A 56369-nucleotide genomic window follows, 5' to 3' on the forward strand; every position below is an offset into this window, starting at 1 on the left:
TGGGAAGCCTGCCGAATTCGAATGGACGGGAATTTGTCAGATCGTGCCAAATGCTGAACTGGGGCCGGCCGCAACCGTTCACGGCTTTCGGGGCGCGCTCATTCCTGGATGCGCAGCGCCAGCGCCGGGCAGCGGCGGACGGCGCGCAGTGCCTTGGGCCGCAGCCGCCCGGGGACCGGCATGACCCCCTGGGCCGGGTAGCCGTCGGGGTCCAGCCGGACGATGTCGGGCAGCAGGTCCACGCACAGCCCGTGGCCCTTGCACAACGTCCAGTCCACGACGAGCCGTTCGGGGCTCTCGTCGGCCGGCAGGGGCAGGGCGCCCAGGGCGCGGCGCCCGCAGCCGCTGCCGAGCGCGTGATCGCGGAACTCGTCGGGGAACACGGCCAGCGCGGAGGCCACGAAGGCCGAGGTGCCGTCCGGGTGGCTGCACGCCCCGCGGCCGAGCACCGACCGCATCCGCGCCTGGACGGCTTCCAGCGCCGCCCGTCCCCCGCCGCCGACGAGGGCGTCCACCGCGTCGGCGAGCGAGGGCAGCCCGCGCGCGCACGGCCCGCACTGACCGGCGGACTCGTCGGCCATCCAGCGGGTGACTCGGGCGACTTCCCCGGCGGGGCAGGTGTCGTGGGGCAGCGGCAGCACGGCGCCCGCCCCGAGTACGGCGTCGTACGAGGCGAGCGAGCGGCGGGAGAGGGCGGCGGAGCGGGCGGCGGCCGGGGCCAGCCAGCGACCGTGGTAGCCGCCGACCAGGACGCCCTGGCCGGGTTCCGATCCGCAGAGGTCCAGGACGTACGCCAGGGACGTCCCGGTCGGCACTTCGACGACCGTGGCTCCCCCGACGGTCAGCATGACGGTACCCGGCTCGTCGTCGAGGCCGGCCATCCGGTACTCGGCGGCCCCGAGTCGGGCGGCCACCGCGAGTTGGGCGTAGGTCTCGGTGTTGGACAGCAGGGTCGGCAACCCGCCCAGGCCCCTGTCGCTGGTGCGCACCTTCTGCCCGGACGGCAGCGCCGGTCCGCCCGCGATGCCGTTGATCAGGGCGGTGCCCTCCCCCGTGACGAAGCGTTCGGGGAGCCGGGCCACGCGGACCCGGCGGTCCGCCGGGTCGCGTTCGGCGACGGCGGCGCGCAGTGAGCCCTCCACGTCGTCTCGGGTGACGCCGATGACCACTTCCTCGGCTCCGAGCGCGTCGGCGGCCAGTAGCGCGCCGTCGAGCACCAGGTGCGGGACGTGCAGCAGCAGGGCGGTGTCCTTGAGGCAACTCGGCTCGCCCTCACTGCCGTTGACGACGACGGCGGTCCGGCCGTCACGTCCGCGGGCGGAGCGGATCACGGCGCGGAGCTTGCGGGCGAAGGGGAAGCCCGCCCCGCCCCGCCCCTTGAGGTCCACGGCCTCGGCCAGGTTCGCCAGTTCCTCGACCGGGTAGCGGGGCAGGGGCCCGTGCACCGCGAGGTGCCCGGCGAGGTCGAGGCGGGCGGCCAGGTCGAGGCCCGCCAGCAGTCGGGGCAGGCCCACGCACCCGAGGGCGGGGCGGGACACGCCGGTCACTGGCGCCCCCGCGCCCCGCCGAGCGGTTCACCGGGGCGGTCGGCCACGCCGAGCCTGCTCGGTATGAACACGGTCGCGGGGTAGGGCTGGGGGTCGTACGCCGGCGCGGGGTTGGGCTGCGCGGGGTAGGCCTGGGGCGCCTGGGCGACGTACGAGGGCGCCGGGTACGGCTGCGGGACCGGCCGGGACGCCGTCACCGGACCGGCCCCCTGCCGGGCGGTGGGCAACGGCTCGCCGAACGGGTCGGGGCGCGCCTCACCGGCGGGTGCCGGCCGGCTCTGGCGGGCCAGCCGCGCGGTCAGCCGCGCCGCCGCCCATTCGGCGGGCTTGCGCACGAACGGAAGCGGCGTGCGCGGCGGCCCCTGCCCGGGGACGCGGGGCGGTGGCGGCGGCGCGACGGGCGGCCGGGCCGGCAGGGCGCGCAGGCGCGCGCGCAGACGGATCACGAGGACGGCGGCGACCCCGACCAGGCAGAGCCCGTACGCCACGGTCACCCAACCCGCAGCGGCCCGCCCGGCTTTGAGGCCGTGCACCAGTGACGCGCCCCACGCCGGGTACGCGCCCACGTGCAGGGCGCGCCACCACAGTGAGCGGCCCTTGGTGGCGAAGGCGCTGCGGGCCGCGCCCGAGACGGCCACGGCGACGAAGAGGTACCCGGCGAGCGTGCCGAGTCCGATGAGGACGGGCCGGTCGGGGTCCGCGAACGGCAGGAAGGCGGACGCGGCTCCCGTGTGCGCCCGCGCGATCTTGATCCAGATGTGCAGGGCGAGGAAGGCCAGCCCGGCGACGGCGAGTCCGCGGTGGACCCCCTGGGCGACGAGCCGGTGGCCCGACGCCAGGAGCGTGCGGTCGGTCGCGGCCAAGCCCCACAGGACCGTGGAGGTCAGGGAGACGAGCGAGAGGACGCCCGCGCCGTAGTCCAGGAAGTCCCACAGGCGGGTCAGGGCGCCCGCCTGGACCGCGATGGTCAGCGAGACCAGGCCGGCGAGGGCCGCGGCGGACAGGGCGCCCGGGTGCAGCCCTCCGGCGGCGGACAGCAGCGGCGGCCGGCGCACGGCACGCCGCCCCGCCGCCGCGGTGGCCGTACCGGCGTGGCGTCTGGTGCGGCGGGCCCGGTGAGAGCGTGGCGTACGGGGTTGGGGCAGGGGCATCGGGTTCTCCCATACGCCCGGGCCCGAGCACTCCACCTCGCGCTCGGCGCCCGGGGCAGTCGTCGGAACTGCTCCGCGGCGGGCGGGAGATGACGCCTCACCGACCGGGGAGCGGGGGCCGGAGTGCAGAAGCATCGTGGAGCTACGCAGCACCTCCACGGGATTTATCGAAACGTGATAATTTCTGGCGCCCGCGCAGTCATCGCATCGAACATCCCCGGAAGATTCCCTTCCAGTGGTGCGGTCACGACGAGGTTCACACCTTGTCCGCCGCCACACCTCCCCGACGGCAAAATTCAGGCAAGGTCGCGGGACTGCAAGTGGATGGCACGCTCCTGGAGGGAGTACGAGGCGCTCGACTCCCCTGCCGGCACCGACGCCGACGGGGAGGAAGGCGGCCCCGACAGGCTTGTCACCCTCCCACGGGGCAGGCCATACCCCGGCATGAACGAGGTAACAATGTGCGAACTGCTGAACCGCATCTGGTCCCGCCCACGCGGCGAATGGACCCGGGTCCTGCGAAGGGAACTGCCCGCGCTCGCCGCGGGGATCGTGGAGGAGCTCCGGGAGGGCATTCCCGGATTCCGCGAACTGATCGCGGACACCGACGAAGAGGTGGTCAGACAGCGCGTGGAGGCGGCGCTGCTCACCGCTCTCGGGTACCGGGAACCCTGCTCGCCGCCGGAGGGGGAACGGCCGCCGGAGACCGTGGCGTCCGACCGCGACCCTTCGACGAGCGGCCGGTTGGTCCCCCTCAAGGCCATCCCCTCACCACGCTCCGAGGCTTACGGAACCGCGGCCGAGCGCGCTCGGCGGGAGCTGTTCACCGGCCTTACGGCTGACATGCCCATGTCTGAAATTGCCCTGTCGGAACTGGCCGCGACGGCTGGATGGCCCCTGCCGGCCACCGTACGGGCCGTGGCGCCTGCCACACCCGGGGAGATGCAGCAGCTGGCGGGCGTACTGGACGACCCGCTCACCGGCATGGTCGGCGGACAGCCGTGCCTGCTGGTCCCCGCCCCGGACCCGGACGTCCGGGGGCCGTTGGAGTGCGCGTTGCGCGGGCGTTTCGCCGCCGTCGGGCACCCCGTCGCACTGCGGGACACCGCCTCCTCGCTGCGCTGGGCGCTGCGCCTGCTCAACCTGACCCCCGCCCGGCCCGGCGCCGAGGCCCGCCCCGTCTTCGTGGACGACCACCTCTCCACCCTGCTGCTGCTCCAGGACGAGCCCTTGGCCCACGCGTTGGCCGCCCGCTGGCTGCGACCGCTGGCGGACCTGACCCCGCGCCAGAGCGAGCGGCTCGAAGTGACCCTGCTCGCCTGGCTGGAGGGGGGCGGGGCGCCGGAGGCGGCGAAGGCCCTGAGTGTGCACCCCCAGACGGTGCGCTACCGCATGCGGCAACTGGAGAAGCTCTTCGGAACGGGTCTGCGGGACCCGCGCACCCGCTTCGAGCTGGAGATGGCCCTGCGCACCCGCCGGCTCATGGCGCAGGTACGGCGCCAGCACTCGCGGGTGAGCCGCCGGGCGCGCGTGGTGACCGCCGAGTTCCGGCCGCCGCTGGGCGCCGGTCGCATGGCCCGGGTCAACGGCCTGTAGGCCTTGGGCCCGCGGCGTCCGACCCCGGTCCCTGCCCGTCAGCGTGGGGAGGGACCGGGGTCGGACGCGTGTGCGGCCATGCTCGCGTCGAGGTCGAGCAGTTCCGCGTACGCCCGGGAACAGGAGCCGCATCCCGCCAGATGGCGACGCAGTCCCCCGGCTCGGGGCGCGCCCCGGCGCCGGACGGCGGCGCCGAGCATCGGGGCGTACGGCCGGCACCGGACGTCGCCGGTCGCCGCCGGGCCGAGGTGGGCGTACAGGTACGCCTCGCGCAGTCCTTCGCGGGCCCGGAAGGCCAGCGAGGTCACGGCGCTCGGGGTGATACCGAACAGCACCGGCACCTGGTGACGGCAGTCGTCCTCGACGAGCGTGTGCCACAGGACGGCCTTCCAGCGCGCGGGCAGCGCGTGGAAGGACCGGGCGGCGAGCCTGCGCTCCTCGTCGGACAACAGCCGCTGCTGCGGGTCCTCACCGGACGGTCCGGGCGCGCACCAGGATTCGACGTCGGGGGTCAGGACGGTCAAGCCGTCACCGGTCCGCCATTCGATGGCGGTGTGCCGGACCACCGCCAAGAGGTACGGGCGCCATTCGTCCCGCGGACCGGCGCCGGACCGGACGGCCTGGAGGGTGCGGACGAAGGCTTCGGAGACGAGGTCCTCCGCGTCCTGCGGGGCACGACAGCAACCCCGGGCGCACGCCAGGAGGGCGCCTCGGTGGCGCCGGTACAGCAGGTCGCAGACATCGGGGTCCATGGCGCCGCGGGCGTAGGACCGTCTGAGGCGCCCGGTGAGTTCACGGTCGCTGGGCCGGACCCGGTCGCCGGTCGGGACCCGGTCGGCGGTCGGAGTCCCGTCGCCGGACGGGAGTTCATGGTCGGGCGGGACTTCGTGGTCGGGTGGTGCACCGGCCGTGGTGCGGTGAGAGCCGGACATGACGATCGCTCCTCGATGACGTGGGGGCCGGCCGCCGCGGGGCGACGGCACGGCGCGGTGCCGGTCCGAAGTCGGCTTCGGACCGGCACCGCTCTCGGGGCGACGCGGGGAGTGGGAGGGGGCGTCGCCCCGAGGGTCTCAGCGGCAGGCCCGCCCGCCGTTGATGCAGCGCACGGCGCCGGCCATCAGCCCGTCCGACATGACGTTGATGAAGTCGCCGTGGTCGGTCACCGGCTTGTGCAGTTGCTCGGGGAAACTGTCCACGGCGAACCGCGCACCGGGCGCCACCGCGTAGGTGATCCGCTGCACGAGTTGCGGGATGGCCTTGAACCCGCCCGGACACGACCCGTCGCCGCGGGCGAAGGCCACGTGGGTGCGGTGGTTGGCGCTGTCGGCGTTCTTCCCGTCCCAGCAGCTCTGGAAGGTGAACGTCCGTACGACGTCGCTGCCCTTGGGGCAGATCGGGTACTTGTCCTTCAACTGGCGGTTCTCGAACCCGGTGCAGCTCCACGAGGCGTTGGCGTTGGTCGGGCCGTTGGTGAAGGCCTTCGCGTCACCGGTGATGATCCGCAGGAAGCGTGGCATCGCGGTGACCGCGCCGGTGGCGCTGCCCTTGAAGTCGATCGTCACCTGCTTCGGCTTGAGGATGGTCCCGACGTTGGCGTCCTGGCCGCCGCCCGGTGCCTTGGCGTCCTGCTCCGCCCGGCCGTCGCGCAGTCGCAGCACCGGCCAGTAGTAGGTGGACTGGTCGCCATTGGTACAGGTGGTGCCGGACGCGGCGAGGCTGTTGTTGGTGGAGAAGGCGTCGGTCGTCTTGTTGCCGACGTAGTCGTGCATGTGGTGCGCCCCGTTTCCCACGCCCGGCGCGACGATCACGTTGTCCGGGTTGAGGTGGCGGTTCTCGTTTTGCCCGCACTGGACGGAGAAGGACCCCTTGGAAGCCCTCGCCTGGGGCGCGGGGGTGCGGACGTTGGGCTTCACCGTGCCGATGACGACGAAGTCGGAGCGCGCCGGGCCGTTGCCCTTGTTCCGGGCGGCCAGGCCCTGCGCGTCGGCGCCTTGTGCGCCGCTCCCCTGCGCGTCGGCCGGGGCGGCCGCCTCGGCGGCGGCGTCGGCGGCGTCCGCGGCCGGCGCCTGCTTCATCGAGCAGCCACTGAGCCCTTCCAGGCTCCCGGGCCGCGTGGTGGACCGCCCGATCGCGTCGGCCATGGCGGAGATGGTCTTCTGCCGCTTGCCCTGCAACTCCCCCAGCAAGGATTTGCCTTGGGCCCGGCCGGTGGCCAGGCGCTGGTAGGAGTCGGCGATCTGGGTGTCCAACTGGGCGAGGTCACGGTCGACTTCGCCCCGCGCGGGGTCAGGCACCTCACGGAGCCGGTCGCCGACGTCGGGGCAGTCGATCGTGGCGGTCACCGGCGCGTTGCGCGCGGAGTCCTGCCCCGCGGAGGCCGCCTGCTCGACGACCACGACTGCGCCGGCGCCGAGGACGAGGGCGGACACGAGGGCGAGGGCCTTGTGGGACGGCTTCAGTCGGCGTTTGTGGCCCTTTGGGCTCATGCGATCACTTCACTTCGTCGGTCGGGGAACGGTGGAAGGGGCGGGCGAGACGTCCGCCAGGCCGTCGAAATCGACGAGGCCGCTGGCTTCGAGGACCGTGATGTGGTCCAGCACGGTGGAGTTGGCGTCCGTGGCCAGGTCCCGCACCATCGAGTTGCGCGTCTGGGCGCGGACTTGCGCGACGAGGGCGAACACCTTGCCGTGCGCCCGGCGCAGCAGTTGGACGAACAGTCGCTCGTATTCGTTGCCCTGGGCGCTGTTCAGCTGGTCCAGCCAGCCCTGCTGTTGGGCACTGGGCCGGTCGGGCAGTTCCACGCCGAGGGCCGCGCCCACTGCCCGGACGTGGCGGTCGAGTTCGGTGTGGCCTTCGACGAGGTGCTCGCCGGCGGTGCGTACGGCCGGCCGCGTGGCCCGTTGTTGTGCCTGTCGGCCCGCGGGAAGCTCCCACAGGCCGGCGAGCCGCACCTTGCGGACGAAGTCCCGGTCCTGAGGCGTCAGTGGCCCGAAGGCGGTGCTCATCGTTCCGGCGCCGTCGTCGTCGCCGGAGGGGGTGGTGGCGGCCGCGGCCGTGGTGCCGCCGAATTTCTGCACGGGGATCAGCAGCGCGACCAGCGTGAACGCGAGGGCGCCGATGACGATGAGCGTCCCCATCACGTGTCGCGAGGCGACCGACATGGCGGCGACGTTCGACCGGCGGAATGACAGCACAGTGCCTCCTTGCTGCGTGGGCAGGGAGGGGCGGCATGGCCGGAGTGTCCGGTGGCCACGCCGTGTGCACCCGAGCTCCCTGGGTGCCAAGGGACGCTAGCGTCAGTCGGGGTGCCCGTTCGGAAGGACCATCACGAACGGACAAAGATCCGGGCAACTCCTCGAACGGCTGGTACGGTGCCGCGTTCGACCTCTGCGTCGCGCGGCCCGAATCTCATTGGCGCGTCGGCCAGTTGTCCGGAATTACCATCATTCGCGGGAAGTAGACCGACCAGCTCTTCCGGAGGATTCGGCGCCGGGCGCATGTACCACAGGGTGGACGGGACCGTAGTCCCGTCGAAAGGAACGGCCTTCCTGTGCGCATGAAACGCCTCACGCCGCTGCTCGCCGCAGCGGGCCTGATCGCCACCGCCCTCCCGCTGCTCACCGCCCCTCACGCCTCCGCCGCCCCGGTCGCCGAGTTCGTGGCGCACGCACCCGCTTGGCAGCGGTGCGCTCCCGACCAGCCGGCCTCGTACGAGTGCGCGACCATCAAGGTACCGCTGGACTACCGACGCCCCTCGGGGCGCACGATCGACCTCGCCATATCCAGGATGAGGAGCGAGAACCCGGCGAAGCGGCACGGCGTGATGCTGCTGAATCCGGGCGGTCCGGGCGGCCCGGGACTCGACCTGCCGCTCCAGATGAACGAGCGGATGCCCAAGGAGGTCCGCGAGCAGTACGACCTGATCGGATTCGACCCGCGCGGGGTCGGCGCCAGCAGTCCGGTCAGCTGTGGACTGCGACCGGAGGAGGAGAACATCCTGCGGCCGTACCGGCCGGAGACCTTCCCCTCCGACGTGGCCTGGGCGCGGACCGTGGCCGACAAGTGCCGCGAGAAGGCGGGGGCGGTGCTGCCCTTCATCACCACGCGCAACACCGCACGGGACATGGACGCGATCCGTTCGGCACTGGGCGAGCGGAAGATCTCGTACCTGGGCTACTCCTACGGGACCTACCTGGGCGCGGTGTACACGCAGATGTTCCCGGCCCGCACGGACCGCTTCGTGCTGGACAGCGGCGTGGACCCGCAGCGGATCTGGCGCGGCATGTTCCAGGTCTGGTCGAGCGAGGCGGAACCCGCCTTCGCGCGCTGGACGCGGTGGACCGCGCGGCGTTCGGCCGAGTACGGGCTCGGCGACACCCCGCAGGCGGTGTCGGACACGTTCTGGGCGCTGGTGGCCCGCGCCGACAAGGACCCGATCCCCCTCGACGGTCTGAAGCTCACGGGTGACGACATCCGGGCTCGCCGGGCGCTCTTCTTCTACCCCGCCCAGGCGGCCCCCGCCGTCAAGGCGCTCAAGGACGCGGCCGACGGCAAGCCGGCGACCCTGTCACCGGCGCAGCGGAAGCTGCTGGTTCCGGCCTCGGGGCCGGCCTCGGACAACGGCACCGCCGCGATGCTGGCCGTGGTCTGCGGGGACACGCAGTGGCCGCGCTATCCCGAGCAGTACGAGCGGGAGACGGTCCGCGACAAGGCTCGGTACCCGCTGTACGGGGACTTCACGTCCGGGATCAAGCCGTGTGCCTTCTGGTCGAGGCCGATCGAGGCCGCCACGCCGATGAGGACCGGGGCCCCGGTCCTGACCGTGCAGAACGAGTCGGACTCGCAGACCCCGCTGGTCAGCGGCCAGGGACTGCACCGCGCGCTGGCCGGCTCGCGGATGGTGCTGGCGGAGGGCGGCGAGGGCCACGGCGTGTACCTGGTCGATCCCGCCTCGTGCGTCACCGCACCGGTCGGCGCGTACCTCACCACGGGCCGGCTGCCCGCGCGGGACGTGACCTGCCGGAGCGCCCCCGGCTCGGGCGAACGGCGCGCCGCCTCGCCGGGCCCGTCGCTGCCGTCGCCGTTCCTGTTCTGACCCTCCCTCCTGTCCGCGCACGCGGTACGCCCCCGACGCCTCGAACGGCGCGGGGGCGTTCGTGCGCGTCCGGGAACGCGTCAGGCCGGTCGGGAGTCCCGCGCCCGCGCCAGCAGTCCCGACAGCAGGACCTCCAGCGTCTCGCGCAGCGTGGGGGCGAAGTCGACGCACAGCGCGGCCAGCGACGGGTCGGCCTCGTAGGCCGCGCGCATGGCGGCGGAGGGGTGGGCGTGGGCCCAGACGGCGCCGATGACCATCGTCGCGGACACGACGAACCGGAAGGCGTCCTCCTCCCCCAACGCGGGCAGGTGGGAGGCGATCTGCCCGGCCAGGGCCGTGGCGCTGTCCAGGGCGGCCCGCTTGTAGGCCACGGCGACCTGCGGCGAGACGTTGCGCTCCAGTACGGCGGCCTGGGAGCTGATCAGATCGCACAGCACCGGGCGGACGGCGAGGGCACGTGCGAGGCAGTCGGCGACCCGGTCGGCCCGCTCGGCCGCGTCGGCGCCCTCCACCGCCCGGGGGAGCGCGCCGTCGAGGTGGTCGACGAGCTCGCGGGAGGCGGCGGCGAGGAGTTCCAGCAGGACGGCCTCGCGGGAGTCGAAGTAGCGCAGCACGTTCGACTTGGCGAGGCAGACCCTGCGCGCGAGCTCGTTCAACGTCACCTGGGCGACCGGCATCTCGGTGAGCATGGCGGCCGCCGTGTCGAGGATCGCCTGGCGGCGGGCGGCGCGCTGTTCCTCGCTGCGGGCGCGCTGGAACTTCGTAGGCAGAGTCACGCGACCAGCGTACAGACCTGCGGTCTGTTGTTATCAGACCAGCGGTCTGCTAACTTCGGGAGGAGCATCAGACCGATGGTCTGTTATCGCACTTCCCCGGAGGAGTACGTCATGTACGCCGTTCCCGACCAGTCCGGAAAGCTCGCCGTCGTCACCGGCTCCAACAGCGGCACGGGCAAGGAGGCCGCGCGCCGGCTCGCCGAGGCGGGCGCCCGCGTCGTGCTCGCGGTGCGGACCCCCGCCAAGGGTGAGCGGGCCCGCGCCGAGATCCTGGCCCGGCACCCGCACGCCCGCGTGGAGGTGCGCCGGATCGACCTGGCCGACCTCGCGTCGGTAACCGCCTTCGCCGACGCGTTCCTCGCCGACGGCGTCCCGCTCGACCTGCTGGTCAACAATGCCGGACTGATGGCCCCGCCGACCCGGATGACCACCGCCGACGGCTTCGAGCTCCAGTTCGGCACCAACTTCCTCGGCCCGCTGGCGTTGACGGTCCGGCTGCTGCCGGCCCTCCTCTCCGCGCCCGCCCCGCGCGTCACGACGATGAGCAGCGCCACCGCCGACTTCGGCAGGGTCGACCTGACCGACCTCCAGTGGGAGCGACGGCGCTACGTCCCGATGCTCACCTACGCCCAGTCCAAGCTGGCCGACCTGATGATGGCCCGCCACCTGGCCGTCCTCGCCGCCGAGCAGAAGTGGCCGCTGCGCAGCACCGCCGCACACCCCGGCTACACCAAGACCAACCTCCAGACCGCTGGCGCGAGCCTGGGGCGGGGCAGGCCCTCCCGGTTGCACGGCCTCGTCAGCGCCGTGGACTTCCTCCCGAAGCAGGAGGTCGGCCCCGGTACGCAGCCGCTGCTCTACGCCGCCACGAGCCCGGACGCCACCGCCGGCGGCTACTACGGTCCGAGCGGGCTGTTCGGCCTGGTCGGGCCGACGGGCGAGTCCCGCATCCCCCGGCGCGCCCTGGACCCCGCCGCCAATGCCCGGCTCTGGGCCGTGGCGGAACGCCTCACGGGCGTCGGCCCCGCAGTGGCCGCCGCAGCAGGCTGAGCGGCGCCGCCGGGGTCGCGGACCCGGCGCGGGGGCCGCTCGCACGCAGCGGGGTGAACAGTCCCGCGCCGACGATCAGCAGGCAGAACGCCCCGCCGGCCAGACTGACGGCGGGGACCCCGTGCCCGTCGGCCAGCGCGGTCAGCACGGCCGCGCCCGCCGGGCCCGAGGCGTTGTGCACCGTCCAGAAGGCGGCGGTGACCCGCCCCAGCACCGGCCGCGGCGTGACCTCCTGACGCAAGGTCATGGAGCAGACCCCACCCAGGGTCAGTCCGAACATGAACAGGGCGGCGAGGACCGCGATGACCGGCACGCTACGGCTCACCCCGATCCCGGCGAACGACACCGCGATGGCCACGATCGAGCCCAGCCAGCAGAGCCCGAACCCCAGGTGGCGGCGCAGGCGTCCGGCGGCCAACGCGCCGACGAGCGTGCCCAGCGCGCTCGTCGCCATCACGTAACCGAGGGTGGCGGAACCCTGGTGCAGGTCGTGCTCGACCCGGAAGATCAGCAGGTCCGTCGCGCCGACGGTGATGAAGGTCAGCAGGGTGAGCAGGACGGTCAGCGGGCGCAACAACGGGTGTGTCCACAGGAACCGGAACCCGACCACGAACATCTCGCGCAGCACCCCGACCGCGCCCGGCGCCGGACCGCCCGGCTCCCGCTCCTCGGCGGGGCCCGGACCGAAACGGACGAAGACCAGGCTGACGGCCGAGATCAAGAACGTGGCGCCGTCCAGCCCGAGGGCCCAGGCCGGCCCCACGCCGGCCGCGACGGCCCCGGCGATCACCGGCCCGAGCAGGGTGCCCAGGGCGAAGGTGCTCATCAGCCGCCCGTTGGCGCGGGTGAGGTCCTCGGGCGGCGCGAGGTGGGGCACCGCCGTCACGTAGGCCACGTCGAAGAAGCTCTTCAGCGCCCCGACCGGCGCGGTCAGCAAGTACAGCAGCCAGACCCGGGGACAGACCGCCCAGAGGAAGGGCAGCGCCCCGAGCAGCAGGGCCCGCGCCAGATCGCAGACGATCATCAGCCGGCGGCGGTCCACCCGATCGACCACGTAACCGGCGAAGATCCCGGTCAGCACCGCGGTGGCCGCCGAAACCACCGTGACCAGGCCCATTTGGAAGACCGAACCCGTGGCGGCGAACACCATCAGCGGCAGCGCGACGGCGGAGACGGACCCGCCGAGGACGGACAGCGCCTGCCCGAGCCAGAAGACGTTGAAGTCGCGGTTGCGGGAAAGGGACCTCACCCGAGCAGGGCGTACACGGTGGAGGCCGTCGCGGCGGGTTCGGTCGAGCCCTCGGGGGTCATGGCGATGTCGGCGAAGGCCATCCGCTTGCCGAGCTTGGTGACCCGTGCGGCGATCAACACGTCGGCGCCCAGGACCGGGCGCTGGAAACTGGTGGACTGCTGGACGGTGGTCATCGGCCCGTAACCGCCGCGGGCGGCGGAAACGGCGATCACGGTCGCGGTGTCGGCGGCGGCCATCAGTGCCTGGCCCGAGAGCCCGCCGCCGTCCCGGGCCAGTCCCTCGGACCACGGCAGCCGCAGGACGGCGTGCCGCTCGCCGGTCTCCCGGACGGTGAGGCCGAGGGCGAGCACCCAGGGGGCGAAGTTGTCGGCGAGGATCCGGTCCGCGTCTGCCGGTGTGGGGGTCATCAGGAGATTGTGGCGGCCCGCTTGGGGCCGCCACAACACCATTGCGCCGTACGAAGGTTGAATCGGGCGCTACCGGCTCACAGGCTCGCGGCGAGTTCCGTGCCCTGGCGGATGGCCCGCTTGGCGTCCAGTTCGGCGGCCACGTCGGCGCCGCCGATCAGGTGGGCGTCGACACCCGCGGCGCGCAGCTCCTCGTACAGGTCACGGCGCGGCTCCTGACCGGTGCAGAGCACGACGGTGTCGGCGGGGACCAGGCGCTGCTCGCCGTCGACGGTGATGTGCAGACCCTCGTCGTCGATCCGGTCGTACGTCGCCCCGGCCACCGAGACGACTCCGCGGTGCTTGAGTTCGGCGCGGTGGATCCAGCCGGTGGTGGTGCCCAGACCCGCGCCGACCTTGGTGGTCTTGCGCTGGAGCAGGTGGACCCGGCGCGGCGGCGCGGGCCGCTCGGGGGCGACGAGGCCGCCCTGGCCGGTGTACGCCGTGTCGACGCCCCAGTGGCGGAAGTAGACGGCCGGGTCCTGGGAGGCGCCCTCGCCGCTGTCGGTGAGGAACTCCGCGACGTCGAAGCCGATTCCGCCGGCGCCGACGACGGCGACGCGCCCGCCGACCGGGGCGCCGTCGCGCAGGACGTCGAGGTAGGTCACCACGTTGGGGTGGTCGACGCCCTCGATGTCGGGGGTGCGGGGGGTGACGCCGGTGGCGACGACCACCTCGTCGTAGCCCCGGAGGGTCTCCACGTCGGCGCGGGTGTCCAGACGCAGGTCGATGCCGTGGGCGGTGAGCCGGTTGCCGTAGTAGCGGATGGTCTCCGCGAACTCCTCCTTGCCGGGGATGCGGCGGGCGATGTCGAGCTGGCCGCCGATGTGCCCGGAGGCCTCGAAGAGGGTGACGGCGTGGCCGCGTTCGGCGGCGGAGACGGCGCAGGCCAGGCCGGCCGGGCCGGCCCCGACGACGGCGACCCGCTTCTTCAGCTTGGTCGGGGAGAGGACCAGTTCGGTCTCGTGGCAGGCGCGCGGGTTGACCAGGCAACTGGTGATCTTGCCGCTGAAGGTGTGGTCGAGACAGGCCTGGTTGCAGCCGATGCAGGTGTTGATGGTCTCGGAGGCACCGGCGCGCGCCTTGTTGACGAAGTCGGCGTCGGCGAGGAAGGGGCGGGCCAACGACACGAGGTCGGCGCGCCCGTCGGCCAGCAGTTCCTCGGCGATCTCCGGGGTGTTGATGCGGTTGCTGGTGACGAGGGGGACGGAGACCGCGCCCATCAGCCGCTTGGTGACCCAGGTGTAGGCGCCGCGCGGAACGGAGGTGGCGATGGTGGGGATACGGGCCTCGTGCCAGCCGATGCCGGTGTTGATGATGGTGGCGCCGGCCGCCTCGACCTCCTTGGCGAGGCGGACGACCTCGTCCAGGGTGGAGCCGCCGGGGATCAGGTCGAGCATCGAGAGGCGGTAGACGATGATGAACTCCTCGCCCACGGCCTCCCGGGTGCGCCGCACGATCTCCAGGGGGAAGCGGACGCGGTTCTCGTACGCGCCGCCCCAGCGGTCGGTGCGCCGGTTGGTGGCCGCGGCGATGAACTCGTTGATCAGGTAGCCCTCGGAGCCCATGATCTCGACGCCGTCGTAGCCGGCCAGCTTGGCCAGACGCGCGGCGCGGACGAAGTCCTCCACGGTGCGCTCGACCTCGATGTCGGTGAGCTCGTTCGGAACGAACGGGCTGATGGGGGCCTGGAGGGCGGAGGGGGCGACCAGGTCCTTGTGGTAGGCGTAGCGGCCGAAGTGGAGGATCTGCATCGCGATCTTGCCGCCCTCGGCGTGCACCGCCTCGGTGATCACCCGGTGCTCGGCCGCCTCGTCCTCGGTGGTGAGGCGGGACCCGCCCTCGAAGGGGCGGCCGGCGTCGTTGGGGGCGATGCCTCCGGTGACGATGAGGCCGGCGCCGCCGCGGGCGCGCTCGGCGTAGAAGGCGGCGAGGCGCTCGAAGCCGCCCTCGTGCTCTTCGAGGCCGGTGTGCATCGATCCCATGATCACGCGGTTCGGCAGGGTGGTGAAACCGAGGTCCAGGGGGCGCAGTAGGTGCGGGTACCGGCTCTGGGAGCTCTGCGGGGTCTGCGAACTCATCGGGGGTGTGCCTCCTCGCGCGGGGGTGATGCACCTGTTCTAGCGAGGGGGGCAGCGTTTTGCAACTAGGTGCATAACCAGTCGGGGGCGCCTGGCCCCGGTATCGCCGGGTCCGGCGCCCCCGACCGCCCGGGCCTGTGGCGCAGTTCACGTGCGGGCGGGCGACCGCACGGCCGCGGTCGATCGGGTGCGGTCGTACGGGAGCCCGCGGCCGGCCTGCGACGGGCGACGGGTCAGGTCCGGTGGAGGCGGACCGTGACGAGCTGGAAGGGGCGCAGGGACAGGGCAAGGGCCCCGTCGGGCGCGAGGGCGCCGACGGCGGTGGGCGGGAGGGGACGCTCCAGCAGGTCGCACTCGGTGGCCGCCGTCGGCGCGAAGTCCGCCGTCAGGGTGGCCGTGGCCCGGCCGCCCAGACACTCGTACACCCGGACGATGACGTCTCCGCTTCGGTCCTCGGCCGGCTTGACCGCCTCCACCACCACCGCGTCGCCGTCCACGGCCACCAGCGGCGCCACGGGACCGGCCCCGGACACCACCCGCTCCGGCAGGTTCAGCGCGTGCCCCTCGCGGACGGCGTCGGCGATCGTCGCGCCGGGCGCGAGCGAGAAGGACAGGGTGTGGGTGCCCTGGTCGGTCTCCGGGTCGGGGTAGCGCGGGGCCCGCAGGAGGGAGAGCCGGACGGTGGTGGTCTGCCCGCCGTCGGGGCGCACGTCCCGGGTCACGTCGTGGCCGTACGTGGAGTCGTTGAGGACGGCGACGCCCCAGCCGGGCTCCTCCACGTGCAGCCACCGGTGCGCGCAGATCTCGAACTTGGCCGCCTCCCAGGAGGTGTTGGTGTGGGTAGGCCGGTACACATGTCCGAACTGGATCTCGGCGGCGGAGCGTTCGGCCTTCACATCGAGCGGGAAGGCAGCCTTGAGGATCTTCTCCGTCTCGTACCAGTCCACCTCTGTGCGGAGGTCGACCGTCTTGGCGTCCGCCCGCAGCGTGAGCGACTGCGCCACCCTGGAAGATCCGAAGGAGCGGACGATCCGCACCGTCACCGCCTCAGGCCCCGTCCGGGTGACGTCCAGCGCGTCCAGTTCGATCAGGTCGGTGACCCGGTGGCGGTAGGAGGCGTCGAGGTCCCAGGCGTCCCACATGTTCGGGAAGTCGGGGTGGATCTGGAGCAGGTTCGCGGCGGCGCCCGGCGCGACGGACTCGCGGCCGGCCTCCAGGTCGTACGCCGACACGATCAGCCCGCGTCCGTCGACCCCCACCCGCAGCCGCCCGTTGGCCAGGACGTACCCGCCGCCGGGCCGCTCCCCGACGGTGACCGGCCCGGCGGCCGGTTCCGGCACCCCGGCCCCGCCGGCCGGGATACCGCGCCGGGTGTGCGGGGCGCAGTTGAACACCAGCTCCCGCGTCCCCTCCCCCGCCAGCGCGAGCTGCGCGTCCCGGGTGATCCCGCTCAGTTCCTCCCGCACCCGGCGGTACGTCTCGCGCGCCTCGCGGTGCACCCAGGCGATGGACGAGCCGGGCAGGATGTCGTGGAACTGGTGGAGCAGGACGGTCTTCCAGATCCGCTCCAGGTCCTCGTACGGGTACGCGTACCCCGCGACGCGCACCGCGGCGGTCGTCGCCCACAACTCCGCCTCGCGCAGCAGTGATTCGGCGCGCCGGTTGCCCTGCTTGGTCTTGGCCTGCGAGGTGTAGGTGCCCCGGTGCAGCTCCAGGTACAGCTCTCCGGCCCATACGGGCGCGTCGGGGTACTCCGCGTGGGCCTTCTCGAAGAACGCGTCGGGCCGCTCGACCTCCACGCGCGGCGAGCCTTCCAGGTCACGCAGTCGCCGGGCCCTCGCCAGGTGCTCGCGGGTGGGGCCGCCACCGCCGTCACCCCAGCCGAACGGCACCAGCGAGCGCGAACCACGGCCCTTCTCGCGGTAGTTGCGGGCGGCGTGGGCGAGTTGCGCTCCGCCCAGGTCACTGTTGTAGGTGTCGACGGGCGGGAAGTGCGTGAAGACGCGGGTGCCGTCGATGCCCTCCCACCAGAAGGTGTGGTGGGGGAACGCGTTGACCTGGGACCAGGAGATCTTCTGGGTCAGGAACCAGGTGGAGCCGGTGAGTTTGACGATCTGCGGCAGGGCGGCGGTGTAGCCGAAGGAGTCGGGCAGCCAGACGTTGCGGGTCTCGATCCCGAACTCGTCCAGGAAGAACTTCTTGCCGTGGAGGAACTGGCGGACCATCGCCTCGCCGCCCACCATGTTGGTGTCGGACTCCACCCACATGCCACCGACCGGGACGAACTGCCCGTCCGCGATCTTCTTCTTGATCCGCTCGAAGAGTTCGGGTCGGTGGGTCTTGATCCAGTCGAGCTGCTGGGCCTGCGACATGGCGAACACGAACTCCGGGTGCTCGTCCATCAGGTTCACCATGTTCGACGTCGTCCGTGCCACCTTGCGGACCGTCTCGCGCAGCGGCCACAGCCACGCGGAGTCGATGTGCGCGTGGCCGACCGCGCTGATCCGGTGCGCGGAGGCGTTGGCCGGGGTGGCGAGCACCCCGGCCAGTCGGGCCCGTGCGGCGGCCGCCGTGCCCGACACGTCGTCGAGGTCCAAGGCGTCCAGCGAGGCGTCGACGGCGCGCAGGATCTCGTACCGCCGGGCGTCGGCCTCGTCGAGCTGCGCCATCAGGGCGTGCAGGACGTCGAGGTCCTGTACGAGTTCCCACACTTCGCTCTCGAAGACCGTCAGCTCCATGCGGGCGAGCCGGTACAGGGGCCGGTCCGCGCTGGTCGGCAGGTCCCCCTCGTAGGTGGGCCGGTGCTCGACGAGGACGGGGTTGGCGGCGGCTTCGACGTACCACTCGATCCGCTCGCCGCCCTCGGCGCGGTCGGCGACGCGCACCCAGTCGTTGTAGGGGTTGAGCGCCTTGATCTCGGCGCCGTCCGTACCGTGGACCAGGCCCTCGCACTGGAAGCCCGGCATCATCCGGTCGAAGCCGAGGTCGAGGACGGCTTCGACGGTGCGGCCCGCCCAGTCCGCCGGGACGGTGCCGGTGACCTTGAACCAGGTGGTGCCCCAGGCCGGCCCCCACGGGTCCGCGACCTCGCAGGGCTCGTAGGGGGCTCGCAGACCTTGCTCCACGGGCACGGGCTCCCCCGGTACGTCCCAGCGCTCCACGGTCAGCGGCACGGGACGGGAGTGGACGGCGGGAGTGACGCGCTCCTTGAGGACCCGGCGGAGGCGGTGTTCGGCAACGCTGCGGTCGTCGTGCATGACGGCTGCTCCAGGAGGGGGAAGGGCGGGTGGCGGGGCGGGGCTCAGAGCTTGACGGCTCCCTCGCCCACGCCCTTGAAGAAGAATCGCTGGAGGGCGAAGAAGAGGATCATCATCGGGACCAGCGCGGCCATCGCGCCGGCGGCGATGATCCGCTGGTCGTTGACGGTGGTGGCGCCGGCCAGGGTCTTCAGGCCGAGTTGCAGGGTGTAGTGATCGCTGTCGGTGAGGACCAGCAGGGGCCACAGGAAGTCGTCCCAGGCGCCCATGAAACTGGTGATGCATACGACGGTCAGGGCTCCCTTCGCGGACGGCAGGAACACCCGGATGAAGCGGGTCCACTCGCCCGCGCCGTCGAGCAGTGCGGCCTCCTCCATCTCCCGGGGGACGGCGAGGAACGCCGCCCGCATGACCATGATGTTGAGGACGGAGACGGCGCCCGGCAGCCACACCCCGACGAGCGTGTCGACCAGCCCCATCCCGCGCACGGTGAGGAACATCGAGATCATGACGGACTCGAAGGGGAACATCAGCGTCGCCACCAACACGGTGAAGACGCTCCCGCGCCCCTTCCAACCGGTGCGGGAGAGCGCGTAGCCGCCCATCGAGGCGAAGACCACGTTCGAGGTGACGGCGAGCGCCGCCACCACCAGCGTATTGCCGGTGTAGTGCAGGAGCGGGAACGACCGCGCGACCCGGACGTAGTTGTCGAGAGTCGGCCGGGACGGCAGGACGCCGTCGTACACGTTCTCCGTACGGCCGCGCAGCGAGGTCAGGAACTGCCAGACGATCGGCCCGAGCGTGACCACCAGCATCAGCGTCAAAGTGGCGTACCGGGCGGTCAGGGCGGCAAGGTGGCGTCGGCGCCGCGCGCGCCGGCTTCCGCCGTCCCCGGCCGCGACTCGCGTGCTCACCCCTCGTCCCCCTTCGAAAGGCGGCGGCCCAGCAGGCTGAACACCAGCGTCAGGAGGAACAACAGGAGGGAGACGGCGGAGGCGTATCCGGTCTCGCCGGAGAAGCCGAGGCCGACCTGCCGGATCAGGAAGGGCAGGGTACGGGCTCCGCCTCCGGGGCCGCCGCTCTCGCCGCCCAGGACGTAGATCTCGGTGAACACGCGCAGCGCGGAGATCGCGGAGAGGGTGCCCACGAGGAGCATCATCGGTTTCACCTGGGGGACGGTGACGCTGAAGAAGCGTCGGACGGCGCCGGCGCCGTCGAGGGCCGCCGCCTCGTAGAGGGAGACGGAGACGTTCCCGAGGGCCGCCAGGTAGAACACCATGTAGTAGCCGAGGCCCTTCCAGACGGTCACGATCATCGCGGAGAGCAGCAGCAGGGTGCTGTCCGTGAGGAAGGGGACCGGCTCGGAGACGACACGGAGCCCTCGAAGGACGGTGTTGAGCAGGCCGTCGCTGCGCAGCACCCACTGCCACATCAGTCCGACGACCACCGCGGAGGCGATCACCGGGGTGTAGAAGGCCGACCGGAAGAACCCGATGCCGGGGACGCGCGTGCGTACGAGTACGGCGAGGGCCAGCGGGAGCAGGACCAGGCAGGGCACCACGACCATCAGGTACAGGACGCTGTTGCGGGTCGCGAGCCAGAAGTCGGGATCGGCGAGGGCGCGACGGTAGTTGGCGAGGCCGGTGAAGTGGCCACCGCGCAGGATCCGCGCGTCCGTGAAGGAGAGGATCACGGTGTTCAGGAACGGCCAGACGCTGAACAGGAGCACCAGCACCAGCCCGGGCGCGAGAAAGAGGTACGGGGCCCACCGCGCCCGCCGGCGTCCCGGCGCGGCCGGGGTCGCGGCCTTGCCGGGCACGGCCGAACGTGCGGCCGACGACGCGGCAGGGCGGGCGTCCCGGTCTGCCCCGGCCGGGCGGGGGACCCTGCCGGGACCGGCCGAGCGGATGGCCTTCATTTCCTCGCCGCGTTGGCGAGCAGCCTGTTCGCCTCCTCCTGCGCCTTCCGCACCGCCGTCCCGGCGTCCTGCTCGCCCTTGATGGCCTTCTGCACCTCGCGGACGACCGCGTCACCGACCTGGTTCGTCCACTGGACGGGGGTGTTGGCGTCGAGCGCGGCGGTCTTCAACTCCTCGGCACCCACGGCTCGGGCCAGCGTCTCCGCGTCCTTGCCGTCGCCCCTGTCGGAGAAGTACGGATCCGTCAGGCCCTCCGCGTTGGACGGGTAGATGGTGGCCTTCTTCGAGAACGCGACCTGGTTGGGTCCGTTGGTGACCCACTTGGCGAATTCCGCCGCCGCGTCCGGATGTGGCGTGTCCTTGCGGATGCCGAGCGACTGGGCGTAGATGCCGATGTGGCCGAGCCGTCCGGTGACGGCGCCCGCGACCCGGGTGGTGGCGTAGACCTGGGGGGCGTTCTGCTTGACGTCCTTGACGAAGCCCGGTGAGCCGGGACCGAAGACGAGTTTGCCCGCGCCGTAGAGCTGGTTGATGTCGTCGGCCCTCAGGAGGGACTCCTTGGGCATGGCGCCCTTGGCGTAGAGGGACTTCATCCGCTCGACCCACTCGACGGCCTTGGGGGTGTCGAAGGCGAAGCCGTCCTTCGTGCCGTTCAGGATCGGGACGCCCATCTTCTGCCAGTCCCCGGGCAGCCGTCCCTTGGGGTCCGCCATGAAGGCGGAGTACCGGCCGCCGGACCTGGCCGCGATCTGCTCGGCGTAGTCGAAGAACTGCTCCACGCCGACCGGCGGTGTGTCGGGGTCCAGTCCGGCCTCGCGGAAGAGGTCCGTGTTGTACGTGAGGATCTCCGGGGTCACGTACCAGGGGTAGGCGAAGACGCTGTCGCCCTTGCCGGGCAGTTTGAACTGCTCCCAGGCCCCGGGGACGTACTCCCCCGCCACTCGTGGGTCGAGCCGGGCGACGTCGGCGAGCATGCCCCGGTCGCCGAGGAGCTGGAAGGAGTCGGTGGAGAGGTTGACGACATCGGGAAGGACCCCGGCCTGGGCGTCGGCGACGAGCTTTTCGTTGTATCCCTCGCCCGGCACGTCCTCCCACTTCACCCGCACGTCCGGGTACCGCCGCTGGAAGGCGTCGATGACCGATTGGACGTATGCCGTGAACACCGGTTTCAACTGGAGGGTGCGGAAGGTGATCCCGCCCTCCACCTTTCCGGTCCTCGCCGCCTCCTTCGCTTCTCCCGGTCCGCCGCCGACCCCGCACGCGGCACTCGACAAGAAGGTGGCCGCCGCGAGGGTGGCGAGGACCGTGCGGGCCATGGGGGAACGGGGCATCGTCGGGGCCTCCCGGGGATATTCCGGCACCGCTGCCGGAGGGCGGTGACCACGCTCACCCGGATTCCCGAACCCGTCAATGTGGCCGCCGGCCCTCTGGCCGAGCCGCTTCGCGCACCCGGGCCGGACGGTGAACTCCAAGCAGACCGCGGCCTCTTCGTCAACACGGCGACCACCTGGCCTCATTCGCGTCAGGCGGAAATCATCCGATCCCTGGGCCAATTCCGTCGGGCAGGGCCCTTTCGCGCGCGGTTGGCTCTTTGCTGACGTTTTCCCGCCACGGTCGCGGCCGCGCGCTAATGCGCTTTACCGGATGGTCGGCGAAAGGTCGGCCGGGTCCGTGTTCGCGCCGCACAGGATGACGGCGACCCGAGCGCCCGGCGCCCGTGGAACGCGGCGGAGCGCCGCCAGGGCGGTGGCGGCGCCGGCCTCGACCACGATCCGGTGGTCCTCCCAGAGCGCGCGGCGGGCGCCGGTGATCTCCGAGTCCGGTACGAGCACCGAGTCGACGCCCTCGTACCGGGCCGCGGCCAGCGCGTCGTCGGAGACCCGCGTCGCCCCGAGCGAGTCGGCGGCCACCGAGTCCACCGGCACGTCGACCGGCCGACCCGACTCCAAGGCCGCGTTGAGCGCCCGGCAGCCTTCCGGTTCGGCGGCGACGACCCGTACGCCGTGCTCGCGCGCGGCGGTGGCGACGCCGGCGAACAGGCCGCCCCCGCCCACCGCCAGGACGACCGTGTCCAGGCCGGGCAGGGCGAGCCTGATCTCGTCGAGCAGGGTCCCCGCGCCCGCCGCGATCAACGGATGGTCGTAGGCGTGACTGCTCAGGGCCCCGCTGTCGGCCGCGAACTCCCGACAGGCGGCGAGGGCCTGGGCGTACCGGTCGCCGACGAGGTGTACGGCGGCCCCGTAGCCGCGCAACCGTTCCACCTTCACCCGGGGCGCGTTGCCGGGCAGGAACACGGTGGCGGGCACGGACAGGGCGCGCGCCGCCCAGGCACAGGCCAGACCCGCGTTGCCACCGGAGGCGATGGTGACACCGGCGGCCGGGAGCGTGCCGGCGGCGCGATGGGCGGCGAGGAAGTTGTGGGCGCCGCGGGCTTTGAATGAGCCGGTGTGCTGGAGGTGTTCCAGCGCGTACCAGACCCCGTCTTCGGCGGGCACCACGGCGGCGGGTCGCGTCACCCCGGCTATCCGGTCGGCGGCGGCGCGTACGGCGGCGTAGTCGAGCTGCTGTTCCATGGACGTCGGCCCTTCGGGAGGTGGCGGCGGGACGGGAGGCAGGACGGGGCGGGAAGGCGGCGGGGCGGCTTCAGCAGGCGGCGGGGCGGGCCGCCTCGATGAGCTGGCGCAGGGCGCCGTAGTACACCTCGTGGTCGGTCAGGGCGGGCAGCACGGCGGCGATGCCGGCGGAGAGCACCGGGAATCCGGCCGGGTCCAGGGCGGCCAGCGCGGCGCGGGACCGCTCGGTGGCCCCCGCCGGGTCACGGTGGTCGACGAAGGCGGCGCTGCCGAGGGTGAGCAGGTACATCCGGCGGTACGCGGTCATCGCCTCGGCGGCGCTCATGCCGGCGGCGACACTGTCGGCGAGGGCCGGTTCGACGAGGCGGGCCAGCAGTTCGCGGCCGAGCCAGGGCCGACCGCCGCGCAGCACCAGCAGCCCGGGATGCGCGACGAGCAGCCGGTAGAGGGCGGAGAAGCGCAGCTCGGTGGCCTCGGCCCAATCGGTCGTCGCGGGGATCTCGGGCAGCCGGGCGGCCAAGTGCTCGATGCAGAGGTCCAGCAGTCCCGCGAGGTCGACGCAGCGCCGCTGGACGGTGGCGTGGGAGACGTCGAGACGCTCGGCGAGGGCGCGGAAGCTCAAGGCGCCGGGGCCGTCCTCGTCCAGGACGGCCAAGGCGGCTTCGGCGATCGCCCCGGGGGTGGCGCGGTCGAGGGCTGCTGATCTTCGCGGCATGGATACACCGTAACAGACGACGTAACAGATGGCGTACCAGACGTCGTAACATACGGTGTAACAGAGGGCGCGAGGGACATCGGCGCATACGGCGCCGCTTTCCTTGGTCCACCTCGATCGTGTGACGCCGCTGCGCCCAAATTGCTTGTCATCGGGACGAAAGCCGCGAAGGCCGTTGACAGCGAGTAGCCGCACCGCTGCACTGGGCGCTCGACAGCCCGTCGGTACCTCCCCCACTCAAGGAGATCCCGTGCCGCCACGCCCTCGCGCGTCGCTCCCCTGTCTGACCGCGGCCGCCCTGCTGGCCCTCGTCCTCGGCGCGGCCCCGGCGGCGGGCGAGCCCACCGCCACCTCCGACACCCCGCTCGCGCTGACCCCGCCGATGGGCTGGAACAACTGGGCGCACTACATGTGCGACATCGACGAGGCCAAGGTGGTCGCCAACGCCGACGCGCTCGTGTCCACCGGGCTCGCCGCCAAGGGCTACGACACGGTGACCGTCGACGACTGCTGGATGACGAAGTCCCGCGACGCACGGGGCGATCTGATCACCGACACCCGGAAGTTCCCGCACGGCATGGCATGGCTCGGGGACCACCTCCACGCCAAGGGACTGAAGTTCGGCATCTACCAGGACGCCGGTTCCCTCACCTGCGAGCGCTACCCCGGCAGCGGCGCCCCCGCGGGCGGCGGCGCGGACCACTACGCCCGCGACGCCCGGCTGTTCGCGTCCTGGAACGTGGACTACGTCAAGATGGACGGCTGCAACCTGTACGTGCCCCCCGGCGCCACGAAGGAACGGGCCTACCGGGACGCCTACCACGCCGTCGCCCGGGCGCTGCGCGACAGCGGCCGGGACATGGTGCTGTCCGCGTCCGCGCCCGCCTACTTCCAGCAGGGCGAATGGGGCGGAGCCGACTGGCACAGGGTGCTCCACTGGGTCCGCGAGACCGGCCAACTGTGGCGCGAGGGCAAGGACATCAAGGTCTACGACCCGAAGGCGCCGAACACCTCCCGCTGGAGCGCGGTCCTCGGCAACTACGGCTACAACCGCTGGCTGGGCCGGTACGCGGGTCCTGGCAACTGGAACGACCCGGACTTCCTCATCGCGGGCGCGCCCGGGCTGAGCGCGGCGGAGAGCCGCAGTCAGGTCGGCCTGTGGGCCATGATGGCGGCCCCTTTCATCCTCTCCTCACAGGTCTCCGAGCTGACCCCGGGCGGGCTCGCCGCCCTCGGCAACACCGATCTGATCGCGCTCGACCAGGACCCGATGGGGCGTCAGGGTGCGGTCGTCTCCTCCAACCCCACCTTCGACATCCTCGTGCGGCCGCTCGCGAACGGCGACCGCGCCGTGGCCGTCCTCAACCGTTCGGGCGCCTCCCGTGACATCCACGTGCCGCTCGCCGAGGTCGGGCTGCCCGGGTGCACCGCCGAGGTGAAGAACCTGTGGAACGGCCGACGCCGGCAGATCGGGGCCGTGTTGACCGGCAAGGTGGACGCGCACGACACCGGCGTCTGGCGACTCACCCCTCGCGGGTGCGCGGGCGCGGTCCCGACCGGGCAGATCGCCGGAGCGGGCGCCAAGTGCGCCGACGGGGCCAATACCACCGGAGCCGGCGCCGTCGTGCTGGCCGCCTGTACCGGCGCCCCCGACCAGCGGTGGAGCCTCGGGGACGGGGCGACGCTGAAACTGGCCGGCGCCTGCCTGTCGGCGGGCGACGCGGGCCTGGTGGAGCTGGCCCGGTGCGCGCCCGGCAGGCCGGGACAGAGCTGGCGGCACGACCGCAGCGGCACCCTGACGGAAACCGTGAGCGGGCTGTGCCTGACCGCACCCACCGCGACGGCCGCCCCCGACGCGCCCGCGGAGCGGTTGCGCCTGACGGCGTGCGGCGACCACCGGATCGACCAGACCTGGGCCCTGCCGGTCTGACGGCTCCCCCTCCGGCCTTCCCGACCCGCCCGCCCCCAGGCCCCGACACAGAGGACGACGCCCACCCGATGCCACGCGTTTCGCGCCCCCGTACGCGCCGATCCGTCGCGCTCGCGACGCTTCCCACCGCGCTGCTGACCCTGCTCCTCGCCGGTACCGCCCCCGGGACGGCGGCCCCGGCCGCGGCCTCCCCCGCCGCGGCGCCGCCCGCACGAGCCGACGTACCCGCCGGCGCACCGGCCGGCGTACGGGAGCACCCGCGCCCCGCGTCCCGGCCGCGGACCTTCGACACCGGTCCGGCCCGGGACGCGCTGCTGCGACTGCTGCCGCGCCACGCCGCCCAGTTCACGCTGGTGCCCGACACCTTGGCCGGGGACGACACCTTCACCGTCTCCGGCACCCCGGGCTCGATCACCGTACGCGGTTCCACCGGGGCGACCTTGCTCACCGGCGTCGGCTGGTACCTCCAACACGTCGCCGGCGCCGACATCGGCTGGCCCGGCGACAGCATCGGCATGCTGCCCGCGACCCTGCCGGGCGTGCCCGCCCCCGTCACCCGCACCGCGCGGGTCCCCCACCGGTACGCGCTCAACGACACCGACGACGGCTACTCGGGCCCGTACCGCACCTTCGAGGAACACCGGCGACAGATCGACCTGCTCGCGCTGCACGGCATCAACGAGGTGTTCGTGCAGACCGGCGCGGAGTACCCGTACTACCGGGCGCTCCAGCGGTTCGGCTACTCCGCCGAGGAACTGCGGAAGTGGATCCCGGCACCGGGCCACCAGAGCTGGTGGCTGCTGCAAAACCTCAGCGGCTTCGGCGGCCCGGTGACGGAGCGGCTGATGCGCGAGCGCGCCGACGTGGGCGCGCGGATCGCGGACCAGTTGCGCGGCCTGGGCATGACACCGGTCCTGCCCGGCTTCTTCGGCACCGTCCCGCCGGGCTTCGCCGCACGCCACCAGGGCGCGTCCACCGTGCCGCAGGGCGACTGGGCCGGCTTCGACCGGCCGGACTGGCTCGACCCGGCCTCCCCCGTGTTCGCGGAACTGGCGGCGGCGTACTACGGCGAACAGCGGGAGGTCTTCGGCGACAGCGCCATGTACCGGATGAGCCCCCTGCACGAGGGCGGCAAGACGGGCACGGTCGACGTCCGGGCCGCCGCGGGGGCCATCCAGCGGGCACTGTGGGCGGCCCACCCGGGCGCCCTGTGGGCGGTGCTCGGCTGGCAGGACGACCCGACGAAGGAACTCCTGGCCGGGGTGGACACCTCGAAGCTGTTGATCCTGGACGGCCTGTCCGACCGGTACAACCGCCTCGACCGTGAGGCTCGTTGGGGCGGCACCCCGTACGCGCTGGGCACGATCTACAACTTCGGGGGCCACACGACGATCGGCGCGAACACCTCGGTGTGGATCGACCGGTTCGGAACCTGGCGCGACAAGCCGGACAGCGCGCTCCAGGGCATCGCGTACCTGCCGGAGGCCACCGGCACCAACCCGGCCGCCTTCGACCTCTTCACCGACCTGGCCTGGGAGCCGGGACCGGTCGACCAGCGCCGGTGGTTCGCCGACTTCGCGGCCCGCCGCTACGGTCGCCCGGACGCCCAAGCCTCGGCGGCTTGGGAGGAGTTGCGCAAGGGGCCGTACAGCACGTCGTCGGGGTTGTGGTCGGAGTCGCAGGACAGCCTCTTCACCGCCAGGCCGAGCCTGACCGCGACGGGCGCCGCGCACTGGAGCCCCAAGTCCATGCGGTACCAGTCCGATTCGGTGCGCCGGGCGCTGGACCACCTGCTGGCGGTGCCCCCGGCGCTCAGGTCCTCCAGCGCCTACCGCTTCGACCTGGTGGACACCGCCCGCCAGGCCCTCGCCAACCACTCGCGGGTGTTGCTGCCGAAGATCCGGGAGGCCTACGAGGCCAAGAACCTGACGCGGCTGCGGCGGTTGACCGCCCAATGGCGCGACGAGGAGCGGAAGCTGGACGCCGTGACCGGCTCCGACCCCGCCTTCCTGCTGGGCCGTTGGCTGGCGGCCGCCCGCGCGCACGGCGCGGACCGGGCCGAGCAGGACCGTTACGAGTACGACGCCCGCTCGATCCTGAGCGTCTGGGGGCGGCGCAGCACCAGTGAGGGCGGCTTCCTGCACGACTACGCGAACCGTGAATGGAGCGGCCTGGTCTCGGAGTTGTACGCCGCCCGCTGGGACCGGTACTTCGCCTCGCTGGAGGAGGCGCTCGTCAAGCGCGCCGCCCCGAAGGAGATCGACTGGCACGCCTTCGAGGAGGCGTGGGCCCGGCGCACCACCCGTCACCCGTCGACTCCGAGCGGCGACCCGCACGCGCTGGCCGCCGCCGTGGCGGCGGCCCTGCCGAAGGCCGGCACGTGAGCCACACCGGCCCGGGCTGTGGCCGCCCGGGGCGGAGGGCGAGCGTCACCCTCCCGTGGGAAATTCGGCACTCGTGCGAGGGAGAGGTCGCGCAGCGCGGCGACCTCGGGTCCGCGTCGTCGGTTCACTGACCCGGACCCGACCGGGGCGGCCGTCGGAGTACTCCCGGCGGCCGCCCCTTCCTACGCCGTCAGGAGTGCATGGGGCATGTCCAAGACCGAACGGGAGCGGCCCTCCGCGACGCTGGAGCTGCTGGAGCTGCTCGCGGCCGGCGCGGCCGACGCGGCCGCCGATGAGTTGGGCCGGACCGGTGACCCGGCGCGGGAGGCGCGCCGGCGCTCCGATCCGCGCGACTTGATCACCGACGGGGTGGTGGAGCTGCGCAAGCGGGGCGCGCCCGCTCCGCGCCGCACCGCCGCCGGCTCCGAGGACTGCCTGGAGACCATGGCGCGGCGGGCCGCCGAGCGGGCCGGCCGGCCACGGGCCTGAGCGCGCCGCCCCGCACCCCGGCCCAGCCCCGCACCCCGGCCCGCCCCGAAGCGCGCCCGGCCCCGGAACGTACGTACTCCGTACGCTCGCGCTCCGGTACGCCCGCGCCCGGGGGCTCGTACAGTCGGAGGGGGGACGGTGTGAGTCCGGGCGGACGGTGACCCGATGAGTGGTGTACACAGCACATCCGGGAGTCCCGGGGCCCGGCCCGCGGTGGGCGCGGTGTGCGGCCTGCTCGCCGCCTTCGCCGGGCTGGCGGCGGCGCAGCTGGCGGCCGCGGCCGTACGGCCCGAGGCGTCCCCGGTGACCGCCGTCGGCGGCGCGGTGGTGGACCGTACGCCGCCGGCCGTCAAGGAGTGGGCGGTGCGGAGCCTGGGCACCGCCGACAAGCCCGTCCTGACCCTCGGCATCGTCGTGGTCCTGGGCCTGATCGCCGTGGGGGCCGGGATGCTCGCCGTACGCCGGCCGCGCGCCGGGATCGCGGTCGCGGCCTGCTTCGGCCTCCTCGGCGCCGTGGCCGCGCTCAGTCGCCCGGACGCGACCTGGAAGGACGCGCTGCCCTCGCTGTTGGGCGGGCTCGTGGCGGCCGGGGCGTTGTACTTCCTGGTCAGGGCTGCGACGCGGCCGCGGCCGGCGGGCGCCGGGGCCGGTGCGGGCGCCCCGGCCGGTGGGACCGCTTCGCTGGACCGGCGCGGGTTCGGTCGGCTGGTGCTGGCCACCACGGCCGTCTCGGCGGGCGCCTGGTACGCGGGGCGGCGCTTGGGAGCGTACGGGTCGGCGGGCGCGACGGCCTCCCGGGCGGATCTGGTCCTGCCGCCGCCGGCGGTCCCGGCCCCGCCGGTGCCGGCCGGGGCGCAGGCGCGGGCGCGCGGGGTGTCGCCCTTCCTCACGCCCGCCCGTGACTTCTATCGGGTGGACACCGCCCTGGTCGTGCCGCGCGTGGACGCCGCCGATTGGCGGTTGCGCATCCACGGGGACGGGGTCACGAAGCCGCTGACCCTCGACCTGCGGGCGCTGCTCGCGCGTCCCCTCGTCGAGCACGACATCACCCTCACCTGCGTGTCGAACGAGGTGGGCGGTCCGTACGCGGGCAACGGCCGCTGGCTCGGCGTCCGGCTGGCCGACCTGCTGCGGGAGGCGGGGGTGCGGCCGCCGTCGCGCGGCGGCCGGGCCGACCAGTTGGTGGCGCGGTCGGTGGACGGGATGACGATCGGCACCCCGGTCGAGGCCGTGATGGACGGCCGGGAGGCGCTGCTGGCGGTCGGGATGAACGGCGAGCCGCTGCCCTTCGCGCACGGCTTCCCGGTGCGGATGGTGGTGCCGGGCCTGTACGGGTACGTGTCGGCCTGCAAGTGGCTGAGCGAGCTGCGGCTGACCACCTTCGCCGCGTACGACGCGTACTGGGTGCGCCGGTCCTGGGCGCAGCAGGCGCCCGTCAAGACGCAGTCGCGGATCGACACGCCTCGTCCGCTCGCGGAACCGGCGGCGGGCCGGGTCGTGGTGGCAGGGGTGGCGTGGGCGCTGCACCGGGGTGTCTCCCGCGTCGAGGTACGGGTCGACGGCGGCCCGTGGCAGGAGGCCCGGCTGGCGGACTCGGACGGCGACGACACCTGGCGCCAGTGGCTGTGGCCGTGGGAGGCCACGCCCGGGCGCCACACCCTGGAGGTCCGGGCCACGGACCGGACCGGCGCCGTACAGACCGGCGAGCGCAGGGGGACGGTCCCGGACGGGGCCACGGGATGGCACGCGGTGACGGTGCGGGTGCGGGCGGGCGACACGGAGCGGTCCGCCGCCGACACGGGCGGGGCGCGCCGTACATTGAGGCGGTGGAGCTGACCAGTACGTCGTTCCTGGTGACCTTGGTCGTGGTCACCGGGCTCGCCATGCTCGCGGCGCTGCTGCTCTGGAACCGCCTCCCCGGGCCCGGCTGGCTGCGCTGGACCGCGCGGGTTCTGATGATCGGGCTCTGCCAGTTGACCGCCATCTGTGTGGTGGCGACGTGGATCAACGGCAGCTTCGGGCTCTACGCCTCCTGGGACGACCTGCTGGGGACTCAAAACGGCAACGGCTCCACGATGACGGGCCCCCCGGCGGGGCGGGCGACCTTCACGCTGGGCGAGGACGGCACCCGCAGCACCTACTTCCGGGGCACGCGCTCCAAGCTGGCCGGCCAGGTGATCGTCTGGACTCCCCCGGAGTACAGCGCCGCGGGCGCGGAGAAGACCCGCTTCCCGGTGCTGACGCTCCTGCACGGGTATCCGGGCTCGCCCAGGTCCTGGACGGAGCTGGGCGACATGCCGGGCGCGCTGGAGGATCTGGTCCGGTTGGGTGCGGCGCACCCCTTCATCCTGGTGATCCCGGAGATCAACCCGGGCGGGGTGAACACCGACTGCACTGACGTGCCGGGGCACCGGGTGGCCACCTGGCTGGCGGACGACGTGCCGGCGCTCGTCGCGCGGCACTTCCGCACCCTCCCCCAGCCCAAGGGCTGGGCGCTGATGGGCATTTCGACGGGGGCGTTCTGCGCGGCGAAGCTGCCGCTCCAGTACCCGAAGGTGTTCGGCGCCGGGGCTGCGCTGGACCCGGACGCGCTGACCGGGGACGCCGGGGTGCTGGCGGACCCGGGCCTGAGGGAGCGCAACAGCCCGATGTGGCTGATCACGCACACGAGGAAGACGGATGTCGCGCTGTTCCTCGCCACGTCCGCGCAGGACAAGGACAGCCCGCCGCGGCAGCTCGACTCCTTCGCCAAGGCCGCCGCGGGGACCGGCGTCCGGGTCAAGACGCTGGTGCGCCCCGCCGGCGGCCACAACTTCCAGACGTGGATCGGGATGTATCCCGACGCGCTGGGTTGGTTGAGCTCCGAGGTCCCGGCCCCCTCCGCCCCGGCGCGCTGACCCGGGGCCGGGGTGTTCGGCCCACAGGGCCCGGTTGTGCCTACCGCGCCCGGCCGGGCCGCACGGGTAGCGCGTCCACGCTGTTGCCGATGAAGCTCCGCTGGCGGGGGAGCCGGGACTCCGGCACGGCGAGGTCGAGGTCGGGGAAGCGCGTGAAGAGGCGTTCGAGGGCGGTGGTGGCCTCCAGGCGGGCGAGCGGTGCCCCGACGCAGTAGTGCGCGCCGTGCCCGAAGGAGAGGTGGCGTCCGGCGGTGGGGCGGGTGAGGTCGAAGCGGTCGGCGTCCGCCCCGTGGAAGGCCTCGTCCCGGCCCGCGGCCGTATAGCCGGCGAGGACGGGGGTGCCCCGCGGGATCACCGTCCCGCCGACGGTCACGTCGCGGGTGGGGTAGCGGAACGGGAACCAGCTGACCGGACCGTCCCAGCGCAGCGTCTCGTCGACGACGTCCGACCAGCTCGCCCCGCCCTCCAGGACCAGGGCGAGCTGGTCGCGGTGCGTGCACAGGGCGCGCACGGCGTTGCTGATCAGGTTGAGGGTGGTCTCGTGGCCGGCGACCAGCATCAGGCGCATGGTGCCGATGAGTTCCGCTTCGCTGAGCCGGTCACCGTCGCCGTCACGGGCTGCGATCAGCGCGCTGGTGAGGTCCTCGCCGGGCTCGGCCCGGCGGGCGGCGGCGACGCCGGCGATCAGCTCGACGAGTTCCCGGACGGCGGCCATGACCTCGGCGGGCGTGGTGTCCGTCGAGATGATCACGGTGTTGGAGAGCCGGTGCAGCCGGTCGCGGTGCTCGGGGTCCACGCCGAGCAGCTCGCAGATGACGCCCATGGGCAGCGGCAGGGCGACGTGCGTGCGCAGGTCGGCGACCCCGTCGGGGGAGGCGGCCGCCGCCCGGCCGAGGTCGTCCAGGAGTTCCTCGGTCAGCGCCTCGACGCGTGGCCGCAGCCGCTCCACCTGCCGGGCGGTGAACGCGTTGCCCACGAGGGAACGCAGCCGGCGGTGGTCGTCGCCGTCGGCGGTGTGCATGCCCTGGGCGTCGGCGAAGACGCGCAGGGGCCAGTCCCGGGGGATCGTGCCGTCACGCAGGGCCGGGAAGTGCCGGGCGTCCTTCGCGACGTCGGGGTGCCCGAGGAACTCCTTGAGTGCGTGGTGTCCCAGGACGACGGCCCCGGGTACCCCGCCGGGCAGCACCACGTCGGCGACGGGGCCCTGGGCCCGCAGCCGGGCGCCCAAGGCGTGCGGGCAGCCGCCCGCGGGGTCTATGACGTGCGCCTGCGCGGTGACGCGCGCGTTCTGGGCTGACAAGCCGGCTCTCCTGACCGAGATGGTGTGATCCGGTCAACAGTGCAGGCACGGGGGCGCGTTGTTCAAGCCCGGGGGCCTCCGGTGGGGAAGATCGGCTCCTGCCCCTCGGCCGGCGCGTCGAAGTGGCGGATCACCTCGGCCCGGTCGACCTCGCCGAGGGTCGCGGGCCGCCAACGCGGCGTACGGTCCTTGTCGACGACCTGGGCCCGGATGCCCTCGACCAGGTCCGGCGCGCGCAGCATGTGCGAGGAGACGCGGAACTCCTGCTCCAGCACCCGCTCCAGCGTGCCCAGTTCGCGTGCGCGGCGAACCGCTTCCAGGGTGACCTTCAGGGAGGTCGGGGACTTGGCCAGGATCGTCTCGGCGCTCTCTTTGGCCGCCGGTTCGCCCACCGCCAGCAGCCGTTCCACGATCTCCTCCACCGTGTCTGCGGCGTAGCAGTGGTCGATCCACGCGCGGTGGGCGGCGAGTTCGCCGGGCGGGGGCGTGTGCCCGGCGTACCGGGGCAGCACCCGCGCGGCGGGCGCGCCCACGAGGTCGGCTGTCAGCTCGGGCAGCAGGCCGACGGGGACGAAGTGGTCGGCGAGCCCGCACAGCAGCGCGTCGGCGGCGCCCACGGCCGCGCCGGTCAGGGCGAGATGGGTGCCCAACTCGCCGGGGGCCCGCGCGAGGAGGTGCGTACCGCCCACGTCGGGGACGAAGCCGATGCCGGTCTCCGGCATGGCGACGCGGGAGCGTTCGGTGACGACACGGACCGCCCCGTGTGCCGAGAGGCCGACGCCGCCGCCCATCACGATGCCGTCCATCAGGGCCACGTACGGCTTCGGATAGGCGGCGATCCGCGCGTTGAGGCGGTACTCGTCCCGCCAGAAACCGATCGACGCGCTGCCGCCGGCCTTCGCGTCGTCGTGGATGGCGCGGATGTCGCCGCCCGCGCACAGTCCGCGCTCGCCCGCGCCGCGCAGGAGGACCTGGGTGACGGCGGGCTCCCGCTCCCACGCCGCCAGTGTTTCGGCGATCCGCAGCACCATGGGGTGGGTGAGGGCGTTGAGGGCCCGGGGGCGGTTGAGGGTGATCACCCCGGTGCGGCCCTCGATGGCGAACAGGGCCGTGTCGTCTGTGGCGTCGTCGATCTTCACACCGGCCAGTATGGAGCGTGCCGGATCCCGCCGGCCGGGCGGAAGAACAACCGAGGCGCTGAATAGACAAGGCAACCTTGCAAGTTTGCCTGTAGATCCTTAGGGTGGGCCGCATGACCGATCCGCAGGGTGCGGGCCACCGGCCCCGCGATACCGCCGAGGAGCTCCAGCTGGCGCTCGGCATGCTGGTGCGGCAGTTGCGCGCCGCGGCGGGAGGTGGCGTCAGCCTGTCTCAGATGTCCGTGCTCAAGCGGCTGGACCGGCTCGGGCCGTGCACGGCGTCCGAGCTGGCGCGGGCCGAGAAGATCCGACCGCAGTCGGTCATCGCCACCGTGAACTCCCTCCAGGCCGAGGGCTACGTCGCCCGCAGCCCCCACCCCACCGACGGTCGGCAACAGCTGATCACGCTCACGGACGCGGGCAGGGCCCTCGTCCGCCGGCGGCGCGAGGAGGGGCACGGGCGGATCGCGGAGCTGATCGCCGAACGGCTCGGCCCGGCGGAACAGCGGTTGCTGGCCGAAGCCGTTCCGCTGCTGCGGCGCCTGGCCGAGAACTGAACACCCACCGATCCGAGGAGTCCCATGACCACCCCCGCGCCCGTGCTCACCCTGGACAGCGGCACCGCGCTGGTCCTCATCGACCTCCAGCAGGGCATCCTCGCCCTCCCCACAGCCACGCCCTCCGCGCGCGTCCTGGAGAACGGCATCGCCCTCGCCGAGGCGTTCCGGGCCCACCGGCTGCCGGTGGTGCTGGTCAAGGTCGCCTGGTCCCCCGACGGCGGCGACTTGCCCACCGCCAATGTCGACCGGCCGGGCCCCGCCTCCGCTCCGCCCGCCGCGTTCTCCGAGCTCCCCGACCGACTCGCGGCCCTCGCGGACGTGGTGGTCACCAAACGTCACTGGGGCGCCTTCACCGGCACGGAACTCGACCTCCAGCTGCGCCGCCGCGGCGTCCGCCGGATCGTACTGGGCGGCATCTCGACGAGCATCGGTGTCGAGTCCACCGCGCGCACGGCCTGGGAGCACAGCTACGAGGTGGTCTTCGCCGAGGACGCCACCACCGACATGGACGCCGACTCCCACGCGCACAGCTTCGGCAAGATCTTCCCGCGCATCGGCAAGGTGAGCGCGACGGACGAGATCATCACGGCGGTGAAGGCCCTGGACGACGGGTCGGTCACCCGGGGCTGACCTCAAGCCAGACGCACTTCCCGCCGTTACCGGGGTGTGAGCCCCAACTGCGGGCCAGGCGGTCCACGATGAGCAGCCCGTGCCCGCCCGGCCGTCCCGGTTCGGGGGCGCGGGCGCGCACCGGCGGCGCCGGGTTGCCGTCCGTCACCTCGATCCGCAGCCGCTCCGGCGTCCAGTGCAGGAGCAGAGTGCCGGGCCCTCCGCCGTGCAGACAGGCGTTGGACACGACCTCCGACACCAGGAGCAGGACGTCCTCCGCGGCCTCGGGAAGCCATTTCCAGGACGCGAGGGCACGGCGGGCGAAGTCCCGGCTGCGGCTCACCGGGTCGACCGCGCCCTCCAGCAGCAGCAGCCGCACCCGCCCGGGGGACCCTCGCTGCATTGCTCGTCTCCTCGTGTCGCCTCGACCCTACGGACCCTCCACGCGCCGACGACGCGCCGCTCGACGGATCGCCTAGCGGGGCTGCCGCTCCAGCGCTTCCGCCACGTCCGCGTACACCGGGAACACCCCGTCCGCCCCGGTGATGCGGAACATGCGCGCGACCGGTCCGCTCAGACCGGCCAGCGCCAGCGTGCCGCCGACTTCCTGGACCGCGATCCTGCCGTGCAGGAGCACGTTGAGTCCGGTGGAGTCGCAGAACCCCAGTCCGGACACATCGACCAACAACCGGCCACCCGGGGTGACCGCCGCGTCCAAGGCGTCCCGCAGGGGCTGGGCCGTGTCATGATCCAGCTCCCCGGCGAGGGCGAGGACGACGGTTCCGTCCACGGCCCGCACATCGACCGTGAACCGCTCATTGCCCGCTCCCGGCACCATCCGGCACCACCTTCCGTCCAGCTGTGGATGCGCCTGCCCGGTTCCCGCCGGGATACGCGCGCGGCTGCGTCGGTACCTTCGTAAAGCCGACCCGAAGGCGTCTCGACCCCACCGCGCCCGCGGGCCGGCCCCGGTCACCGGACCCTACGCGCCGGTCCCCCGCCGGTCGCGGGCCCCCGCCGTGTCGGAGGCGGTCGCACCCGACCCGAGCCGCCACGCACTCCGGCCCAAAACGATCAGGGGCCGTTTCAGATTGCTCTGAAACGGCCCCTGATCTGCGACTCTCTCGAGTCGGGACGACAGGATTTGAACCTGCGACCCCTTGACCCCCAGTCAAGTGCGCTACCAAGCTGCGCCACGTCCCGTTGTGCCTGGGCACTGTGCCTCCCACCAGGGCTTTCCCCCTCGCGGCGGGCACATGCAGAACATTACCGCACGCCGGGGGGTGTACGTGCACGGGTGATCCACGGACGGCACCATGGGCGGATGAGGGAACGGGATCGCGATGACGAGGGGCGGGCGCGCAGCGCGCGGCCGCGGGACGGGCTGGGGCGCCCGCTGCCGTACGAGGCGCCGGGGGTCGAGCGGCAACCCGAGGGGGTGGTGCGGGCGCCGGCCGAGACGGTGGCCCAGGCGCAGCGGCTGCTGGACGGCGGGATGCCCTTCCACGCGCACGAGGTGTTCGAGGACGCCTGGAAGTCCGGGCCGGCGGCGCAGGCCCCGCTGTGGCGTGGGCTCGCGCAGTTGGCGGTGGGGCTGACGCACGCCGCCCGCGGGAACGCGGTGGGCGGGGCGCGGCTGCTGCGGCGCGGCGCGGAGGGCCTGGCCGCGGCGGGGGCGCCCTACGGAATCGACGCGGCCGTGGTCGACGTCCCCGGGCTGGTCCGGTGGGCCCGGGAGCTGGCCGGCCGCGTGGAGGGCGGGGCCGTGGTCGACGCCGCCCGTGAGGCGCCCTCGCTAGGCGGTGGCGGACGCGGGCTGGAGTAGGTCCCAGCGGTTCCCGTAGAGGTCCTCGAAGACGGCGACGCTGCCGTAGGTCTCGTGGCGCGGCTCTTCCAGGAAGCGGACGCCCTCGGCGGTCATCCGGGCGTGGTCGCCCGCGAAGTCGTCGGTGTAGAGGAAGAAGCCGACCCGGCCGCCGGTCTGGTCGCCGACCCGGGCGCGCTGGGCGTCGTCCTTGGCGCGGGCCAGCAGCAGCGCGGACTCGGTGGCGCCGGGCGGACGGACCACGACCCACCGCGAGCCGTCGGGCCGGGGGGCGTCCTCGGCGAGGGTGAAACCGAGGGCGCGCGTGTAGAAGTCGATGGCCTCGTCGTAGTCGTGGACCACGAGGGCGGTGAGGGCGATGTGTGCGGACATGCCGCTCATTGTGCGGGTGCGTCGAGCAGCACCACCTCCAGGGTACGGGGGCCGTGGACGCCCTCCACCCGCTCCAGCTCGATGTCGCTGGTGGCGGAGGGGCCGGAGATCCAGGTCAGCGGGCGGGTCGGGTCGAGGCGTTCCAGTGCCTGCGGGACCGACTCCACCACCTGTCCGGGGACGCGGACCACGCAGATGTGGTGGTCCGGCACCAGGGTGATCCGGCGTCGGCCCTGGTCGGGTCCGCCGTCCAGGACGATCGTGCCGGTCTCGGCGACGGCCAGGGCGCAGCCCGTGACCACGCTGTCCACGGCGTCGAGTGCGTACGGCGTGGAATCGGCCCGGTCCTGGACGTGGGTCACTTCCGCCGCGCCGAGCCAGGACGGGGGCAGGCCGGGCGGTACGAGCACGGTCCGTGCGCCCCGCACGGCCAGCAGCCGGGCCAGGAGCGGCGCGAGGGCCGCCTCGTCGGTGCGGTGGACCTTCGCGCGGTACTCGCGGAGGTGGGCGGCGAGCAGCTCCGCGGATTCGGCGGGCGTGCGGACGCCGTGGACGCGGAGGTAGTCACGGGGGATCACGACCTCGGGGCCCGGCTCCCCCAGTGCCCGCCGGATCCGGCCCAGCACTCTGTCCCTGCCGCTCACGCGCGTCCTCCCCGCTCTCGGGCCCACCAGTCGCGGAAGGGTTCCTCCGGGGGCAGGGGCAGCTCGCGGCTGTCGGTCCAGGCGCGGCCGGGTCCGGGCAGCCGGCGCGGTCGCAGCCGTCGGGCCCGCGACAGCAGCCGCTCCCCCGCGCGCAGCGCGCCGGGGCGCTCCAGCAGCAGCCGGGCGGCGCGCATCGCGGCCCGTTCGGCGGTGTGGCCGCGCGCGGGACGGATGCGTACACGGATGCCCTCGCGGGTCACCGGGCCGCCTTGGGCCACGCGTTCGCGCAGGTGGAGGAGGACCTCCGGGATGTCGATGGCGACGGGGCAAACGTCGTAGCAGGCGCCGCACAGGGTGGAGGCGTAGGGCAGCGAGGCGTCGATCCCGCTGCCGGTGCCCCGCAGTTGGGGGCTGAGGATCGCGCCGATGGGGCCGGGGTAGACGGAGCCGTAGGCGTGGCCGCCGGCGCGTTCGTAGACGGGGCAGACGTTCAGGCAGGCCGAGCAGCGGATGCAGCGCAGCGCCTGGCGGCCGATCTCGTCGGCGAGGGTGTCGGTGCGGCCGTTGTCGAGGAGGACGAGGTGGAAGGCGGCGGGACCGTCGTCGTCGGTGGTGCCGGTCCACATCGTGGTGTACGGGTTCATCCGCTCGGCGGTGGAGGAACGCGGCAGTGTCTGGAGGAAGATCTCCAGGTCCCGGAAGGTCGGCACCACCTTTTCGATGCCCACGACGGAGATCAGGGTCTCGGGCAGGGTCAGGCACATCCTGCCGTTGCCCTCGGACTCCAGGACGACCATCGTGCCGGTCTCGGCGACCATGAAGTTGGCGCCCGAGACGGCGACCTTGGCGCGCAGGAACTTCTCGCGCAGGTGCAGGCGCGCCGCTTCGGCGAGCTCGCGCGGGTCGTCGCCCAGTCCCTCGGGGGCCGGTCGTCCCCAACGGCCCATCTCGGCGCGGAAGACGTCGCGGATCTCGGCCCGGTTGCGGTGGATGGCCGGGACGAGGATGTGCGAGGGCAGGTCGTGGCCCAGTTGCACGATGAGTTCGGCCAGGTCGGTCTCGTACGCGGCGATCCCGGCCGCCTCCAGTGCCTCGTTGAGGCCGATCTCCTGGGTGGCCATCGACTTGACCTTGACGACTTCCCGCTCGCCGGTGGCCAGGACCAGCGCGGTCACGATCCGGTTCGCCTCGGCCGCGTCCGCCGCCCAGTGGACGGTGCCCCCGGCGGCGGTCACCGCCGCCTCCAGTCGCAGCAGGTAGTGGTCCAGCCGGCGCAGGGTGTGGTCCTTGACGGCCTTGCCGGCCGCGCGCAGCCGGTCCCAGTCCTCCAGTTCGGTGACCGCGCGGGCCCGTTTGTCGCGGATGGTGTGGGTGGCGCGGCGCAGGTTGGCGCGCAGCACCTCGTCCCGTACGGCCTGCCGTGCGGCCGCGGGGAAGGCGGGCATGCCGAGGTGGGTGGTCGTCATCGCGGGCGTGCCTCCTGTGTCACGGTCTCCTGCGTCGAGGCCAGGATCTCGGCGAGGTGCAGGGTCCGCAGGGGGGCGCCGGCGCGGCGGAGCGTCCCGTCGAGGTGGGCGAGGCAGGAGTTGTCCGCGCCGCAGAGCACTTCGGCGCCGGTGGCCCGGGCGGCGCGGATCTTGTCGGCGCCCATCGCCGCGGAGACATCCGGATTCTTGACGGCGAAGGTCCCGCCGAATCCGCAACACTCCTCGGCGCCGGGCAACTCGACAAGGTTCAGGCCCTTGACGGCGGCCAGCAGCCGCCGGGGCCGCTCGCCCAGCCCAAGGGCGCGCAGGCCGTGGCAGGAGGGGTGGTAGGTGACGGTGTGGGGGAAATGAGCGCCGACGTCCGTCACCCCGAGCACGTCGACGAGGAACTCGGTGAGCTCGTACACGCGCGGTACGAGGTCGGCCGCGAGGTCGGCCAGTTCGGTGCCGCGGCCCTCCGCCGCGGCCTTGGCGCCGATGCGGGGGTAGTGCTCGCGGATCATGGCGACGCAGGAGCCGGAGGGGGCGACCACGTACGGGTATCCGGCGAAGGCCCGCGCGGTACGGCGCAGCAGCGGTTCGCTCTCGTGGCGGTAGCCGGTGTTGTACTGCGGTTGGCCGCAGCAGCCCTGCGCCGCCGGGAAGTCCACCTCCACGCCGAGCCGCTCCAACAGGCGTACGACGGCGACGCCGGTGCGCGGGTACAGGGCGTCGTTGACGCAGGTGACGAACAGGGCGGCACGCATGACGGGCAGAATAGCCGGGTGAAGAAGTTCTCAGTGATCGGCATAGGCGCGGGCGACCCGGACCACCTGACCCTCCAGGCGGTCAAGGCGATCGGCGCCACGGACGCATTCCTCATTCTGGAGAAGGGCGAGGAGAAGGCGGACCTCACCGGGCTGCGGCGGGCGATGCTCGAAGCGCACGCGCGCCCCGGCCACCGGCTGGTGGAGGGCCGCGACCCGGACCGCGACCGGACCCCGGCCGACTACACCCCCACGGTGGACGGCTGGCGCAGCGCGCGGGCCGAGATCTTCGAGCGGTTCGTCGCCGAGGACCTCGCGGACGGCGAGACGGGCGCGTTCCTGGTGTGGGGCGACCCCTCGCTGTACGACTCCACCCTCGCGATCTTGGACGAGGTGCTGGAGCGGGGGCGGGTCGCCTTCGAGCACGAGGTGGTACCGGGCATCAGCAGCATCTCCTCGCTGCTGGCGCGCCACCGCACCAACCTGAACCGGGTGGGGCGGCCGGTCCAGATCACCACCGGCCGCCGGCTGGCCGAGGGCTGGCCGCAGGACGTCGACGACGTGGTGGTGATGCTGGACGCGCGGCACGCCTTCACCGCCCACCTGGACCAGGATCTCTTCATCTACTGGGGGGCCTACGTGGGCACTCCCGACGAGATCCTGGTCTCGGGGAAGCTGGCGGAGGTCGCGGGCCGGATCGAGGAGCTGCGGACCGAGGCGCGTGCCCGCAAGGGCTGGATCATGGACACCTACCTGCTCCGGCGCGGCTGAGCCGCTACGGCGTCAGGTAGGCGGGGAGGCCGGCGGCGAGGCGTTCGTACTCCTCCGGGCGGGTGTAGATCTGCCCGCAGACACGGATGCCGCCGCCGCCCGGCCAGGGCCAGATCAGCACCCTGATCCGCAGCTCCCGCGCGATCCGCTCGCGCAGTTCGCGGGCGTCGTCCGGGGTCTCGGCGGTGCCGGGCGGCAGCCGCAGGGACCGCATGCCGAGTCCCGGGGTGAAGGGGAGCGGGGTGAGCCCGGGGAGTTCGGCGAGCAGTTGCGCGCCGTACGCGGCGAGCGCGCTGTTGTGGGCCCGGACCTTGGCCGCGTCGAGCCGGTCGAGGAGGTCCAGTCCCTCGGGGGCGGCGAGCCGGCCCGTGTAGTCGACGGTGGCCCGGTTCTCGACGGAGCGGGGGAAGCCCTGCCCGTCCTCCCAGGACGGCACCAACGCCTTGACGCGGGCGCGGTGGTGGGGGGCGACGGCGAGGAGGGCGCTGCCGGAGGGGGCGTACCCCCACTTGTGCAGGTTTCCGAACCAGAAGTCGGGGCCGCCCGCGAGCGGGTCGGCGATCATGCCGGGCGCGTGGGCGCCGTCGACGACGGTGGTGACACCCCGGGCGGCCAGGTCCGCGAGGAGCGCCGGGCCGGCGATGAGGCGCGCGGTGGGCGAGCTGATCTGGTCGAGCAGCGCCACCTTGGTTCGGGGCGTCAGGCCGGCCAGCACGGCTTCCCGTACGGCGTCCTCGTCCGGGAGGTCCGGGTCCAGGCGGACGGTGGTGACGGGGGCCCGGCGGGCGGCGGCCGCAACCACCGTGCCGTAGCCGTGGTCGGTCACCAGGATCTCGTCCCCGTCGGCCAGTTCGACGGCGTTCAGGGCCAGGTTGGCGCCTTCGGTGGCGTTGGAGATGAAGGCGATCCCGTCGGGGTCGGCCCCCAGGTGCGCGGCGACCCTGACGCGGGCGGCGGCGATCCGGTCGGCCACGTCGAGGAAGAAGGTGTCCGGGTCGGCGTGCAGCTGTGCCGACAGCGCCGCCTGGACCTCCTGCACGGGGATCGGGACGGCGCCGAACGAACCGTGGTTGAGGTGCGCGATCCCCGGGTCGAGGCGGAAGAGCTGTCGCCCGCCCGGGAACTCCGAAGGGCTGTTCGACATGGCGGCGGGCGCGCTCTTCGGCTCGCTGGTCGGCTCGGTCACGATGCTCCTCCGGAGGGCGGTGGGACGGTCCTGACGGAGCATGCGGGGCCGACCGCACGTCCGGTAGGGCCAATTGCGCCAGGGTGGCCGGGGCCCCGGCCCGCGGCTACTTCCGTCCGCTGGTCGCGCCGTAGTACTGGAGGTCCTGCACCCGCACCGAGCGGTCCACCCGGTAGGCAAGCGCCACCTCCGCCTCGGCCCGGCCGTCCCGGAGCACCCGGGCCGACATCGTGCCCGGTCGCAGGGGGAGCAGCTCGCTGTGGAGGCCCGCGGGTGCCTCGTGCGCGTCCTGGACGGAGCCTACGGTCGTGCGGACCGTGGCGGGGTCCGTGAGGAAGCTGAGCACTTCCACCGTGTCGCGCGGGGCGGCGCTGCCGTTGCGCGGCGACATCAGCAGGGACTGCCCGCCGGTGGGGCCGGCGGCCGCGAACTGGGTGCGGGCCGTGAGGTAGAGGGTGTCCCGCACGATCGGGGGCCGGCTGCCCGTCTTGAACCGGGTCAGGTAGTAGGAGGTCAGGTCCAGGTAGGTGTACCCGTTGTGCAGGGAGGGCGCGAACTGGGTGCCCTCCGAGTAGTCGTTCCAGGTGGTCAGCTGTACCCAGTCGGCGCCGTCGTCGATGGCGTGCGCCCACGTCGAGCGGAGGGTGGCGGTGTTGCCGGCCTCGTCGTAGACGCCCTGGTTGGGGCGGCTGTCCTGGACCGAGACCGGCTGCATCCAGACCTTGCCCGCCCCGTGGGCCCGCCGCACGTCGGCCGTGGCGCCCTCCTGGCCGACGTAGCTGCGGGTGCCCCATTCGGAGAAGCCGTAACTGATCGGGGCGAACGCGGCGTGGTTCGCGTCGAAGTCGAGGAAGAGCGGGACGAGGGCCGCGCGGGTGCCGTGCCGGGTCTTCAGGGACTCCATGACCCGGGACCACCAGTCGGCGGACTTGGCCTCCGCCTTGAAGGGCGATACGACGAGCCGCCCGTCACCCAGTCGGTGCGCGGCGGGGTAGGCGCCGAGAGCCGCGAGGGCGTCGGCCAGCACTGCCGGGTCGTCGGACGTCAGGGCGGTCATGTCGGGCATCAGCATGACCTTGAAGGCGGGGTCGACGGCATGGGCCGCGGACATCAGGAGTCGGGCCCGGTCCCAGTTGCTCCCGGACAGCGAGAGCAGGTCGAGGGTGAACCCGTCGATGCCCGCGTCGCGCGCGGTGCGCACCTCCTGCCGCAGGTTGGCGGACTCCCAGTCGCCCGACCCCGGCGTCACCGGCAACGGGCGGTCGCGCAACAGGCCGCCGTAGCGCTGGTGCTTGCCGTTCTCGCCCGCGGGGTCGAGGTAGTTGCGGGTGTAGTAGTCGACGTCGGCGTTCGCGTTGTCCAGGGAGAGCGGGTACGGGGTGAAGTAGTGCGCGAACACCAGCTTCTTGCCGGCGTCCCCGGAGCGCAGCACGGCCGGCGCGGGCAGGTCGAAGGGCAGCGCTCCGGTGGGGCGGGGCGCGCCGGCGTCGGCCTCTTCGCGGGGCACCGCCTGCTCCGACGCCTCGGGGCCGGGGCTACGGCTCGGCGGGGCGGGGGTGGCGGTGGGGCCCGCGGGCGGGGGCCCGGCGGGGGCGGGCGCCGAGCGCTCTTGTCGGGCCTGGGCCGTGAAGGGGTCCCAGGCGATTGAGGTCGCGGCGCAGACGCCGACGAGCAGGAAGGCGGAGATCAACAGCACCAGGAGTGGTCTGCGCCCCCGCAATCGTGGGCGACGCCGGTGCGAGGAGGGCCGTGCCGCCCGCTGCGCCCGCCGGTTCGCCCTCATCCGCCGCCCCTCCCGGGAATATGCCCCGTGCCCGGGGCTGCACAGCAGTAGAGCCGATTCCCGGCGTCCGGACAACCGTTCGTGGGGCGCGGGAGCGTGGCGCGTACGTCACGGGGACCAGCGCGCCTACGCCCACCGCGGGGCCGGCGCCGCGGCCGGCTCCTCGACGGGCTGCGCCGGGAGCCCGGCGCCTCCCCGGCCCCGCGGACGGGTCCGCCCCGGCCGGGCACGGGGCCGGCCGGGGCGGAACACGTCGGACGGGTCGGCGCGTTGGGTTTTAGCCCAGCGTCGCGATCGCCTTGTTGAAGGAGTCGGACGGACGCATCACCGCGGCGCACTTGGCCGGGTCGGGCTGGTAGTAGCCGCCGATGTCGACCGGGTTGCCCTGCACCGCGACGAGCTCGCCGACGATGGTCTGCTCCAGCTCGGCCAGCGACTTGGCGAGCGGCTCGAAGGCGGCCGCCAGCTTCGGGTCGTCGATCTGGCGGGACAGCTCCTGCGCCCAGTACAGGGCGAGGTAGAAGTGGCTGCCGCGGTTGTCGATGCCGCCCAGCTTGCGGCTCGGCGACTTGTCCTCGTTGAGGAAGGTGCCGGTCGCGCGGTCCAGGGTGTCGGCCAGCACCTGGGCGCGGGCGTTGCCGGTGGTGGTCGCGAGGTGCTCGAAGGAGACGGCCAGCGCGAGGAACTCGCCGAGGGAGTCCCAACGCAGGTAGTTCTCCTTGACGAGCTGCTGCACGTGCTTGGGGGCGGAGCCGCCGGCGCCGGTCTCGAAGAGGCCGCCGCCGTTCATCAGCGGGACGACCGACAGCATCTTGGCGCTGGTGCCCAGTTCCAGGATCGGGAAGAGGTCGGTCAGGTAGTCGCGCAGCACGTTGCCGGTCACCGAGATGGTGTCCTCGCCACGACGGATGCGGTCCAGGGAGAAGGCGGTGGCCTCGACCGGGGAGAGGATCTTGATGGTGAGACCGTCGGTGTCGTGGTCGGCGAGGTACGTCTTGACCTTGGCGATCAGCTGCGCGTCGTGCGCGCGGCCCTCGTCCAGCCAGAAGACGGCCGGGACGCCGGTGGCGCGGGCGCGGGTGACGGCGAGCTTGACCCAGTCCTGGATCGGCGCGTCCTTGGTCTGGCAGGCGCGGAAGACGTCACCGGCGGCGACCTCCTGCTCCAGGACCACGTTGCCCTCGGCGTCGACGAGGCGGACGGTGCCCGCGGCGGCGATCTCGAAGGTCTTGTCGTGGCTGCCGTACTCCTCGGCCTTCTGCGCCATGAGGCCGACGTTCGGCACCGAGCCCATGGTGGCCGGGTCGAAGGCGCCGTGGGCGCGGCAGTCCTCGATGACGGCCTGGTAGACACCGGCGTAGCTGCTGTCCGGGAGGACGGCGAGGGTGTCGGCCTCCTGGCCGTCCGGGCTCCACATGTGGCCGGACGTGCGGATCATGGCCGGCATCGAGGCGTCGACGATGACGTCGGACGGGACGTGCAGGTTGGTGATGCCCTTGTCGGAGTCGACCATGGCGAGGGCCGGGCCGTGGGCCAGCTCGGCCTCGAAGGAGGCCTTGATCTCGTCGCCGAGGTCCGGGACGCCGTCGAGGCCCTTGAGGATCGCGCCGAGGCCGTCGTTCGGGGACAGACCGGCGGCGGCGAGGGCGTCGCCGTAGCGGGCGAAGGTCTTCGGGAAGAAGGCACGGACCACGTGGCCGAAGATGATCGGGTCGGAGACCTTCATCATCGTGGCCTTGAGGTGCACGGAGAACAGGACGCCCTCGGCCTTGGCCCGCTCGATCTGGTCGTTGAGGAAGGTGCGCAGCGCGTCGACGTGCATCACGGACGCGTCGACGACCTCACCGGCGAGGACCGGTACGGACTCGCGGAGCACGGTGGTCGTGCCGTCGGCGGAGACGTGCTCGATGCGGAGCGTGCCGGCCTCGGCCATGACGGCGGACTTCTCGGTGGAGCGGAAGTCGTTCTCGCCCATGGTGGCGACGTTCGTCTTCGACTCGGGGCTCCAGGCGCCCATGCGGTGCGGGTGGGCCTTGGCGTAGTTCTTCACCGAGGCGGGGGCGCGGCGGTCGGAGTTGCCCTCGCGCAGGGCCGGGTTGACGGCGCTGCCCTTGACCTTGTCGTAGCGGGCGCGGATCTCGCGCTCCTCGTCGGTCTTCGGGTCGTCCGGGTAGTTCGGGAGCGCGTAGCCCTGGCCCTGCAGCTCGGCGACCGCGGCCTTGAGCTGCGGGATCGAGGCCGAGATGTTGGGCAGCTTGATGATGTTGGCTTCCGGCGTCTTCGCCAGCTCGCCGAGCTCGGCGAGGGCGTCGGCGACGCGCCGGCCCTCTTCGAGGTACTCGGGGAAGCCGGCGATGATCCGACCGGCCAGGGAGATGTCACGGGTCTCGACATTCACACCGGCCGTCGACGCGTACGCCTGGACCACAGGCAGGAACGAATACGTCGCGAGGGCCGGGGCCTCGTCAGTGTGCGTGTAGATGATGGTCGAGTCAGTCACCGGATGCTCCGCTCCACAGTCTGCGTCTCTCGTCTGCAACATTGCTCGACATCAAGATATCTCGTGATCGGGCCGGTCCGGACAGCCCCCTGGCCGCAAGGTCACGAGAGACATGTCACCCGGCGCGCGAAAGCGCCGCCCACGACTGTTTCCAGCCGGAGGCGGCGCTCGGAACGGAGCGAGCGGCGTTGTGGGGTGCGGTTCGGTGCGGTGGTGGGCGCCCCGGTCAGGCGGCGACGACGTGCTTGGGGTCGGACCCGTACTCGTTCGCGCCCCGCTGTCCCTCGGTGGCCATGAGGACGAGCAGCCAGATACCGCCGATGAACGGGATCAGGCTGATCAGGTACCACCAGCCGGACTTGCCGGTGTCGTGCAGCCGGCGTACGGAGACGCCCAGGCTGGGCAGGAGGACGGCGAGGCTGTAGATCCAGGTGATGACCGGGTAGCTGCCGAGCGCGAAGTCGATGACCATGAGCACGGCCACGATCGGGATGTTCCACAGGACGAACATCCAGTACTCCTGCCGGCGGGCCCGGCCGTCGAAGTCCGCGTAGCGCTTGAGTATGTCCGTGTAGTAGTGCACGGGTCCCCCCAGGGAGCGAATTCGGCCACTCCTCCCGCAGGAGCGACCCCAGGCCGGACTTATGCCCTTCTTACAGCACTCTCAAGCCGATCGGCGGTCGCGAAGATGGGCCGAATTCCGTGTGGAGAAGAGGAGTTGACACCTCCGCCACCGTGGCGCCGATGCGCCCCCGGGTGGCGGGGGATCTGACGGAACCCTTACGGAGCCGCGCGGGAGCCGCCGGCGGGGCGGTGGACTCCGTAGCGTCCGGTGCATGCGCGTACTCGTCACCGGAGGAGCCGGGTTCATCGGCTCCCACATCGTCACGGCCCTGCGCGGGCGCGGGCACCGACCCGTGGTCCTCGACGCCCTGCTGCCGGCCGTCCATCCCGTCCCCCACCAGCCGCCGGGACCCGAATTCGTACGGGCGGACGTCCGCGATCCCGACGCCGTGCGGGCGGCGCTGCGCGGGGTGGACGCGGTCTGTCACCAGGCCGCCATGGTCGGGCTCGGCAAGGACTTCGCCGACGCGCCCGCCTACGTCGGCGCCAATGACCTGGGGACGGCGGTCCTGCTCGCGGCGATGGCCGAAACCGGGGTCCGCGCACTCGTCCTCGCGGGCTCGATGGTGGTCTACGGGGAGGGCCGCTACGAGTGCCCCCGCCACGGGGTGGTGCGGCCCGGGCCGCGCCGGGTGGCGGACCTGACCGAGGGCCTGTTCGAGCCCCGCTGCCCCTCCTGCGGCGCGGAGCTCGCCCCGGGCCTGGTGGACGAGGACGCGCCGGCCGACCCGCGCAACGTGTACGCGACCACCAAGCTGGCCCAGGAACACCTGGCCGCGGCGTGGGCGCGGTGCGTGGACGGCCGGGCGGTGTCGCTGCGCTACCACAACGTGTACGGGCCCGGGATGCCGCGCGACACCCCGTACGCGGGGGTGGCGTCCTTCTTCCGGTCGGCGCTGGCCGCGGGCGAGGCGCCCCGGGTCTTCGAGGACGGGGCCCAGCGGCGCGACTTCGTCCACGTCCGGGACGTCGCGGCCGCCAACGTGGTGGCCCTGGAGGCACTCGGCTCCCCGGACGCCCTGCCGCCGGGCGCCTGCACCCCGTACAACACCGGCAGCGGCGAGCCGCACACGGTCGGGGAGATGGCCTCGGCCCTGGCCGCGGCGCACGGCGGCCCGGAGCCGGTCGTGACGGGCGAGTTCCGCCTGGGCGACGTCCGCCACATCACGGCCGACTCCCGCCGCCTCCGCGCGGACCTGGGCTGGCGCCCGGAGATCTCCTTCGAGAAGGGCATGACGGAGTTCGCCCACGCCCCCCAACGTGCGACGGTCTGAGCCCTGACCGTACGGCCCGTGGGGCGCCCGTATACCGGAGGTACTCGGGCGGCCCCAACGCCGCCGGGGCGGCCCCGGGCCCCGGGCAAACCCCCGGGGGGCGCCTGCGGTGCCGGGGCCGAATACGGGTTGGCGCCAGGCGGAGGAGCACCCGTGTTCCGGAGGTGCTCACGCACACCGCTGGGCCACGCGGTCGCGGTCGGGACCACAGCCGCCGACGGCGCGCGGCGCCAAGCGGAGGACGTCAGCGCGCCCGGAGGTGCTCGGGTGCCCCAACGACGCCGGGGCGGCGCGGCGCCTCCGGGCAGATCGGGGGGGCTGGCCGGGGCCCCGGGCGGTCACGGGGGCTGCGGCGGCGGACGCCACGCGGCGCCGGGCAGAGGGCTGCCCCGGGGTATCGGGCGTCCGACGACGCCGGGCCGGCCGGCCTCCCCGGCACCGCAAGGCGGAGAGGTACCCGCGCAGCGGAGGTACCGGGCGCACACCACTGGGGCCCCGGCGTTTACGGGAAGACCGCGGCGGCGGACGCCGTGCGGCTCCAGGCGGAGAGACGCCCTCCGGGGGTCGGGCAGACCGAGGGCGCCCGTCCAGTGGAGGGTTCGGGCGACGCCCCGACGGTGACGGAGTGGTCCGGGGACGACCGGGCGCCGGGGTGGGCCGGCGAGGGGACCCGCCCGGTCGAAGCCGGGGGGCCCGGGCCGTCGGGGTGGGCCCGGCCCGTCACACCGTGAGTGGCAGGGTTACCTCGAAGCGGCAGCCGCCGGGGACGTTGTGGACCGTGGCGTGGCCGGAGTGGGCCTCGACGATGCCCCGGACGATGGCGAGGCCCAGGCCCGCTCCGGCCGGGGGCGTACGGGCCGTCGTGCCGCGCCAGCCGGTGTCGAAGACGCGGGGCAGGTCCTCGGACGCGATGCCGCCGCAGCCGTCCGTGACGGACAGGACGACCGCCCCGTCCTGCCGCTCGGCGGCGATGGCGACCGTCCCGTCCGCGGGGGTGTGCCGGATCGCGTTGATCAGCAGGTTCGCCAGGACCCGCGTCATCTCCTTGCCGTCCACCTCCACCGGCACCCGCTCGACGGTGTCCCCCACCAGCCGGACCCCGTGCTCGCGCGCCAACGGGTCCACCCCCGACAGCGCGTCCCCGACCAGGTCGTACAGGGACATCCGGCTCGGGGTCAGGCTGAGCGCGCCCGCATGGATGCGGGACAGCTCGAACAGGTCCCCGACCATCGAATTCAGCCGCTCCACCTCGGTGCGGATCTGCCGGTGGTAGCGGGCCGGGTCGGCGGCCATGCCGTCCTCCAGCGCCTCCGACATCGCCCGCAGCCCCGCCAGCGGCGTCCTCAGGTCGTGCGAGATCCAGGCCACCAGCTCCCGCCGCGAGGCCTCCAGCGCGCGCTCCCGCTCCCGGGAGGCGGCCAGCTTCGCGCTGGTCGCCGCCAGCTCCCGGGAGAGCGCGTCCAGTTCGGCGGTGGTCTGCCCGGGCGGGGCGGCGAAGTCGCCTCCGTCGCCGAAGTCGCGGGCCGCGAGGAAGAGTTCCCTGCTGCGGGCGACCACCCACCGCCCCAGCAGGAGCGCGGTGGCCAAGGACACCACCGCCGCCATCGCCGCGACCAGGGTCACCACGCCGAGGTCGTGCGTCGACAGGAACATGGCCTGGGCGACGGCCAGGGTGCCGGCCAGCATCGCGGTGACCGTGACGGCGGCGATGACCGTGAGCGAGACGGCCACCGAGCGGTGCCGCACCAGCCGCAGGACGCCCGCTCCGAGCACCCCGGCGCAGGCCGCCCCGCCGAGGGCGAACAGCGCGATGAGCAGGATGTCGGTCATGCCGTCTCCCCCGCTCCGGCGGTCCGCGCGTCCTCGACACCGGTGGGCGCGTCCTCGGCGCCGGTGGGGTCGAAGCGGTAGCCGACCCCCCACACCGTCTGGATCAGCCGGGGTCGGCCCGGGTCCGTCTCGACCTTCGCGCGCAGCCTTCGTACGTGCACGGTCACCGTCGACAGGTCCCCGAAGTCCCAGCCCCACACCTCGCGCATCAGCTCCTCCCGGCCGTGGGCCCGCCCGGGGTGCCGCAGGAAGTGCGCGAGCAGGTCGAACTCCCGCAGGGTCAGCGTCAGTTCCCGCCCGTCCTTGGTGGCGCGGTGGGTCGCGGGGTCCAGCGCCAACCCGGCGCCCTCAAGGACGCGCGGCGCGCCGACGGGTCCGGCGGGTCCGGCGGGTCCGGCGGGTCCGGCGGGTCCGGCGGGTCCGGCGGGTCCGGCGGCCCGGCTGCGCCGCAGGACGGACGTCACGCGCAGCACCAGCTCGCGCGGGCTGAACGGCTTGGTGACGTAGTCGTCCGCGCCCACCTCCAGGCCCGCGATCCGGTCGTCCTCGTCCCCCCGGGCGGTCAGCATGATCACCGGTACGGGGCCGGCCTCGCGCAGCCTCCGGCACACCTCCAGGCCGTCCAGCCCCGGCAGCATCAGGTCCAGGACCACCAGATCGGGGCGGGCCCGCCCGGCCCGGTCCAGGGCGGACGGTCCGTCATCGGCCTCCTCGACGGTGAACCCGGCGCGCCGCAGGTACTGGGCGACGACCTCGGAGACGGTCGGGTCGTCGTCCACGACGAGGATCCGGGCGGGGGGTGCTTCCATGCTCATGCCCTCCAGCCTCCCATCCGATGCCCGCGCGCGGGGGCGCACGCCTGTCCGGGAAGGGTGACGTCCGCGTTTCGTAAGGAGTCCCGGACCCCATCGGGGCCTCCCGCTTCCTACGGTGAACCCGTGACCATGACCGCGACCGTAGACGTCGTACTCCCCTGTCTGAACGAGGCCGAGGCCCTCCCCTGGGTGCTGGACCGCATCCCCGCCGGCTGGCGGGCCCTGGTCGTGGACAACGGCTCCACCGACGGCTCCGCCGGGATCGCCCGGGCGCTCGGCGCCACCGTGGTGCGCGAGGAGCGGCGCGGGTTCGGCGCCGCCTGCCACGCCGGGCTGCTCGCCTCCGAGGCGGACATCGTCTGCTTCTGCGACTGCGACGCCTCCCTGGACCCCGGGCTGCTGACCGGGTTCGTGGCCTCGGTGGCCGGCGGCGAGGCCGATCTGGTGCTGGGCCGGCGCCGTCCGCAGGGGCGGGGCGCCTGGCCCGCGCACGCCCGGGCCGGGAATCTGGCACTGGCCCGGATGCTGCGCCGCCGGACCGGGTTGGAGCTGCGCGACCTGGGTCCGATGCGGGCCGCGCGGCGAACCGGCCTGTTGGGGTTGGACCTGGCCGACCGGCGCTCCGGGTACCCGCTGGAGATGGTGGTACGGGCGGCGGACGCCGGGTGGCGGGTCCGGGAGGTGGACGTGCCGTACCTGCCCCGGTCCGGGAAGTCGAAGGTGACCGGTACCTGGCTGGGCACCTGGCAGGCCGTGCGGGACATGAGCCGGGTGCTGGCGGAGCCCACCACCGGCCGTCCGGTGGCCGGGGGTGCGCGTTGAGTACGTTGATGGTGATCGCGAAGGAGCCGCTGCCCGGTCGGGTCAAAACCCGGCTGACCCCGCCGTTCACCCCCGCCGAGGCGGCCGGGCTGGCGGAGGCCGCGTTGGCGGACACCCTCGACGCGGTGGCCCGTACGCCCGCCGAGCGGCGGGTGCTCGTACTGCAGGGGCGGCCCGGTCCGTGGCTGCCGCCCGGGTTCGAGGTGGTGCCACAGGTGGCCGGAAGCCTCGACGAGCGGCTCGCGGCCGCCTTCGCGGGGTGCGACGGGCCGGCGCTGCTGATCGGCATGGACACCCCCCAGGTCACGCCGGAGTTGCTGGATGTCGACTGGTCGCAGCGCGACGCGTGGTTCGGGCCGGCGGCGGACGGGGGCTTCTGGGCGCTCGGCCTGGCGGCGCCGGACCCCTCGCTGTTGCTGGGCGTACCGATGTCCGTGGCCGAGACGGGCGCCGTCCAGTACGAGCGGCTGCGCGCGGCGGGGCTGCGGATCGGGCGGCTGCCGGTGCTGCGGGACGTGGACACCGCCGAGGACGCCCGGCTGGTGGCGGCGCACGCCCCGGCGGGTGCCTTCGCGGCCCGGCTGGCCGGGCTCGCCCGGGCGGCCCGCCGATGAGCGCGCCGGGGGCGGTCGCGGCCTGGTCGGCGGACCCGTACACCGTCGCGCTGCGCAGTGGCCGGGGCCCGCTGTTCCTGCGACGCGGCGACGGCTGGCTGTTGCCACTGGACGTGGAGCGCTGGTGCGAGGAGCCCGACGGGGCGGACTGGACGGTGCTGGACCGCTGCCGGGGCTCGGTGTTGGACATCGGCTGCGGTCCCGGCCGGCTGGTGTCGGCGCTGGCCGCCCTGGGACACCGCGCGCTGGGGATCGACGTCAGCCCGGAGGCGGTGGCCCTCACGGCCCGCTCGGGCGGTACGGCGCTGCACCGGTCGGTCTTCGACGCCCTGCCCGGGGAGGGGCGTTGGGACACGGCGCTGTTGATCGACGGGAACATCGGGATCGGCGGCGACCCGGCGGCGCTGCTGCGGCGGATGGCCGAGGTGCTGGCCGGGTCCGGCACGCTGGTCGTCGAGTGTGCCGAGGTGGAGGTCGACGAGCGCTGCGAGGTGCGCGTCGCGGACGGGCGGGGTGGCCTCGGCACCCCGTTCCCGTGGGCCCGCGTCGGCCCGGCGGCGCTGGCCGCGCACGCGTCGGCGTCGGGATGGACTCCGTCGCACCGTTGGTCGGTGCGGGGCCGGGTGTTCGTGGAACTGGCACGTACCGGCCGACCGGGCCGACCGGTCCGTCTCTGACCCGCTCGCCCCGGAGGGCCCGGTCAGGCCGTTTCGGTGCCCGGCGACAGCCGCGGTAGCCGGTGGGTGTATCGGATGGCCGGGCGGCCGTTGACGCGGGTGTCGCCGGTGGCGGTGAAGCCGTTGCGGGTGAGGACGGTCGTGGAGGCCGGGTTGTCGAGGGTGGTGAGCGCGGTGAGTTCGCGGAGCCCGTACGGGCCGGCGGCCAGTCGGCGGACATCGCCGACCGCCGCCGTCGCCAGACCGCGGCCGGCCGCGCCCTCTCCGATCCGGTAGCCGAGTTCGGCGCTCCCGTCCAGGACGTCCACGAGGTTGATCCGCCCGACCAACATCCCCTCGATGTCGAACACGAGGTGGAAGTGGCAGACGCCCGCCTCCTGTTCGGCGAGCAGGGCACGGTGGCGGTCGGCGAAACCGGTGAAGTACGCGTCGCCCCGGTCCGGCACGGTGCGCGCGAAGTACGCCCTGTTGGCCCGCTCGAAGGCGAACAGGGCGTCCGCGTGGTCCGTCCTCAGCCGCTCCAATACCACCATGGCCCCGAGCATACGTACGTATGCTCGGGGCCCGTCACACGTCCCGCCGGCGGCGGGCGCGGGAGCGTGCCGCCGAGACCACCGCGAGGAGCCCGGCGACCACGGCCACCGCCCCCAGGACCAGCAGCAGGTTCCTCCCGTACGGGAGCGGCAGCGCCGACGTGTTGGGCGGGCTCCCGGGGCGCACCAGCAGCGGCAGGGTGACCAGCACCACCGCGCCGCCGGTGAGCAGCGCCCCGCGCAGCAGCCCCCGCGCGGGCAGCGCCGCGACCAGCAGGCCGACGCCCAACACCAGCGGGGCGATGACCGCGTCGTGCAGGACGAGCGCGCCGCCGAGCCAGACGAGTACGTCGAGGGGATCGGGCAGCACGGCCACCAGCCGGGCCCCGACGGCGATCAGCAGCAGCCCGAGGGCGCCGAGGGTGTACCGGTAGGTCTTCACAGCACCTCCAGCCGGGTGACCCACTTGGTCTGGAGCACGCCCGGCCGGTTGGGGGCGATGATCCGCGCCGGATAGCCGTGGTCCACGGACAGCACCTCACCGCCGAGTTCCAGGGCGAGCAGCGTCAGCGGGTCCTCCGCGTAGTCGCGGCCCATCTCCATCACCCGGTAGGCGCCCGAGGTCTCCAGCGAGGTGACGCGCACTCCGGCCCCGGGTGGCGCCCCCGCCCGCGCGAGCAGGTCGCTGATCCGGACCCCGCGCCAGCGCGCCTCCACGCTCCAACCCTCCACACAGGCGATGGGCAGCCGTACGGACGTCTGCGGCAGTCCACGGAGTTGATCGAGCGTCAGCCGGTACGTGGTCGGCCCGATCACCTCCAGCCGCCAGTCGTCCAGGGCCTCGGTGGTGATCCCCGCGGCCTCGGCCGTCCGGTTCACCGGCAGTCCCATCGGTCCGATGTCGGGATGCCTGGGCGCGAGCAGGTCCAGCCGCTTGAGCGGGGTGAAGGCCTGGCCGACGGTGGTGAGGGTGATCACGCCGATGGCGGCGCCGGCGCCGAAGAGCAGCGCGCGCCGGTCCGGGCCGTCCGACGCCGGGAGTTCGAGCGTCCCGGGCGAGCGGCGTCCCCAGTGGGCCCTGATCTCGGGGGCCTTGACGGCGACGTGGAGCAGGATCGAGCCGATGGCGACCCAGGCCAGCGCGAAGTGGGTCTGGATGAACCCGAAGGGCCACGGGTACCACTCGACGATGTTGAGCAGTCCGGTGAAGACCTCCAGGACGGCGGACGCCACCAGCAGGGCGACCGACAGCCGTTCCAGCGCGTGCCGCACTCCGCGCACGGGCGGCCAGGCGAACAGCCTCGGGTAGACCGTCCACAACTTGACCAGGAGCAGCACGATCGCCGCGAGGCCGGTCCCGATGTGCAGGCCCTGGCTGAGCCGGTATCCCCAGATCGGTCGGGCGGGCAGCGCGTCCGCCGCCCAGGAGGGCGGGTGCTGGAGGTAGTGGCTGATCAGGCCGGTGATGAAGCAGACGGCGAAGGCCGCGCCGAGCCAGCGCCCCACGGCGGTGGCCGTGCGGGCGTCGTGCAGCCGCCCGGAGAAGGAGGGGGGCCGGACCCGGAGGGAGGGCAGTCGTCCGGCGAACCGGGGCGGTCGCACGGAGGGGAGCGGGAACCGCCACCTGCCGCGAGGGGCTTGGGGAGTCATGGTTCCCATCACACCGCCGCCGGGCGCCGCGCGGGCGGTTCGACACCTTACGAAACGCGGACGTCGGGCCAGGTCACGCGTCTGGCGCGGGTGCCCGCTGGGAGGCTGGCCCGATGAACGAGCCAAGCCGCCTCCCCCGCACCCGCACCGCCGTCACCGTCCTGCTGCTCGCCGCCCTGACGGCCGTCCTCGTGCCGGCCGTCCGCGACGAGGGCTACGTCACCGACCCGGCGACGCTCACGTGGTGGTACGCCGCCGCCTGGGCGCTGTTCGCCGCTGCCGTGTGGTCGTTGCGCGGCGTGCCGCGGCGGCTGGTGGTCCCGCTGGTACTGGCGGGCGCGCTGGCCGTGGCGCTGGCGGGGCTCGCCGGGCCACCGCTGACCAGCACCGATTCCTTCCGCTATGCCTGGGACGGCCGGGTCCAGGCCGCCGGGATCTCCCCGTACGACCACGCCCCGGCGGACCCGGCGCTGCGCGGGCTGCGCGACGAGTGGCTGTTCCCGCGCGGAGGGTCCGCCTGCGCCGGACCGAACCGGGTCGCGGTGGAGCCGGGGGTGTGCACCCGCATCAACCGGCCGACCGTGCACACGATCTACCCGCCCGTGGCGGAGGGGTACTTCGCCCTCGTGCACGTCCTGTCGCCGGCCGGGGTGCGCCACAAGGCGCTCCAGGTCGGTGGCGCGCTGACGGCGCTCGCCGTCACGGGGGCCCTGCTGCTGGTCCGGCGGCGCGCGGGCGCCGATCCGCGTACGGTCGCGTACTGGTCGTGGTGCCCGGCGGTCGCGGTGGAGGCGGTGAACAACGCGCACGTGGACGGTCTGGCGGTGCTGCTGTCGGTGGCCGCGTTGGGGGTGGTGGTGCGCCGGCGGGTCGCGGGAGGGGCGCTGTTCGGGCTGGCGGTCGCCGCGAAGCTGCTGCCGGCCGTCCTGCTGCCGGGAGCGCTGGCGGGCGTACGGCGGTGGCGGGACGCGGCGGCCCTGTTGCTGCCGACGGCCGCGGTGGTGGTGCTGGCGTACCTGCCGTACGTACTCGTGTCCCGCTCGTCGGTCTTCGGGTACCTCGGCGGGTACGCGCAGGAGGAGGGGTACCAGGACCCGGGCGCGGGCGGCCGGTACGCGCTGCTGCGGCTGGTGCTCCCGGCGTCCTGGGCGGTACCGGCCGTGGCGCTCGGGATGGCGGCGGTGGTGGCGTACGTCTGGTGGCGCGGCGATCCGTCGCGGCCGTGGAGCGGCGCGCTGACGGTGACCGGTACCGCCTTCCTGCTGATGACGCCGGGGTACTCCTGGTACGCGCTGCTGCTGGTCGCCCTGGTGGCGCTGGACGGCCGCGCGGAGTGGCTGGGGGTGGCGGTCGCGGGCGCCGCGGCGTACGTCTGCGCGCCCGCGCTGGGTGCCGAGACGGTGCGGGTGGCGTACGGGCTGGCGGCCGCGGCGGTGTTGGCGGGGTGGGCG

General features: G+C 73.5%; 49 protein-coding genes and 1 tRNA gene (1 of these 50 only partly in view). 17 read left to right on the forward strand and 33 right to left on the reverse strand.

Going from position 1 to position 56369, the window contains the following annotated elements:
- Positions 1-98: 98 nt before the first annotated feature.
- Positions 99-1547 (reverse strand): NADH-ubiquinone oxidoreductase-F iron-sulfur binding region domain-containing protein, encoded by a 1449-nt coding sequence (locus ACV7NM_RS05740; RefSeq protein WP_463409235.1) that lies wholly within the window; start codon positions 1545-1547, stop codon positions 99-101.
- Positions 1544-2698 (reverse strand): hypothetical protein, encoded by a 1155-nt coding sequence (locus tag ACV7NM_RS05745; RefSeq protein ID WP_463409236.1) that lies wholly within the window; start codon positions 2696-2698, stop codon positions 1544-1546. Before ACV7NM_RS05745 ends, ACV7NM_RS05740 begins: the two co-directional genes overlap by 4 nt.
- Positions 2699-3142: 444 nt before the next feature.
- Between ACV7NM_RS05745 and ACV7NM_RS05750 the strand changes: the two genes are divergently transcribed.
- A complete protein-coding gene (locus ACV7NM_RS05750; protein ID WP_463409237.1) occupies positions 3143-4294 on the forward strand; it encodes a PucR family transcriptional regulator in 1152 nt (383 codons plus the stop codon).
- 38 nt (positions 4295-4332) lie between these two features.
- On the opposite strand, the gene ACV7NM_RS05755 is transcribed toward ACV7NM_RS05750, so the two are convergent.
- From ACV7NM_RS05755 to ACV7NM_RS05765, 3 genes are all read right to left on the reverse strand, one after another.
- Entirely contained in the window at positions 4333-5226 is an 894-nt protein-coding gene (locus ACV7NM_RS05755; protein WP_463409238.1) for an RNA polymerase sigma factor, read from the reverse strand.
- Positions 5227-5364: 138 nt separating this feature from the next.
- Positions 5365-6780, reverse strand: coding sequence for a DUF1996 domain-containing protein (locus ACV7NM_RS05760; RefSeq protein WP_463409239.1), 1416 nt, complete (start codon positions 6778-6780; stop codon positions 5365-5367).
- 9 nt (positions 6781-6789) lie between these two features.
- Positions 6790-7488, reverse strand: a complete 699-nt coding sequence (locus tag ACV7NM_RS05765; RefSeq protein WP_463409240.1) for a DUF4142 domain-containing protein — start codon at positions 7486-7488, stop codon at positions 6790-6792.
- A gap of 362 nt (positions 7489-7850) precedes the next feature.
- Between ACV7NM_RS05765 and ACV7NM_RS05770 the strand changes: the two genes are divergently transcribed.
- Positions 7851-9389 carry an alpha/beta hydrolase gene (locus tag ACV7NM_RS05770; protein WP_463409241.1) on the forward strand — a complete coding sequence of 513 codons (1539 nt, stop codon included), beginning with the start codon at positions 7851-7853 and terminating at the stop codon, positions 9387-9389.
- 80 nt (positions 9390-9469) lie between these two features.
- Here the strand turns inward: ACV7NM_RS05770 and ACV7NM_RS05775 are convergent, their stop codons facing one another.
- Positions 9470-10159, reverse strand: a complete 690-nt coding sequence (locus tag ACV7NM_RS05775) for a TetR family transcriptional regulator (RefSeq protein WP_463413845.1) — start codon at positions 10157-10159, stop codon at positions 9470-9472.
- A gap of 81 nt (positions 10160-10240) precedes the next feature.
- Here ACV7NM_RS05775 and ACV7NM_RS05780 point away from each other — a divergent pair, with 81 nt between their 5' ends.
- Positions 10241-11215: an SDR family oxidoreductase gene (locus tag ACV7NM_RS05780; RefSeq protein ID WP_463409242.1), complete on the forward strand. Its 975-nt coding sequence runs from the start codon at positions 10241-10243 to the stop codon at positions 11213-11215.
- Here the strand turns inward: ACV7NM_RS05780 and ACV7NM_RS05785 are convergent.
- The 9 genes from ACV7NM_RS05785 to ACV7NM_RS05825 all read right to left on the reverse strand — a co-directional run bounded on the left by ACV7NM_RS05785 (position 11175) and on the right by ACV7NM_RS05825 (position 23457).
- A complete protein-coding gene (locus ACV7NM_RS05785; protein WP_463409243.1) occupies positions 11175-12464 on the reverse strand; it encodes an MFS transporter in 1290 nt (429 codons plus the stop codon). The genes ACV7NM_RS05780 and ACV7NM_RS05785 overlap by 41 nt on opposite strands.
- A complete protein-coding gene (locus ACV7NM_RS05790; protein ID WP_463409244.1) occupies positions 12461-12874 on the reverse strand; it encodes a PaaI family thioesterase in 414 nt (137 codons plus the stop codon). Before ACV7NM_RS05790 ends, ACV7NM_RS05785 begins: the two co-directional genes overlap by 4 nt.
- 77 nt (positions 12875-12951) lie before the next feature.
- Positions 12952-14994: an oxidoreductase gene (locus tag ACV7NM_RS05795; protein ID WP_463409245.1), complete on the reverse strand. Its 2043-nt coding sequence runs from the start codon at positions 14992-14994 to the stop codon at positions 12952-12954.
- A 233-nt stretch (positions 14995-15227) separates the two neighbouring features.
- The gene (locus tag ACV7NM_RS05800; RefSeq protein WP_463409246.1) at positions 15228-18251 is read right to left on the reverse strand and encodes an alpha-mannosidase; all 3024 of its coding nucleotides are present in this window, start codon (positions 18249-18251) and stop codon (positions 15228-15230) included.
- A 44-nt stretch (positions 18252-18295) separates the two neighbouring features.
- Positions 18296-19165 (reverse strand): carbohydrate ABC transporter permease, encoded by an 870-nt coding sequence (locus ACV7NM_RS05805; RefSeq protein WP_463409247.1) that lies wholly within the window; start codon positions 19163-19165, stop codon positions 18296-18298.
- Positions 19162-20169, reverse strand: coding sequence for a carbohydrate ABC transporter permease (locus ACV7NM_RS05810; protein ID WP_463409248.1), 1008 nt, complete (start codon positions 20167-20169; stop codon positions 19162-19164). The genes ACV7NM_RS05805 and ACV7NM_RS05810 overlap by 4 nt, the downstream gene beginning before the upstream one ends.
- Positions 20166-21500: an ABC transporter substrate-binding protein gene (locus ACV7NM_RS05815; protein ID WP_463409249.1), complete on the reverse strand. Its 1335-nt coding sequence runs from the start codon at positions 21498-21500 to the stop codon at positions 20166-20168. The genes ACV7NM_RS05810 and ACV7NM_RS05815 overlap by 4 nt, the downstream gene beginning before the upstream one ends.
- Positions 21501-21806: 306 nt before the next feature.
- The gene (locus tag ACV7NM_RS05820) at positions 21807-22742 is read right to left on the reverse strand and encodes a serine/threonine dehydratase (RefSeq protein WP_463409250.1); all 936 of its coding nucleotides are present in this window, start codon (positions 22740-22742) and stop codon (positions 21807-21809) included.
- Between the two features lie 70 nt (positions 22743-22812).
- Positions 22813-23457, reverse strand: a complete 645-nt coding sequence (locus ACV7NM_RS05825; protein ID WP_463409251.1) for a TetR/AcrR family transcriptional regulator — start codon at positions 23455-23457, stop codon at positions 22813-22815.
- Between the two features lie 250 nt (positions 23458-23707).
- Here ACV7NM_RS05825 and ACV7NM_RS05830 point away from each other — a divergent pair, with 250 nt between their 5' ends.
- The 5 genes from ACV7NM_RS05830 to ACV7NM_RS05850 all read left to right on the forward strand — a co-directional run bounded on the left by ACV7NM_RS05830 (position 23708) and on the right by ACV7NM_RS05850 (position 31157).
- A complete protein-coding gene (locus ACV7NM_RS05830) occupies positions 23708-25387 on the forward strand; it encodes a ricin-type beta-trefoil lectin domain protein (protein ID WP_463409252.1) in 1680 nt (559 codons plus the stop codon).
- A gap of 68 nt (positions 25388-25455) precedes the next feature.
- Positions 25456-27771 carry an alpha-N-acetylglucosaminidase gene (locus tag ACV7NM_RS05835; RefSeq protein WP_463409253.1) on the forward strand — a complete coding sequence of 772 codons (2316 nt, stop codon included), beginning with the start codon at positions 25456-25458 and terminating at the stop codon, positions 27769-27771.
- A 207-nt stretch (positions 27772-27978) separates the two neighbouring features.
- Entirely contained in the window at positions 27979-28260 is a 282-nt protein-coding gene (locus ACV7NM_RS05840) for a hypothetical protein (protein WP_463409254.1), read from the forward strand.
- A gap of 165 nt (positions 28261-28425) precedes the next feature.
- Positions 28426-30096 carry a molybdopterin-dependent oxidoreductase gene (locus ACV7NM_RS05845; protein WP_463409255.1) on the forward strand — a complete coding sequence of 557 codons (1671 nt, stop codon included), beginning with the start codon at positions 28426-28428 and terminating at the stop codon, positions 30094-30096.
- A complete protein-coding gene (locus ACV7NM_RS05850) occupies positions 30087-31157 on the forward strand; it encodes an alpha/beta hydrolase (RefSeq protein ID WP_463409256.1) in 1071 nt (356 codons plus the stop codon). The genes ACV7NM_RS05845 and ACV7NM_RS05850 overlap by 10 nt, the downstream gene beginning before the upstream one ends.
- 40 nt (positions 31158-31197) lie before the next feature.
- Here ACV7NM_RS05850 and ACV7NM_RS05855 read toward each other — a convergent pair whose 3' ends face one another.
- Positions 31198-32457 (reverse strand): cytochrome P450 family protein, encoded by a 1260-nt coding sequence (locus tag ACV7NM_RS05855; protein WP_463409257.1) that lies wholly within the window; start codon positions 32455-32457, stop codon positions 31198-31200.
- Between the two features lie 62 nt (positions 32458-32519).
- Positions 32520-33590, reverse strand: a complete 1071-nt coding sequence (locus tag ACV7NM_RS05860) for an enoyl-CoA hydratase/isomerase family protein (protein ID WP_463413846.1) — start codon at positions 33588-33590, stop codon at positions 32520-32522.
- 119 nt (positions 33591-33709) lie between these two features.
- Between ACV7NM_RS05860 and ACV7NM_RS05865 the strand changes: the two genes are divergently transcribed.
- Together ACV7NM_RS05865 and ACV7NM_RS05870 are read left to right on the forward strand one after the other, a co-directional pair.
- Positions 33710-34153, forward strand: a complete 444-nt coding sequence (locus ACV7NM_RS05865; RefSeq protein ID WP_463409258.1) for a MarR family winged helix-turn-helix transcriptional regulator — start codon at positions 33710-33712, stop codon at positions 34151-34153.
- A gap of 24 nt (positions 34154-34177) precedes the next feature.
- Positions 34178-34786, forward strand: a complete 609-nt coding sequence (locus tag ACV7NM_RS05870) for a hydrolase (protein WP_463409259.1) — start codon at positions 34178-34180, stop codon at positions 34784-34786.
- On the opposite strand, the gene ACV7NM_RS05875 is transcribed toward ACV7NM_RS05870, so the two are convergent.
- The 3 genes from ACV7NM_RS05875 to ACV7NM_RS05885 all read right to left on the reverse strand — a co-directional run bounded on the left by ACV7NM_RS05875 (position 34773) and on the right by ACV7NM_RS05885 (position 35968).
- Positions 34773-35168 carry an ATP-binding protein gene (locus tag ACV7NM_RS05875; RefSeq protein WP_463409260.1) on the reverse strand — a complete coding sequence of 132 codons (396 nt, stop codon included), beginning with the start codon at positions 35166-35168 and terminating at the stop codon, positions 34773-34775. The genes ACV7NM_RS05870 and ACV7NM_RS05875 overlap by 14 nt on opposite strands.
- Before the next feature lie 72 nt (positions 35169-35240).
- Positions 35241-35603, reverse strand: coding sequence for an STAS domain-containing protein (locus tag ACV7NM_RS05880; RefSeq protein ID WP_463409261.1), 363 nt, complete (start codon positions 35601-35603; stop codon positions 35241-35243).
- Between the two features lie 291 nt (positions 35604-35894).
- A tRNA-Pro gene (locus tag ACV7NM_RS05885) sits at positions 35895-35968 on the reverse strand.
- A gap of 121 nt (positions 35969-36089) precedes the next feature.
- Between ACV7NM_RS05885 and ACV7NM_RS05890 the strand changes: the two genes are divergently transcribed.
- Positions 36090-36590 carry a DUF309 domain-containing protein gene (locus ACV7NM_RS05890; protein WP_463409262.1) on the forward strand — a complete coding sequence of 167 codons (501 nt, stop codon included), beginning with the start codon at positions 36090-36092 and terminating at the stop codon, positions 36588-36590.
- Here ACV7NM_RS05890 and ACV7NM_RS05895 read toward each other — a convergent pair.
- The 4 genes from ACV7NM_RS05895 to ACV7NM_RS05910 are packed head-to-tail and all read right to left on the reverse strand — an operon-like array spanning position 36561 to position 39839.
- Positions 36561-36962: a VOC family protein gene (locus tag ACV7NM_RS05895; protein ID WP_463409263.1), complete on the reverse strand. Its 402-nt coding sequence runs from the start codon at positions 36960-36962 to the stop codon at positions 36561-36563. The genes ACV7NM_RS05890 and ACV7NM_RS05895 overlap by 30 nt on opposite strands.
- A gap of 5 nt (positions 36963-36967) precedes the next feature.
- Positions 36968-37606 carry a LutC/YkgG family protein gene (locus ACV7NM_RS05900; protein ID WP_463409264.1) on the reverse strand — a complete coding sequence of 213 codons (639 nt, stop codon included), beginning with the start codon at positions 37604-37606 and terminating at the stop codon, positions 36968-36970.
- Positions 37603-39072, reverse strand: coding sequence for a lactate utilization protein B (locus tag ACV7NM_RS05905; protein WP_463409265.1), 1470 nt, complete (start codon positions 39070-39072; stop codon positions 37603-37605). Before ACV7NM_RS05905 ends, ACV7NM_RS05900 begins: the two co-directional genes overlap by 4 nt.
- Positions 39069-39839 (reverse strand): (Fe-S)-binding protein, encoded by a 771-nt coding sequence (locus tag ACV7NM_RS05910; protein WP_463409266.1) that lies wholly within the window; start codon positions 39837-39839, stop codon positions 39069-39071. Before ACV7NM_RS05910 ends, ACV7NM_RS05905 begins: the two co-directional genes overlap by 4 nt.
- An 18-nt stretch (positions 39840-39857) precedes the next feature.
- Here ACV7NM_RS05910 and cobF point away from each other — a divergent pair, with 18 nt between their 5' ends.
- Complete coding sequence (gene cobF, locus ACV7NM_RS05915) at positions 39858-40610, forward strand: precorrin-6A synthase (deacetylating) (protein ID WP_463409267.1); 753 nt, start codon at positions 39858-39860, stop codon at positions 40608-40610.
- Positions 40611-40614: 4 nt separating this feature from the next.
- On the opposite strand, the gene ACV7NM_RS05920 is transcribed toward cobF, so the two are convergent.
- The 4 genes from ACV7NM_RS05920 to ACV7NM_RS05935 all read right to left on the reverse strand — a co-directional run bounded on the left by ACV7NM_RS05920 (position 40615) and on the right by ACV7NM_RS05935 (position 46662).
- Positions 40615-41796: an aminotransferase class V-fold PLP-dependent enzyme gene (locus tag ACV7NM_RS05920; protein WP_463409268.1), complete on the reverse strand. Its 1182-nt coding sequence runs from the start codon at positions 41794-41796 to the stop codon at positions 40615-40617.
- 106 nt (positions 41797-41902) lie between these two features.
- Positions 41903-43492: a glycoside hydrolase family 71 protein gene (locus ACV7NM_RS05925; RefSeq protein WP_463409269.1), complete on the reverse strand. Its 1590-nt coding sequence runs from the start codon at positions 43490-43492 to the stop codon at positions 41903-41905.
- Between the two features lie 364 nt (positions 43493-43856).
- The gene (locus tag ACV7NM_RS05930) at positions 43857-46079 is read right to left on the reverse strand and encodes an NADP-dependent isocitrate dehydrogenase (RefSeq protein ID WP_463409270.1); all 2223 of its coding nucleotides are present in this window, start codon (positions 46077-46079) and stop codon (positions 43857-43859) included.
- 226 nt (positions 46080-46305) lie between these two features.
- Entirely contained in the window at positions 46306-46662 is a 357-nt protein-coding gene (locus tag ACV7NM_RS05935; RefSeq protein ID WP_463409271.1) for a DUF805 domain-containing protein, read from the reverse strand.
- Positions 46663-46915: 253 nt separating this feature from the next.
- On the opposite strand from ACV7NM_RS05935, the gene ACV7NM_RS05940 reads away from it, so the two are divergent.
- Positions 46916-47977: an NAD-dependent epimerase/dehydratase family protein gene (locus tag ACV7NM_RS05940; protein WP_463409272.1), complete on the forward strand. Its 1062-nt coding sequence runs from the start codon at positions 46916-46918 to the stop codon at positions 47975-47977.
- Positions 47978-48697: 720 nt separating this feature from the next.
- Here ACV7NM_RS05940 and ACV7NM_RS05945 read toward each other — a convergent pair.
- Both ACV7NM_RS05945 and ACV7NM_RS05950 read right to left on the reverse strand, forming a co-directional pair.
- Positions 48698-49807, reverse strand: coding sequence for a sensor histidine kinase (locus ACV7NM_RS05945; protein WP_463409273.1), 1110 nt, complete (start codon positions 49805-49807; stop codon positions 48698-48700).
- Entirely contained in the window at positions 49804-50622 is an 819-nt protein-coding gene (locus ACV7NM_RS05950; protein ID WP_463409274.1) for a response regulator transcription factor, read from the reverse strand. Before ACV7NM_RS05950 ends, ACV7NM_RS05945 begins: the two co-directional genes overlap by 4 nt.
- Before the next feature lie 129 nt (positions 50623-50751).
- On the opposite strand from ACV7NM_RS05950, the gene ACV7NM_RS05955 reads away from it, so the two are divergent.
- Genes ACV7NM_RS05955 through ACV7NM_RS05965 form a run of 3 tightly spaced genes read left to right on the forward strand, consistent with a single transcriptional unit; the run spans position 50752 to position 52735 of the window.
- Positions 50752-51444, forward strand: coding sequence for a glycosyltransferase family 2 protein (locus tag ACV7NM_RS05955; protein ID WP_463409275.1), 693 nt, complete (start codon positions 50752-50754; stop codon positions 51442-51444).
- Positions 51441-52058 (forward strand): TIGR04282 family arsenosugar biosynthesis glycosyltransferase, encoded by a 618-nt coding sequence (locus ACV7NM_RS05960; RefSeq protein WP_463409276.1) that lies wholly within the window; start codon positions 51441-51443, stop codon positions 52056-52058. The genes ACV7NM_RS05955 and ACV7NM_RS05960 overlap by 4 nt, the downstream gene beginning before the upstream one ends.
- On the forward strand, positions 52055-52735 hold the full coding sequence (locus ACV7NM_RS05965) for a class I SAM-dependent methyltransferase (protein ID WP_463409277.1): 681 nt from the start codon (positions 52055-52057) through the stop codon (positions 52733-52735). The genes ACV7NM_RS05960 and ACV7NM_RS05965 overlap by 4 nt, the downstream gene beginning before the upstream one ends.
- Positions 52736-52758: 23 nt before the next feature.
- Here ACV7NM_RS05965 and ACV7NM_RS05970 read toward each other — a convergent pair whose 3' ends face one another.
- The 3 genes from ACV7NM_RS05970 to ACV7NM_RS05980 are packed head-to-tail and all read right to left on the reverse strand — an operon-like array spanning position 52759 to position 54918.
- Complete coding sequence (locus ACV7NM_RS05970; protein ID WP_463409278.1) at positions 52759-53268, reverse strand: GNAT family N-acetyltransferase; 510 nt, start codon at positions 53266-53268, stop codon at positions 52759-52761.
- Positions 53269-53302: 34 nt separating this feature from the next.
- Complete coding sequence (locus ACV7NM_RS05975; RefSeq protein WP_463409279.1) at positions 53303-53710, reverse strand: hypothetical protein; 408 nt, start codon at positions 53708-53710, stop codon at positions 53303-53305.
- Entirely contained in the window at positions 53707-54918 is a 1212-nt protein-coding gene (locus tag ACV7NM_RS05980) for a molybdopterin-dependent oxidoreductase (protein WP_463409280.1), read from the reverse strand. Before ACV7NM_RS05980 ends, ACV7NM_RS05975 begins: the two co-directional genes overlap by 4 nt.
- A gap of 113 nt (positions 54919-55031) precedes the next feature.
- Here ACV7NM_RS05980 and ACV7NM_RS05985 point away from each other — a divergent pair, with 113 nt between their 5' ends.
- Positions 55032-56369: the 5' portion of a glycosyltransferase family 87 protein gene (locus tag ACV7NM_RS05985; protein WP_463409281.1), read on the forward strand. The gene runs 72 nt beyond the window's last position; only the first 1338 of its 1410 coding nucleotides appear in the window; it begins with the start codon at positions 55032-55034; the stop codon falls past the right edge of the window.

The sequence above is a fragment of the Streptomyces sp. Tek67B01 genome (assembly GCF_055231995.1).

Excerpts from the sequence above, each read along its gene's own strand:
- ACV7NM_RS05825 (WP_463409251.1), bottom strand. The coding sequence starts at position 23,457 with ATGCCGCGAAGATCAGCAGCCCTCGACCGCGCCACCCCCGGGGCGATC.
- ACV7NM_RS05950 (WP_463409274.1), bottom strand. The coding sequence starts at position 50,622 with ATGAGCATGGAAGCACCCCCCGCCCGGATCCTCGTCGTGGACGACGAC.
- ACV7NM_RS05815 (WP_463409249.1), bottom strand. The coding sequence starts at position 21,500 with ATGCCCCGTTCCCCCATGGCCCGCACGGTCCTCGCCACCCTCGCGGCG.
- ACV7NM_RS05795 (WP_463409245.1), bottom strand. The coding sequence starts at position 14,994 with ATGAGTTCGCAGACCCCGCAGAGCTCCCAGAGCCGGTACCCGCACCTA.
- ACV7NM_RS05870 (WP_463409259.1), top strand. The coding sequence starts at position 34,178 with ATGACCACCCCCGCGCCCGTGCTCACCCTGGACAGCGGCACCGCGCTG.
- ACV7NM_RS05780 (WP_463409242.1), top strand. The coding sequence starts at position 10,241 with ATGGTCTGTTATCGCACTTCCCCGGAGGAGTACGTCATGTACGCCGTT.
- ACV7NM_RS05970 (WP_463409278.1), bottom strand. The coding sequence starts at position 53,268 with ATGGTGGTATTGGAGCGGCTGAGGACGGACCACGCGGACGCCCTGTTC.
- ACV7NM_RS05965 (WP_463409277.1), top strand. The coding sequence starts at position 52,055 with ATGAGCGCGCCGGGGGCGGTCGCGGCCTGGTCGGCGGACCCGTACACC.
- ACV7NM_RS05895 (WP_463409263.1), bottom strand. The coding sequence starts at position 36,962 with ATGTCCGCACACATCGCCCTCACCGCCCTCGTGGTCCACGACTACGAC.
- ACV7NM_RS05845 (WP_463409255.1), top strand. The coding sequence starts at position 28,426 with ATGAGTGGTGTACACAGCACATCCGGGAGTCCCGGGGCCCGGCCCGCG.
- ACV7NM_RS05755 (WP_463409238.1), bottom strand. The coding sequence starts at position 5,226 with ATGTCCGGCTCTCACCGCACCACGGCCGGTGCACCACCCGACCACGAA.
- ACV7NM_RS05905 (WP_463409265.1), bottom strand. The coding sequence starts at position 39,072 with ATGACGACCACCCACCTCGGCATGCCCGCCTTCCCCGCGGCCGCACGG.
- ACV7NM_RS05840 (WP_463409254.1), top strand. The coding sequence starts at position 27,979 with ATGTCCAAGACCGAACGGGAGCGGCCCTCCGCGACGCTGGAGCTGCTG.
- ACV7NM_RS05945 (WP_463409273.1), bottom strand. The coding sequence starts at position 49,807 with ATGACCGACATCCTGCTCATCGCGCTGTTCGCCCTCGGCGGGGCGGCC.
- ACV7NM_RS05865 (WP_463409258.1), top strand. The coding sequence starts at position 33,710 with ATGACCGATCCGCAGGGTGCGGGCCACCGGCCCCGCGATACCGCCGAG.
- ACV7NM_RS05760 (WP_463409239.1), bottom strand. The coding sequence starts at position 6,780 with ATGAGCCCAAAGGGCCACAAACGCCGACTGAAGCCGTCCCACAAGGCC.
- ACV7NM_RS05955 (WP_463409275.1), top strand. The coding sequence starts at position 50,752 with ATGACCGCGACCGTAGACGTCGTACTCCCCTGTCTGAACGAGGCCGAG.
- ACV7NM_RS05745 (WP_463409236.1), bottom strand. The coding sequence starts at position 2,698 with ATGCCCCTGCCCCAACCCCGTACGCCACGCTCTCACCGGGCCCGCCGC.
- ACV7NM_RS05940 (WP_463409272.1), top strand. The coding sequence starts at position 46,916 with ATGCGCGTACTCGTCACCGGAGGAGCCGGGTTCATCGGCTCCCACATC.
- ACV7NM_RS05875 (WP_463409260.1), bottom strand. The coding sequence starts at position 35,168 with ATGCAGCGAGGGTCCCCCGGGCGGGTGCGGCTGCTGCTGCTGGAGGGC.
- ACV7NM_RS05980 (WP_463409280.1), bottom strand. The coding sequence starts at position 54,918 with ATGACTCCCCAAGCCCCTCGCGGCAGGTGGCGGTTCCCGCTCCCCTCC.
- ACV7NM_RS05820 (WP_463409250.1), bottom strand. The coding sequence starts at position 22,742 with ATGGAACAGCAGCTCGACTACGCCGCCGTACGCGCCGCCGCCGACCGG.
- ACV7NM_RS05880 (WP_463409261.1), bottom strand. The coding sequence starts at position 35,603 with ATGGTGCCGGGAGCGGGCAATGAGCGGTTCACGGTCGATGTGCGGGCC.
- ACV7NM_RS05750 (WP_463409237.1), top strand. The coding sequence starts at position 3,143 with ATGAACGAGGTAACAATGTGCGAACTGCTGAACCGCATCTGGTCCCGC.
- ACV7NM_RS05910 (WP_463409266.1), bottom strand. The coding sequence starts at position 39,839 with ATGCGTGCCGCCCTGTTCGTCACCTGCGTCAACGACGCCCTGTACCCG.
- ACV7NM_RS05810 (WP_463409248.1), bottom strand. The coding sequence starts at position 20,169 with ATGAAGGCCATCCGCTCGGCCGGTCCCGGCAGGGTCCCCCGCCCGGCC.
- ACV7NM_RS05835 (WP_463409253.1), top strand. The coding sequence starts at position 25,456 with ATGCCACGCGTTTCGCGCCCCCGTACGCGCCGATCCGTCGCGCTCGCG.
- ACV7NM_RS05790 (WP_463409244.1), bottom strand. The coding sequence starts at position 12,874 with ATGACCCCCACACCGGCAGACGCGGACCGGATCCTCGCCGACAACTTC.
- ACV7NM_RS05770 (WP_463409241.1), top strand. The coding sequence starts at position 7,851 with ATGAAACGCCTCACGCCGCTGCTCGCCGCAGCGGGCCTGATCGCCACC.
- ACV7NM_RS05800 (WP_463409246.1), bottom strand. The coding sequence starts at position 18,251 with ATGCACGACGACCGCAGCGTTGCCGAACACCGCCTCCGCCGGGTCCTC.
- ACV7NM_RS05890 (WP_463409262.1), top strand. The coding sequence starts at position 36,090 with ATGAGGGAACGGGATCGCGATGACGAGGGGCGGGCGCGCAGCGCGCGG.